The 57,671-nt window shown below is 39.6% G+C and carries 38 protein-coding genes and 2 pseudogenes (1 of these 40 running past the window's edge); 21 read left to right on the plus strand and 19 right to left on the minus strand.

All coding sequences use genetic code 11. The features are described from left to right. Positions 1–3: 3 nt before the first annotated feature. From cas6 to ADICYQ_RS06915, 5 genes and pseudogenes are all read right to left on the minus strand, one after another. On the minus strand, positions 4–897 hold the full coding sequence (cas6, locus tag ADICYQ_RS06895; RefSeq protein WP_020892912.1) for a CRISPR-associated endoribonuclease Cas6: 894 nt from the start codon (positions 895–897) through the stop codon (positions 4–6). Positions 898–1,007: 110 nt separating this feature from the next. Beyond that, positions 1,008–2,104 (minus strand): annotated as a pseudogene (ychF, locus tag ADICYQ_RS06900) (redox-regulated ATPase YchF). A gap of 5 nt (positions 2,105–2,109) precedes the next feature. Then, positions 2,110–3,201 carry an AI-2E family transporter gene (locus tag ADICYQ_RS06905; protein ID WP_020892915.1) on the minus strand — a complete coding sequence of 364 codons (1,092 nt, stop codon included), beginning with the start codon at positions 3,199–3,201 and terminating at the stop codon, positions 2,110–2,112. A 141-nt stretch (positions 3,202–3,342) separates the two neighbouring features. Further along, entirely contained in the window at positions 3,343–3,696 is a 354-nt protein-coding gene (locus ADICYQ_RS06910; protein WP_020892916.1) for a DUF3276 family protein, read from the minus strand. 171 nt (positions 3,697–3,867) lie between these two features. Continuing rightward, the gene (locus ADICYQ_RS06915) at positions 3,868–4,215 is read right to left on the minus strand and encodes a 4Fe-4S binding protein (protein WP_020892917.1); all 348 of its coding nucleotides are present in this window, start codon (positions 4,213–4,215) and stop codon (positions 3,868–3,870) included. A gap of 219 nt (positions 4,216–4,434) precedes the next feature. Here ADICYQ_RS06915 and ADICYQ_RS06920 point away from each other — a divergent pair, with 219 nt between their 5' ends. Both ADICYQ_RS06920 and ADICYQ_RS06925 read left to right on the plus strand, forming a co-directional pair. After that, positions 4,435–5,457, plus strand: coding sequence for an acyl-CoA reductase (locus ADICYQ_RS06920; RefSeq protein ID WP_020892918.1), 1,023 nt, complete (start codon positions 4,435–4,437; stop codon positions 5,455–5,457). A gap of 162 nt (positions 5,458–5,619) precedes the next feature. Then, positions 5,620–7,882, plus strand: a pseudogene (locus ADICYQ_RS06925) (aconitate hydratase). 333 nt (positions 7,883–8,215) lie between these two features. On the opposite strand, the gene ADICYQ_RS06930 reads toward ADICYQ_RS06925, so the two are convergent. Continuing rightward, the gene (locus ADICYQ_RS06930; protein WP_020892921.1) at positions 8,216–9,166 is read right to left on the minus strand and encodes a tetratricopeptide repeat protein; all 951 of its coding nucleotides are present in this window, start codon (positions 9,164–9,166) and stop codon (positions 8,216–8,218) included. Between the two features lie 401 nt (positions 9,167–9,567). On the opposite strand from ADICYQ_RS06930, the gene ADICYQ_RS06935 reads away from it, so the two are divergent. The 8 genes from ADICYQ_RS06935 (at position 9,568) to ADICYQ_RS06970 (ending at position 20,506) form a co-directional block, all read left to right on the plus strand. After that, positions 9,568–9,759 (plus strand): CsbD family protein, encoded by a 192-nt coding sequence (locus ADICYQ_RS06935; protein ID WP_020892924.1) that lies wholly within the window; start codon positions 9,568–9,570, stop codon positions 9,757–9,759. Positions 9,760–10,359: 600 nt separating this feature from the next. Further along, positions 10,360–11,325: a 3-hydroxyacyl-CoA dehydrogenase family protein gene (locus ADICYQ_RS06940; RefSeq protein WP_040414961.1), complete on the plus strand. Its 966-nt coding sequence runs from the start codon at positions 10,360–10,362 to the stop codon at positions 11,323–11,325. Positions 11,326–11,329: 4 nt separating this feature from the next. Further along, positions 11,330–13,561, plus strand: coding sequence for an aminotransferase class III-fold pyridoxal phosphate-dependent enzyme (locus tag ADICYQ_RS28345; protein ID WP_020892926.1), 2,232 nt, complete (start codon positions 11,330–11,332; stop codon positions 13,559–13,561). A gap of 16 nt (positions 13,562–13,577) precedes the next feature. Continuing rightward, entirely contained in the window at positions 13,578–13,994 is a 417-nt protein-coding gene (locus ADICYQ_RS29300) for a phytanoyl-CoA dioxygenase family protein (RefSeq protein ID WP_020892927.1), read from the plus strand. After that, complete coding sequence (locus tag ADICYQ_RS29305) at positions 13,943–14,308, plus strand: phytanoyl-CoA dioxygenase family protein (protein ID WP_262485365.1); 366 nt, start codon at positions 13,943–13,945, stop codon at positions 14,306–14,308. Before ADICYQ_RS29300 ends, ADICYQ_RS29305 begins: the two co-directional genes overlap by 52 nt. 5 nt (positions 14,309–14,313) lie before the next feature. Further along, complete coding sequence (locus ADICYQ_RS06960) at positions 14,314–16,818, plus strand: sodium:solute symporter (protein WP_020892929.1); 2,505 nt, start codon at positions 14,314–14,316, stop codon at positions 16,816–16,818. Between the two features lie 208 nt (positions 16,819–17,026). After that, a complete protein-coding gene (locus ADICYQ_RS06965; protein WP_020892930.1) occupies positions 17,027–19,360 on the plus strand; it encodes an aminotransferase class III-fold pyridoxal phosphate-dependent enzyme in 2,334 nt (777 codons plus the stop codon). A gap of 627 nt (positions 19,361–19,987) precedes the next feature. Continuing rightward, on the plus strand, positions 19,988–20,506 hold the full coding sequence (locus ADICYQ_RS06970) for a DinB family protein (protein ID WP_020892931.1): 519 nt from the start codon (positions 19,988–19,990) through the stop codon (positions 20,504–20,506). A gap of 124 nt (positions 20,507–20,630) precedes the next feature. Here the strand turns inward: ADICYQ_RS06970 and ADICYQ_RS06975 are convergent, their stop codons facing one another. Genes ADICYQ_RS06975 through ADICYQ_RS06985 form a run of 3 tightly spaced genes read right to left on the minus strand, consistent with a single transcriptional unit; the run spans position 20,631 to position 27,535 of the window. Further along, on the minus strand, positions 20,631–23,000 hold the full coding sequence (locus ADICYQ_RS06975) for a prolyl oligopeptidase family serine peptidase (RefSeq protein WP_040414949.1): 2,370 nt from the start codon (positions 22,998–23,000) through the stop codon (positions 20,631–20,633). 31 nt (positions 23,001–23,031) lie between these two features. Then, a complete protein-coding gene (locus tag ADICYQ_RS06980) occupies positions 23,032–24,441 on the minus strand; it encodes a right-handed parallel beta-helix repeat-containing protein (RefSeq protein ID WP_081652308.1) in 1,410 nt (469 codons plus the stop codon). 22 nt (positions 24,442–24,463) lie between these two features. Next, the gene (locus ADICYQ_RS06985; RefSeq protein ID WP_020892934.1) at positions 24,464–27,535 is read right to left on the minus strand and encodes a PVC-type heme-binding CxxCH protein; all 3,072 of its coding nucleotides are present in this window, start codon (positions 27,533–27,535) and stop codon (positions 24,464–24,466) included. Between the two features lie 1,601 nt (positions 27,536–29,136). Here ADICYQ_RS06985 and ADICYQ_RS06990 point away from each other — a divergent pair. The 3 genes from ADICYQ_RS06990 to ADICYQ_RS07000 all read left to right on the plus strand — a co-directional run bounded on the left by ADICYQ_RS06990 (position 29,137) and on the right by ADICYQ_RS07000 (position 32,060). Further along, the gene (locus ADICYQ_RS06990; protein ID WP_161625581.1) at positions 29,137–30,156 is read left to right on the plus strand and encodes a BF3164 family lipoprotein; all 1,020 of its coding nucleotides are present in this window, start codon (positions 29,137–29,139) and stop codon (positions 30,154–30,156) included. Beyond that, the gene (locus ADICYQ_RS06995; protein WP_020892936.1) at positions 30,153–30,683 is read left to right on the plus strand and encodes a hypothetical protein; all 531 of its coding nucleotides are present in this window, start codon (positions 30,153–30,155) and stop codon (positions 30,681–30,683) included. The genes ADICYQ_RS06990 and ADICYQ_RS06995 overlap by 4 nt, the downstream gene beginning before the upstream one ends. A 240-nt stretch (positions 30,684–30,923) precedes the next feature. Then, on the plus strand, positions 30,924–32,060 hold the full coding sequence (locus ADICYQ_RS07000) for a 6-bladed beta-propeller (protein WP_020892938.1): 1,137 nt from the start codon (positions 30,924–30,926) through the stop codon (positions 32,058–32,060). A 604-nt stretch (positions 32,061–32,664) separates the two neighbouring features. Here ADICYQ_RS07000 and ADICYQ_RS07005 read toward each other — a convergent pair. From ADICYQ_RS07005 to ADICYQ_RS07050, 10 genes are all read right to left on the minus strand, one after another. Beyond that, a complete protein-coding gene (locus ADICYQ_RS07005) occupies positions 32,665–34,182 on the minus strand; it encodes a PQQ-dependent sugar dehydrogenase (RefSeq protein WP_020892939.1) in 1,518 nt (505 codons plus the stop codon). Further along, complete coding sequence (locus ADICYQ_RS07010) at positions 34,182–35,321, minus strand: plastocyanin/azurin family copper-binding protein (protein WP_235114440.1); 1,140 nt, start codon at positions 35,319–35,321, stop codon at positions 34,182–34,184. The genes ADICYQ_RS07005 and ADICYQ_RS07010 overlap by 1 nt, the downstream gene beginning before the upstream one ends. After that, positions 35,322–36,710, minus strand: a complete 1,389-nt coding sequence (locus tag ADICYQ_RS07015) for a sulfatase family protein (RefSeq protein WP_020892941.1) — start codon at positions 36,708–36,710, stop codon at positions 35,322–35,324. Between the two features lie 31 nt (positions 36,711–36,741). Continuing rightward, complete coding sequence (locus tag ADICYQ_RS07020; RefSeq protein WP_020892942.1) at positions 36,742–37,623, minus strand: amidohydrolase family protein; 882 nt, start codon at positions 37,621–37,623, stop codon at positions 36,742–36,744. A 37-nt stretch (positions 37,624–37,660) separates the two neighbouring features. Beyond that, positions 37,661–38,602 (minus strand): amidohydrolase family protein, encoded by a 942-nt coding sequence (locus tag ADICYQ_RS07025; RefSeq protein WP_020892943.1) that lies wholly within the window; start codon positions 38,600–38,602, stop codon positions 37,661–37,663. A 39-nt stretch (positions 38,603–38,641) separates the two neighbouring features. Further along, positions 38,642–40,012: a DegT/DnrJ/EryC1/StrS family aminotransferase gene (locus tag ADICYQ_RS07030; protein ID WP_040414952.1), complete on the minus strand. Its 1,371-nt coding sequence runs from the start codon at positions 40,010–40,012 to the stop codon at positions 38,642–38,644. An 82-nt stretch (positions 40,013–40,094) separates the two neighbouring features. Then, positions 40,095–40,898, minus strand: a complete 804-nt coding sequence (locus ADICYQ_RS07035) for an amidohydrolase family protein (RefSeq protein WP_020892945.1) — start codon at positions 40,896–40,898, stop codon at positions 40,095–40,097. 62 nt (positions 40,899–40,960) lie between these two features. Continuing rightward, positions 40,961–41,845, minus strand: a complete 885-nt coding sequence (locus ADICYQ_RS07040) for an amidohydrolase family protein (RefSeq protein WP_020892946.1) — start codon at positions 41,843–41,845, stop codon at positions 40,961–40,963. A 28-nt stretch (positions 41,846–41,873) separates the two neighbouring features. Next, complete coding sequence (locus ADICYQ_RS07045; protein WP_040414954.1) at positions 41,874–43,349, minus strand: RagB/SusD family nutrient uptake outer membrane protein; 1,476 nt, start codon at positions 43,347–43,349, stop codon at positions 41,874–41,876. A gap of 27 nt (positions 43,350–43,376) precedes the next feature. After that, on the minus strand, positions 43,377–46,508 hold the full coding sequence (locus ADICYQ_RS07050) for a SusC/RagA family TonB-linked outer membrane protein (protein WP_020892948.1): 3,132 nt from the start codon (positions 46,506–46,508) through the stop codon (positions 43,377–43,379). A 712-nt stretch (positions 46,509–47,220) separates the two neighbouring features. On the opposite strand from ADICYQ_RS07050, the gene ADICYQ_RS07060 reads away from it, so the two are divergent. The 8 genes from ADICYQ_RS07060 to ADICYQ_RS07095 form a co-directional block, all read left to right on the plus strand. Next, a complete protein-coding gene (locus tag ADICYQ_RS07060) occupies positions 47,221–47,751 on the plus strand; it encodes an RNA polymerase sigma factor (RefSeq protein WP_020892950.1) in 531 nt (176 codons plus the stop codon). After that, positions 47,748–48,419 (plus strand): hypothetical protein, encoded by a 672-nt coding sequence (locus ADICYQ_RS07065; RefSeq protein ID WP_020892951.1) that lies wholly within the window; start codon positions 47,748–47,750, stop codon positions 48,417–48,419. Before ADICYQ_RS07060 ends, ADICYQ_RS07065 begins: the two co-directional genes overlap by 4 nt. A gap of 11 nt (positions 48,420–48,430) precedes the next feature. After that, positions 48,431–49,195: a hypothetical protein gene (locus tag ADICYQ_RS07070; protein ID WP_020892952.1), complete on the plus strand. Its 765-nt coding sequence runs from the start codon at positions 48,431–48,433 to the stop codon at positions 49,193–49,195. Between the two features lie 897 nt (positions 49,196–50,092). Further along, on the plus strand, positions 50,093–51,979 hold the full coding sequence (locus ADICYQ_RS07075; RefSeq protein ID WP_081652310.1) for a SusC/RagA family TonB-linked outer membrane protein: 1,887 nt from the start codon (positions 50,093–50,095) through the stop codon (positions 51,977–51,979). 8 nt (positions 51,980–51,987) lie between these two features. Further along, the gene (locus ADICYQ_RS07080) at positions 51,988–53,340 is read left to right on the plus strand and encodes a SusC/RagA family TonB-linked outer membrane protein (protein ID WP_020892954.1); all 1,353 of its coding nucleotides are present in this window, start codon (positions 51,988–51,990) and stop codon (positions 53,338–53,340) included. A gap of 49 nt (positions 53,341–53,389) precedes the next feature. Beyond that, a complete protein-coding gene (locus ADICYQ_RS07085) occupies positions 53,390–55,411 on the plus strand; it encodes a RagB/SusD family nutrient uptake outer membrane protein (RefSeq protein ID WP_020892955.1) in 2,022 nt (673 codons plus the stop codon). A 121-nt stretch (positions 55,412–55,532) separates the two neighbouring features. Next, positions 55,533–56,876 (plus strand): Gfo/Idh/MocA family protein, encoded by a 1,344-nt coding sequence (locus ADICYQ_RS07090; protein ID WP_020892956.1) that lies wholly within the window; start codon positions 55,533–55,535, stop codon positions 56,874–56,876. A 122-nt stretch (positions 56,877–56,998) separates the two neighbouring features. Next, positions 56,999–57,671: the 5' portion of a DUF6807 domain-containing protein gene (locus ADICYQ_RS07095; protein WP_040414958.1), read on the plus strand. It continues 368 nt past the right edge of the window; only the first 673 of its 1,041 coding nucleotides appear in the window; its start codon is at positions 56,999–57,001; its stop codon lies off the right edge, out of view.

Raw genomic sequence — 57,671 nt, forward strand, 5'->3', positions numbered from 1 at the left:
TTTTTAATCGTTTCCTTCTTCAGGTTTTTCATCCTCATTCTCCGCTCTTTCGTCGTTTTTACGAGGTTCGTGAGTTTGTGCTCTGTAAGGCACAAAACCCTCTCTTTTAAATTTATAAGGTTCTGTTCGCTGGCTTGGCATATTGTTCGCCAGATCAAGCATTCCAAAACCTTTGTGTGTAAAGGCTCCTAGCCCACACTTAAATACAAATTCCTGAACTTCCTTGGCAGCATATAAGGTGAAAGGCAAGGTATAGCCTCTTACTTCATACTTCACATCCATGTCATAAACAGAGTATATTCTTGCGAACTTTTTCTGTTGTTCTCGAAGTTTATTGACATAATTCATGTCAGGAACCACCTGGAATTTATAAAAGGATTCCATTTGTTCTTGGTCATACCATCCAGATTTCTCCATTCGTGTGAGTGTTGACTCATACAAAAGATCTGAAAACTCATCCGTATCAGGGTTGATAAACCTTTTACCTGACTCGTCATCAAATGTGGGAGTAAGCAAAACCAATGGGGAGATACATACAAATTTATTGGATGTCTCTAAAGGTGGCTCAATTTCTTTCTCAGTATATTCAGGCGACAATATCAAATTCCCCAATTCAATTTTCGGGGTTTTGAAGACCTGCTTCAATAGATACTCTATGAAAGGTTCATCAGGAGCTGAGACAACAAGTGTAACCAAGCTGGAATAATAATGCAACCCACTCCTACTAACTTTTGTTTGGCCTTTTAAACCTGAAAAGTTGAAGAAATTGTAGTTAAAAAACTCTTCCTGGCCTCCTTTAACGATCAGGCCTTTGAGAAACTGCGCTAAGATGTACTGATGGTGAAAGGGTAAGTAAGCACCTTTGTTCTTTAAGGAAAATATTAATCTAATTCTCACGACTATAAAAATGAAAAGTTGAACAAAAATTTATTTCATCGTACTATCAGGACTAACTGACATTTGAATAAATAAGTTGCAACAAACTTAATAATAATATTTCAATTAATTTACACATTGAACCTAAAATGCATGATGTCCCCGTCACAAACTACATATTCTTTACCTTCAACTGCAATTTTCCCGTTTTCACGGCAAATTGCTTCAGTTTTGAACGCCTCAAAATCTTTTAGTTTTATAACCTCTGCTTTGATGAACCCTTTCTCAAAATCAGTATGTATAACACCTGCAGCTGCTGGGGCTTTCCAACCTCTAGTGATCGTCCAGGCTCTCACTTCCTGAACTCCAGCTGTGAAATAGGTAATTAAATTCAATAATTTATAGGCGCCAGCAATCAATCTGTTCAAACCACTTTCCTCAAGACCATACTCTCCTAAGAACATTTCTTTTTCTTCGGGTTCCTCAAATTCGGCAATTTGCTCTTCCAATGCTGCACATAAAAGGATCACATCAGCATTTTCATTGGCTACTTCTTCCTTGAGTCTGTCGACATGCGCATTACCTTCCTTAATACTTCCTTCATCTACATTGGCAACATACAATACAGGCTTAATTGTCAATAAATGAATGTCAGCAATGGCTTTCAGATCGTCTTCATCAGCTTCTATGGCCCTGGCATTCTTACCTTCCTTTAAACCTTCTTTAAATTTCTGTAAACTTTCAACGGCTTTTCTGGCTTTGGCGTCTCCACTCTTTGCAACTTTCTCAATCCTAAGTAGTTTTTTATCAACTGACTCAATGTCTTTTAATTGCAACTCAGTATCAATGACTTCTTTGTCAAAAAGGGGATCCACTCCACCTGCTACGTGTACTACATTGGGATCATCAAAGCATCTGACCACGTGTATTATCGCATCAACCTCCCTTATATTGCCCAAAAACTTATTTCCTAAACCTTCTCCCTTACTGGCACCCTTTACTAATCCAGCTATATCTACAAATTCGATTACTGTCGGAAGTACTCTTTGTGGATTCACCAAACCTTCCAAGATTTGTAAACGCTTATCCGGCACTGTTACGACACCCACATTGGGTTCGATGGTACAAAAGGAAAATTTGCCGCTTCAGCCTTTGCACTTGACAAGGCATTAAATAATGTTGACTTCCCTACATTTGGCAAGCCTACAATTCCACACTTAACTCCCATGAATGTTAAATCTTATCTATTCTAAATATCCTGTATTCTCTATACCCTTTGTAAAATTCCTTTATAGAAACCCTAAATATAGTATAAACTGGTATCGCGAAAATCATACCCAATACACCGGCAATTTTTGCCCCCACAAAGATAATAACAAAAATTTCAAGAGGGTGAGCTTTTACTGATTTAGAAAAAATAAATGGCTGTAAGATCACATTATCACTTACCTGCACCACAGAAAACACTGTCAATATCTTAAATAGAAACAAGTATACTTCATTTGCGGTACTAAACTCCCCTGTTGAAAGCCCAACCAATACGCCGAAAGTGGCACCTAAAATTGGTCCTGCATAAGGAATAAGGTTGGCTACTGCTGCAAAAACTGCAATTGTCATTGCATATTCTATATTCACTATCGATAAGCCGACGGATGCAATCGTGAAAATAACCGACATCTGTATCAATAATCCTACTAGGTAATTGGACAATAGTCTTTCCACTTTGTGAAAAGTAGCCACAGACAGCTCAAAATATTTATTCGGAATGAAATTCAAAATATTTCTTCGTAGCAGTCCATTTTCCAACAGTAAGAAAAAAGTAATAAAACCTATGGCCAGTATACTTATAAAGAAACTACTTGTAGTAGAAATTACGCCATTGATAAATCCCTGGAAATTCATCCCATTGACACTCTTAAGCAGGCTTTCTTTCACATGTTTTATCAGGTAACCAGGCTCATTATCGATAAGATTTAACTGAATAAGTATTGCTTCCAGGTTGTCAATGGGTCGTTGAATCTGATCGTATAGGTAGTTGACATCCAAAGCTTTTAACAACTCGACCTGAGATCGAAATAGTGGAATAAACAACAATACCAATAAAGAAACCACTGAAATAATGGCTAAAAAAGACAAAAGAATTGCCATCGCACGGGGAATATGCTGCCCCATTATGTACAAATTATTGATTTTATTGGTGAGCGGCCGAAGGGCTGCGGCAATTACAAGAGAAAATATAAAATATAGGCTAATATTGGAAAAATACCATCCAAACACGAAAACGAGCATGGTAGCAACTATAGCCGTTAATATAACTTTTAGCATGGATCAAAAATAACAAAAAAATCGAACCCTGTACCATGCTTTCCACTAATAGGGGAAAAACATTTCCAAGGTTCGATTTATATATCTTTTGAATTAAATATTATAGCAAAGTTCTGATTAGAATAGCAGCTGCTTAAAGTATTAATCCCATTTTAAGTCTTCACCAAATTTGTTGTTATTTTCATTGGTTGATTCGGTAGTTTCAGGTTCAGCATCAAACTGAGAAAAGTCAAAATCTGGCATCAAATCATTTTTCACGTGGCCTACAGCCTCTTGAAGTGCTTCTACAAACTTCCCAAAATCCTCTTTATACAAGAATATTTTGTGCTTTTCATAGTAGAAATTATCATCCTTGATCTTCCTCTTGCTCTCTGTTATGGTCAAATAGTAGTCATTGGACCGGGTAGCCTTAACATCAAAAAAATAGGTTCTCTTACCTGCTTTTACCCTTTTGGTGAAAATCTCATCTCTTTCGTAATCTTTATTATCTTCCACTATCCAAATATTTATTTTTTCAAAAATCAATTTAATGCCAAGTTAAATCAATTCAAATATCAAATTCAAGTTATTGATGTTTTTTTTTCTCAAAATATGTGATATTCTTCAAAATACCTATTGGAAAAGACAATTTTGTGACTACAAAATATTGATCCTCTTTACACTAAATTATTCACCGTGAAGAAACTCTTTCTTAGCAATTAGTTCTTCTTCTGTCTCTCTGTGGTCAGGATCATCTATACAACAGTCTACTGGACAGACCGCAGCGCATTGAGGTTCCTCGTGAAAACCAGTACATTCTGTACACTTTTGAGTTACTATATAATAAAACTCATCAGAGACAGGCTCTTGTTTTTCATCACCAGCCACTACTGCGCCATCTTCTTGGGTTACCTGATTCAACTCAGTACCTCCACCCCAAGTCCATTCTATTCCCCCTTCATAAATGGCGGTATTAGGGCATTCTGGTTCACATGCACCACAGTTGATGCATTCGTCCGTTATCATTATTGCCATTGTGCTTCTTATTTTTGTTCGAGCACAAAACTACTAACCAATTCACAATCTCACAAGCAAAATGATTCTCCTTTCAAAAAATATCTCATAGACATTATTTGTTGCACTAACTATTTGATTTCAATTATCCATTAGCTTTGCTCACTAATAATTATATTTGGGCCAAAGTTCACCAAATGATAGGGTCTTAAAAAGACCTTCTACTATATTCTCACAATTATGGATGTAAATCAAAGACTAACCCTACTTGCTGCACTGGGTGATCGCCTGCTTCATTTAGCCGATGAAGAAAAAGCGGAGTTGTTCGATAGAATGCAAAATCATAACAATTGGTTTACGCCAAAGCAATCCGCTTTAGCCCTTAAAGGAATAGGCAGGTACCTCTCCAATGAGCAATTAAAAAATTGGATCAAGCCCTACAATTTCGAGAACAGAGAAACCAATGCATCCAGGAATATAGGCATTATCATGGCTGGTAATATCCCCGGCGTTGGCTTTCATGATTTGCTTTGCACCCTGGTGGCTGGTCATAATGCTCGAATAAAGTTGGGCTCTTCCGACAGTATACTGATCCCTTGGCTAGTAGAACAGTTGAAAGCATTGTCTCCAGAATTGGCTGAAACCATTTCATTCGAAGAGCGACTGAGAGATATGGATGCTTATATTGCTACAGGAAGCGATAATTCTGCCAGGTATTTCGACTATTACTTTGGTAAGTATCCCCATATAATCCGCAAAAACAGAACCTCCGTTGCTGTGATCAATGGGGAGGAATCTGAAGAAGATTTGGAATTGCTAGCCACAGATATTTTCACTTATTATGGCCTGGGTTGTAGGAATGTATCAAAAGTATTTTTTAGTCACCTTTCTCAGGTTCAGGACTTCATGAAAGCCATGGAGAAAATAAATGAGGCATTGCAGCACCACAAATACTTCAATAATTACGAGTACAACAAGTCCAAGTACCTTATCAATAGGGTTCCTCATTTTGACAATGGGCATTTATTATTGGTAGAAGCCAAGGATTTGGTTTCACCAATTTCTGTGATCTACTACGAGATCTATGAATCCCTTGATTCCCTGAAGGAGAATCTAAGCACTTTAGAAGACAAGGTTCAATGCGTCGTTTCTAAAGGGGCCTGGTTTGAAGGAAGCATCCCCCTGGGTACCGCACAGAGCCCTGAAGTTTATGAATATGCGGACAAAGTAGACACCTTAAATTTCCTTTTGGAACTGGAATAGCTTGAGAAAAACTGCTTAATCCGTCTATTTCAACTAAATTTTGTTTTTAAATCCTTTATAAATAAGCATATAATAACAAGCATCATGTTCAATTAATTATTGAATTTAGTATCTTTTCGCCCTATTGAATTTTCATCAAACAACAATATAACTTCATTATTAATGGTTTTTGATATAGATATGATTAAGTCGTTGTATGCTGAGTTTCCTCAGCGTATAGCTGCCGCCAGAAAAGTTGTGGGTAAACCACTTACCTTAACAGAAAAAATCCTTTATGCCCATCTCTCTGAAGGCGAGCCAACCCAAGGGCATGAAAGAGGCGTATCTTATGTTGATTTTAAACCCGACAGGGTAGCCATGCAAGATGCGACAGCCCAAATGGCTTTGTTGCAATTTATGCAGGCTGGCAAATCTAAAGTAGCAGTACCTTCTACTGTTCACTGTGACCACCTTATTCAGGCTGAAGTTGGAGCTTCTATCGATTTAGCGAAAGCAAAAGACAAAAATAAAGAGGTTTATGACTTTCTTTCTTCTGTCTCCAACAAGTATGGTCTTGGATTTTGGAAACCTGGAGCTGGAATTATCCACCAGGTAGTTTTAGAAAATTATGCCTTCCCAGGAGGTATGATGATCGGAACAGATTCACACACACCTAATGCAGGTGGTTTGGGAATGGTAGCTATTGGTGTCGGTGGAGCAGATGCTTGTGACGTAATGGCTGGCTTACCATGGGAGTTGAAATTCCCGAAATTGATTGGTGTGAAACTTACCGGTAAATTGTCCGGATGGACTTCTGCTAAGGATGTAATCCTAAAAGTAGCAGGTATTCTTACCGTAAAAGGTGGTACCGGTTGTATAGTTGAATATTTTGGAGAAGGAGCTCGCTCTTTATCAGCCACAGGAAAAGGCACCATTTGTAATATGGGTGCTGAAATTGGAGCAACTACTTCCATCTTTGGTTATGATGAAAAATCTGAAGCTTATTTGAGAGGTACTTCAAGAGCTGAAATTGCAGATCTAGCAAATGGCATCAAAGAATATTTGACAGGTGATGAAGAAGTTTATGCTTCTCCTGAAAAATACTTCGACGAAGTTATTGAGCTTAATCTTTCTGAGTTGGAACCACATATCAATGGTCCTTTTACGCCAGATCTTGCTTGGCCTCTATCTAAATTTGCTGCAGCAGTAAAAGAAACAATTGGCCAGAAAAATTGGAAGTTGGACTTATCGGTTCTTGTACTAATTCTTCTTATGAAGACATTTCAAGAGCTGCTTCTCTTGCCCAACAGGCAGTAGATAAAAACTAAAAGCCAAATCAGAATATACCATTACTCCAGGTTCTGAACAAGTGAGATTCACTGTCGATAGAGATGGATACCTCAAAATATTTGAGAATATGGGCGGTGTGGTTTTGGCCAACGCTTGTGGTCCATGTATTGGCCAATGGGCAAGACATGGAGCTGAAAAACAAGAAAGAAATTCTATCATTACCTCTTTTAACAGAAACTTTGCAAAAAGAGCTGATGGAAACCCAAATACGCACTCTTTTGTAGCATCCCCTGAAGTAGTTACTGCTTTGGCAATTGCAGGTAATCTTACCTTCAACCCAATGACAGACACCCTTACCAACGAAGATGGTGAGCAAGTTAGATTGGACGAGCCTGCAGGACTTGAACTTCCTGCAAAAGGTTTTGCTGTTGAAGACGCCGGCTATTTGGCCCCAGCGGAAGACGGATCTAAGGTAGAAGTAAAAGTAGCTTCTGATTCTGAGCGACTACAATTATTAGAGCCTTTCAAAGCATGGGAAGGAACAGACTTGAAAGGGCTTAAACTCTTAATAAAAGCCAAGGGTAAATGTACAACGGATCATATTTCTATGGCTGGCCCATGGTTAAGATACCGTGGACACCTTGACAATATTTCAAACAACCTTTTAATCGGTGCCATCAACTTCTACAACGAAACTTCCAATAAGGTGAAAAACCAGTTGGATGGTAGTTATGGAGAGGTTCCAGCTGTACAACGTCAATATAAATTACATAATATTGGTACAGTAGTAGTAGGTGACGAAAACTATGGTGAAGGTTCTTCTAGAGAACATGCAGCTATGGAGCCTAGATTCTTGGGAGTACGTGCTATTATAGTAAAATCTTTTGCTAGAATACATGAAACTAACTTGAAAAAACAAGGTATGTTAGGCTTGACTTTCGCTAATCCTCAGGATTACGATTTGGTTCAGGAAGACGACAGTATTGACATTGTTGGATTGGATAGTTTTGCACCAGGCAAACCTTTGACTGTGGTACTTAATCACAAGGATGGCAGTGTAGACAAAATAACTGTAAACCATACCTACAATGAAGGCCAAATCAAATGGTTCAAAGCTGGTTCTGCATTGAATCTTGTTAAGGAAGGTCTTATTTAGGCAAAAGCTTAACGTGAGTTAGAATCACTTTTTCTGGTTATAACTAACCAGCATGTTCATAATAAAGGGAAGGCTACAATTAATTTTGTGGCCTTCCCCTTTTTATAGCAAATAGATTTAATAAACTAATCCAGATTTTCAGAAGGATTCGTGATAGCCTATCCTGATTTTTCTTCAGAGAAAATATTGTAACCTGAATAAGATCAATCTGTTCATAGATTTTAGCCTCCAATAAGATTATCTTTTGGGTATTTCAAAAGCATCAGATCGGGAAATGCTGACAATACGATAAAGAAGATTCAATCCCTAATTCATGACTAAGCAACTAACCCCCTATTTCTGGGTAGCCTCAGAATCCAATTGAGGCAGGTATTCTGAAAGCAGTGGCATTTCAGGATCAGCTTTGTAGGCCTCATTTAAAAATTTACTCGCCAAAGACATTTCGCCTTTCTTGAAGTAATAGATTCCCTTATTTCTTATGGCGTAATAGTTTTTCGTGTTTTGTTTTAAGCTATAATTGATATCTTCCAACGCATCATCTGGTTTATCAAGGTATAACTTGTAAAGACCTCTGTTGTTGTAGTAATAAGAATGGTCTTTGTCAAGGTTTATGGCTTCTTCTACGGATTCAAGGGCTTTTTGGTAGTCTCCATTTTCAAAGTGGATCAAGGACCAAAGATTATGCAACTTACTCTCCCTGGGATTCAATTCCATGGCTTTTTCAAGATCTACAACAGCAGCATCAAGGTCATTCCTGTAATAGTGCACGGTAGCACTATTGATGTACAACTCCGCATTATCAGGAGAAAATTGGATAGCCTTATTAAAAGCATTTAATGCCTCGTCATAGGACTTCATTTCTGTTTGTACCAAACCTCGAATAAAATAAGCCTGACCATCTTCCTCATTTATTTGTAGCAAGGCCTTGGTATCTTCCAATGCCTTATAGTTTTCTCCAAAATCAAGATGAGCGATGGCTCTTTGAGTCAAAGCAGGAACATAGGTATTGTCAATATTGATAGCCTCTGAAAAGTCTGAAATGGCCTCTATTAATTTGGCTTGTTGATAATTGGCCATACCCCGGTTAAAAAATGCATCCTTAAATTGCGGGTCAATTGCTAAAGCTTCATCATAATAAGTAATGGCTCCTTTCAGGTTCCCCTCCTTTAACTCATTGTTCCCCTTCAATAAAAATCTCCCCTTTTTATCAATATTTGAGGTGCAAGACATGGCAATGGACAATACAAGTCCAAAGCTTAACCAAAATAATTTACTTTTCTTCATCTGAATGCTAAATTAACTTTTATCAATTTCCCCTCAAACAAATAACTCAAGGATTTAGTGCTCCCTTGAGAATTGAAGTTCATTTTGTCTTTGCCTAAAGTCCTAAATCGCAAAACCTATCCTAAACCAGGCCTATTTGCAAATGCTATTGCTGTGCCAACGATAATGCGTTTGGCTCCAAATGAAAGTCCGCAGCTATCGTTTAAAAAATCAAATGTATTCTTTTATACCCTCCCAAGGAGACGTTAATCGAATTCTGATAATAATTAAAGATTAAATTAGAATTGTAATCAATATTTCAATAACGCATTTTTTATAACCTATTATTTTCTGGAATAGTTATTGCTATTATACTAAGTAATAAAGAATACTAATTTATTTTAACTTAAACCAACATTATTATGCCATCTAAATTAAAGCTTAAAGGAGAATGGAACGAATTAAAAGGAAAACTAAAAGCAAAATATGGTGAACTCACCGATGATGATTTAGTTTATGCCGAGGGCCAGGAAGACCAATTATTGGGTAAACTTCAAAAAAGAACTGGTGAAACTCAGGAAAATCTTAAAAAGATTTTATTCTCTGAAAAATAGAGAAATATATTATAAAGCCCGATGACTTGGTTATCGGGCTTTTTTTATGTGAAATTCGAAATAGGAGCCGCTATATTTTCATAAATCCCCACCCTATCCAGCATTTTCTTACAAGGAGCGCAGCCAATTCAGCTTACTCTTTATGGTTCAGGTTTATTTTTGGCACCAACAAATTACCAGCGCAATCAAGCCTATTTTTGAAACGATGTAATCAACACAAGATCAAACTAACAAGATTTTTCAGGAGATAAGTAGTGGTTATTTTTTTAATTAAGCATTCATAGGTCAAATCACCCTCCTTTTTTAATCTAAGCACAAATACAGGGATTTAATCGCCTATTTTCAGATTAACATTCTGTTGATCATGCTTTTTATTTGACAATGATTTTCAATAATGCAGGGAATTCACCAGAAAGCCACAAACATTTTGATCAATAAACTTCAAATAATTCACCGTATAAAAAATAGTATCACTTTTACACATAATAATAATAGCAACTTTTACAGATCAATAATAAATTTGAATGTTAGCTTGTCTTTAACCACGAAAATAAATACTTGCTTCATTTTGGTAATTCTAAAACAACCGACAAAAAACCATTGAAAGTTAAAAACGATTCTTCAACCATAGAAATAGGTGTAGTAGGGCTTGGATTAATGGGAACAAGTATCCTGGTCTCGCTATTAGTAAGTGGCCATAAGGTAATTGGAATTGCACCACTCCCAGCGGACATGGATGGAGCATTGGATCGAATTCAAAGTCAATTGAATCATGCCTCCGAAGCAGGGCTATTAAAAGAGGATGTAAGTAAATACTTAGAAAGGCTACACCTTTCAGAGAATTATGAAGATCTAAGAAATTGCCTTTTGGTTCAAGAATGCGTCACAGAAGTGATTGCCATAAAGACAGAAGTTTATAAGAAAATAACACAGAACACCGAGAGCTCCACTGTCATCGCTACCAATACTTCAGCTATCCCCATTAGCACTCTTCAGGAAAATGTAAGCCTTCCTTCACGATTCATTGGCATTCATTGGGCCGAACCAGCCTATATGACGCGTTTTTTGGAAGTCACAAAAGGTGAGGAAACAGATGAAGAGATAGCCAAATGGGTACTCGAATTGGCGTACACATGGAACAAGGAACCAACTTACCTTAAGAAAGATATTCGAGGCTTCGTTACAAACAGAATGCTATATGCCGTTTACCGTGAAATGTTTGCTATTTTAGAGAATGGCGAGGCATCAATGGATGACATCGACAAGGCTTTCAGGTATGACCCAGGCTCTTGGATGACCTATATGGGGCTATTCAAAAGAATGGATCAAATGGGGCTTACTGATTATAAAGAAATCTTTGAGAATTTATTTCCTCAGCTCAACAATTCCCAAACTGTTCCTCCTACAATGCAAAAGATCGTAATTGAAAAAGGAAAAGGAGTAAACAACGGCAAAGGATTATATTGCTATACCAAAGAAGAAGCGGTCAAATGGGAAGAGGATTTTAAAAACTTTAATCACGAAATTTTCCAATTGGCTGCACAATATCCAGAAATTAATAATTAGAAAAATGAATAACGAAAAGTACCAAAAATCCGCAGACCTACTAGCTAGGGCAAAAAAAGTGTTGGCAGGAGGAGTATCCTCTGAATTTAGAAAATACAATCATCCCCATGCCTTATTTTACAGCCATGGAAGTGGCAGCCGTATTTATGATGTAGACGGAAATGAATACAGGGATTTCACCTTAAGTCAAGGACCATTGATTTTAGGACATTCCCACCCAGAAGTTTTAAAAGCAGTCAATGATTATTCGGCCAAAGGGCAATTGTTTGCCGGTCAACATATCATGGAACTTGAATTGGCAGAAAAACTTCAGGAGCTGATCCCTTCAGCTGAGATGATGCGTTTTTGCCTGGATGGATCAGAAGCCGTTCAAACTGCTTTCAGAGTAGCAAGGTCAAAAACCGGGAAAAGCAAATTTTTAAGATTTGAAGGCCATTACCATGGTTGGTTAGACAATGTCTGCTATGGCATTTCTACGCCATCTCCAGAAGCTTTAGGGCCTAGAGCTGTGCCAAGTCCTAACCCTTGGAGCCAAGGCTTACCTCCTGATTCAATAAATGAATTCCACTTACTTCCCTGGAACGATTTGGAATTGGTAAAAGCTAAACTGGCTGAAAGTCACCATGAAATAGCTGCCATTATCACAGAGCCTATCATGTGCAATAATGGTTGTATTCTTCCCAATGAAGGTTACCTCCAAGGCCTAAGGGATTTATGTGACGAATACAACATAGCCCTGATTTTTGATGAAGTTATTACTGGCTTTAGAATTGGTCTAGGTGGTGCTCAAACCTTCTTCGGCATTACGCCAGACATGTCCATATTTGCAAAAGCAATAGGCAGTGGATATCCTATCAGTGCCATTGTCGGTAAGAAAGAATGGATAGAAGAAATTTCTTCTGCCAGAGTAATCCATGCAGGAACCATGAACACTGCAAACCCAACGGTAGCAGCGGCCATGGCCACAGTATCTTTCCTAGAAAGGGAAAACCCTTATGCCAAAATGTTTGAACTTGGCGATCAACTTCGTGCAGGTCTAAGAGAGCTTGCTAAAAAGACTGGGCATAACATGATTGTCTCAGGAATAGGTCCGATCATCCATACTGGATTCTCAGATGGCGAAGGACTAAATGAATTTAGAGATGTGCTAAAACTAGACAAGGCCAAACTAGGTCAATTCATTGCTGGCTTGCACAACGATGGTGTCCGCGTAATTGGTAGAGGCCTTTGGTACCTTTCTGCCATCCATACTGAAGATGACATTCTACATGCATTAAAAAGTGTAGAAAAAGTGCTGACACAGATGAATGAAAATAAAATGACCCCATCAGAAAAACAAATCTGTTTAGTGGGTGAAGGAAAAGACCTTTCCGGAATTGCCTTATGTCTGGGCAATTCCGGACATAAGGTTTCCCTTATTGGAAACAAACTAACCAAGACAGCCTTATCAATAGCACTTGATACGCATCCCTTGATTAGTCAGGATCAAGAGTGGTCAACCCTTAAGTCTGCAGACTTAATAATTGCAAATACCTCCGAAAATATCGATCTAAAAAAAGAAGTGCTGGGTAAAATAGCTCAAAATGTTTCTACCGATACCCTTATTGCTATTAATTCGGAAAGCTATCCCTTGGAAGATTTACAAGAAGTATTTCCAAACCCGGAGGACCTCATAGTACTCAATTGGGTGTATCCTGCTCACCAAACCTTCTTCCTGGAAGTGATCACCAACAGTCAAACGAAGACTGATCCGGTAGTCGCACTGATGAAATTGGCGAAGGAAAGTTGGGGAAAAGATCCTTACTTGTTGAAAAATGGCAAAGGGATAAGAAGTAGGTTATTGGCAGCCATGGCCAGAGAGTCTTTTTATTTAATCGACAACGGTTATGCTGAACCAATAGATATCGATAGAGCATGTAGAAATGATCCAGGCTATTATTTGCCTTTTGCCGGTAATTTCAGGTACATGGATTTAATGGGGACATTTATTTATGGCGTGGTAATGAAAGACCTCAACCCAGAACTTTCACGAGAAAACGCGCCCTCCAAACTTTTGGCTTCTAAGATAAGTGAGGGCAAATCAGGTATGGAAAATGATGAGGGCTTCTATTCTTATTCAAAAAATGAAGCTGAAACTTTTGAGGAAGATTTTTTGAAATTCAATAAAAAAATCAAAACACTTATGGAAAGGTATCCATTTGAAAGTGAGAATAACCCACAACAAGCCAACCCATAATGTAAAAGACAAGCTTATGAAAGGATCAAATTGTATAGAGAAATTCAATAAAGAAGGCTTCCTGTATTTTCCAGAATTTTTAAGCAGCTCTGAAATAGCCGATATTCAATCCAAGTTGGATGAAATTATAGATGGGAGATTACAGGATATTCCATCAGGGCATATAAAGTACGAAGACTCAGTTAATAAAGAAGGTATTAAAATGATCCAGGACCTTCATGTTTACGACGCCTTTTTCAAAAAAACGCTTTTCGATAGTAAATTTTCTGCGCTAGCTACTGAACTTCTTGGGGAGCCTGTTGTGGGAAAAACAGTTGAATTTTTAATAAACCGGCCAAGATCGGAAAAGCCACTCCCCCACACCAGGATGGATACTATTTTATGTTGGACCCAATGTCTGCAGTCACCTTTTGGGTTGCTTTGGAAGAAGTAGATAAGGATAATGGTTGGGTGAGCTATGTTAAAGGCTCTCATTTAAATGGGGTAAGAGCACACGGAAAATCTGGAACAATAGGGTTTTCTCAAGAGATTGTTGATTTTGGAACAGCTTCAGATTTAGAAAATGAAGAATTCATCGCAACAAAACCGGGAGATGTCTTGGTCCATCATGCCCTTACCATCCATAGAGCCGCTCCAAATAGCAGTTTGGATAGAAGTAGAAAAGCAATGGGATTGATTTATTTCGGTGCCTCTGCCAAAGAAGACCTCGTTGCTAAAAAAGCTTATACAGCCTCCTTAAATAAATAAGATTAATGAATTCTTCCCTCAGAAAATTTGCTTCTTTTAGTTTCCTTTTTATTACTTCAATTGTCTTTTTTTCTTGTGGAGAAAAAAGCAATGTCCTCACTGAAGAGAATAAAACCCTTTCTTATGAAGTGCTAGACAAGGTGATGCATGAGGAAGAACAATGGGTAAAAGTCCATGCTGCCGAGTACAAGTTACAAGTAGGCCTTTCCGAGGGAGTTTATGAAACATTTTTAGAGCAGCTTTCTCTATTTGAAGATCAGTCACCGTATAGAATCGGAATATGGAGAGTTTTGGCCAAATCCGCTCCTACAGAGAATGAAAGACAGCTATACATCGATAAGATCATAGGTGTTTTCAAAGATACTGAAGCAACAGATCGGATTCATGCTGCTGAAACACTAGCCAAATTAGGAGTACCTGTTAGCTCCTTGGCGAAAGCAACCACTGACGAAATCCTTCAAGGCGAAAAAGGGAGCCTATGGGTATATACCCTTTGGGCCAGCATGCAAGGACAAGAGAAAACCAACAACCCAATGTTAGATGCCTTGATCTTAGGTATCCGGGAAGAAATCCCCAGACTTCAAGCTGCCTATGCCTTGCAAATGGAAGGGAATATTCCGGAAGATAAATGGGAATCCCTGGCAACAAAGGCACTGGATGAGCCTGGCACTTCGATTGCTAAAGTTTACTTGCTTACCGCCGCTTACTATTGGGCTGGACCTGAACATCAAAAATCCGACTCTTATAAAATAATTGAAGATTTAATACTTGCCCTACAGCAGTCCGACAATAAAGGGGATAGAATGGCGCTGGCTTTAGCGATCGCACACAAAGGAGATTGGTCCCACCAATCCATATTGCTGGGCTTTCTTCACAACGACAATCCCTTAGGAACAGAGATCAATGCTGAAACCTCTGCTGCAAATGCTGATGTTATGGCGACAGCCGCTTTTTCTTTGCTACAAATGGAGCAAACAACCCATCAATTGTCGGCAATAGATTGGGTAATCGTTCTAATTTATATGGTGGGGATGATGGTGATTGGGTATGTCTTTTCAAAGAAGAACAAGAACGAAAAAGATTTTTTATTGGGTGGCGGCAAAATGAATCCTATAGCCGTTGGTTTATCGCTTTTTGCCACTTTGCTTAGTTCGTTAAGCTACCTCTCCTATCCTGGTGAAATGATCAAATACGGCCCCGTGATCTTCTCTGGTGTATTGGCTTTTCCTCTAATTTATTATATCGTAGGCTGGTTCCTAATTCCACGATTTATGAAATTAAAGGTAACCTCTGCTTATGAAATTCTAGAGATAAACCTTGGTGTAAGTATACGTTTATTGGCTACGTTTTTCTTTTTATCCCTGCGTTTTCTCTGGATGGGAACCATTATTTTCATCACAGTAAATACAGCAATCATCTCAATTTTTGGCTTTGAAGACACCACCTCAAACATACTTTGGATAAGCATAATTTTAATAGGGGTAACCATTATTTATACTACCATGGGTGGTTTGAAGGCTGTGGTGTTTACAGACGTGATACAATCTTGCGTTTTGCTGGGAGGTGCCTTGCTAACCATTGTTTTGATAAGTATTTATTTTGGATCAGCTACCTCATGGATACCGACACAATGGCTGGATCATTGGGGAGAATACAAATGGGGCATTGATGCCAGAGAACGTTTGAGCATAGGGAATGCCATCCTAATGACACTCATTTGGTATGTCGCTTCATCAGGCTCTGATCAGATGTCTATTCAGCGTTTTCTTGCTACAGAAAACATCAAAACAGCCAGAAAAACTTTCGCAGTTTCCCTAATCACCTCATTTGTAGCACAGTTTCTATTGGGACTTGTTGGACTTGCCGTACTGGCTTATTTCCTGGACAATCCCCAATTTTTAGCCACTAATGAATCTGTTTCAACCCAAGCAGACATCTTGTTTCCAAAGTTCATTTTAGTAGGGCTCCCAGTAGGGATTTCAGGCTTAGTAGCTGCAGGAATCCTTGCCGCCGCTATGTCTAGCTTGTCCTCTGGATTAAGTGCTACCTCCTCCGTAATCTCAGAAGATCTTATCAAAAGATTTTCAAGAAAATCAAAACCAAAAAAGGTAGATCAACTCAAGAGAATAAGGACACTCTCATTATTTGTGGGGATTTTTACTCTTGCCTTAAGTCTACTGATTAGTCGGGTGGAAGGCAATCTTTACGATGTGGTTGTAAAGGTGGTAAACCTTTTTGTTTCTCCACTTTTTGTGTTGTTTTTCATGGCTTTATTTATTCCTTTTGCTACTGCCAGAGGAGTCTTTCTAGGAGGCTTGGTAAGTATAGGAATTGCCATAGCTGTAGCCTTTTTCAAATTTATGGACATAGAAGTACTCTTTATAACTCCTGCTTCCCTTTTCTCAGGAATTGCAGCAGGAATAATCTTCAGTTATATTGACCATAAATTTTTAGGGAATCAGGAGACCATGCAGAAGAGGAGTAAAAAAATTATTGACCAAAGAAAATAACTGGTTTACTGGTTTTGGTAACCGATAGCTCTTTAGTTCCTACCAATTATCGTCTATGGCGGTTTATACCTGCAAAAAGGGTTCTCAATTTATTCGATGAAAAATCGGTGTATTCCTGAAACCTAAAAATTTCTGGCACTAATTTTACATAAGAACGTTGCCCTTTGCCTGTTTTGATTTAAAATTGTTCAATAGAATCAATTAATTTATGAGTGAGAATTCATTTATGAAAAAATCAAAAACCAATAAACCCTGGCAATTGCGCCCTGAAGACCTGTCTGCAATAGAAGCAATGGCCTCCTTTCTACCGGAGAAATTCTATGACATTCATGCCCATTGGTATAGAAAAGCAGACTTAAATGCTCCTGAAAACAGTTTTTGGAACAGTGGGCCGGAGATAGCTGGTCATGAACAGTGGGAAGATTACACCCAACAATTGCTTCCAAAAGCCTCCCTCCTGGGTGGCTTGTTTTTCCCTGCCCCCTTGCCCTACGTTAATTTATCCGCTGCCAATCAATTCCTGTTTGATGAACTGGAAAAGTCAACCTTATCCAGAGGATTGATGTTGGTTAAACCGGAAACCTCCCAAAAGGAATTGGAGCTGGGACTTTCCCATGCCAATCTGGTCGGATTCAAACCTTATCATGTGTACAGCACAGAAACCCCAACTCCTCATTCAGGCATTACAGGTTTTTTACCGGAACCCATCTGGGCTTCTGCACACGAAAATAGGGCGGTAATCATGTTGCATATCATGAAGGACAAGGCCTTGCTTGATCCTCAAAACTGCGAAGACATTAGAAGGCTCTGCTTGAAATACCCCAATGTAAGACTGATTCTTGCGCATTGTGGAAGGAGTTTTCATGCTTTACATGCTGAAGGGGCAAAATTCCTAAACAGCATTCCCAATATATGGTTTGACATGTCAGGCATTTGCGAAATGCAGGCAATACTGCCCATATTAAAACACTTCGGTCCGGAAAAATTAATGTTCGGGACGGATTTCCCCGTCTCACAAATCCGAGGAAAATGTGTAAGCATAGGCAATGGCTTTATCTGGCTAGATGAAAACAATTGCAATTGGGACCAGGCATGGAGCAAGCCTACCTTAGTAGGCTTGGAGTCCCTCAACGCCTTGAAGGAAGCTGCCAATAATTTTGGTTTGGATAAGTCTGATTTAGATTTGATTTTTTGGGGAAATGCCATGCATTTACTTGGATTAAATGAGTATTCGTCACCAACGAACCAAAGCTATTACAAACACGCAAAAACCATAATCCCTGGAGGCACACAGCTACTGAGCAAAAGGCCTGAGAACATGGCTCCCACTCATTGGCCACCCTATTTTAAGAAGGCTTCAGGATGTGAGATTTGGGATTTGGATGGGAAGCACTTTTATGACTTTTCCACCAATGCTGTGGGTTCTTGTATTTTGGGTTATGCCCATCCCGAAATAAATAAGGCAATCATTAAAAAAGTAAACCTGGGGAATATGTGTTCCCTCAACCCTCCTGAGGAGGTAGCATTAGCGGACAAACTCTGTGAGATTCATCCTTGGGCAGAACAAGCCAGGTTTGTCAGAGGCGGTGGAGAAGCTTGCGCAGTAGCAGTAAGAATCGCGAGAGCTACTACTGGTAAGGATAAAATCGCACTTTGTGGCTACCATGGCTGGCAGGATTGGTACCTGGCAGCAAACCTGGGAGAAAATGACGCACTCAAGGGACACTTACTTCCGGGATTAAGCCCCGATGGTGTTCCTGATGCACTGAGAAATACCAGCTTCCCGTTTAAATTCAATGACCTTGAGGCCTTTCAGGAAATCATTGACCAACAACCTGACTTGGCCGCGGTCATTATGGAACCCTGCAGGTATGAAGATCCTGCACCAGGCTTTTTGGAAGCCATTAGAGACATTACCAAGAAAAACGGAATCGTGCTGATCATGGATGAAATAACTGTGGGTTGGCGTTTGCATTTTGGAGGCATGCATTTGAAGTATGGCATTAAACCTGACATGGCTGTTTTTGCCAAAGCTCTAGGAAATGGTTATCCCACCGGGGCAATTATAGGAACCAAGGCTGCCATGGAAGGTGCAAATCGATCTTTCATCAGTAGCACCTATTGGACAGAAAGTTTGGGTCCAGTAGCCGCATTGGCTACCATCGCAGAAATGGAAAAGCAGGATGTTCAAAAGGCCATTAAGCATTCAGGCCGCCAAGTTCAGCATATCCTGCAAACAACCGCTGTAAATGAAAACCTCCCTATAAAGGTCAAAGGTTTTCCCGCTTTGACTAGTTTTAGTTTCGACCATCCTGAAAGTGAAATGTTAAGAACCATCTTCACCCAACAGATGCTTTCCAAAGGTTTTCTTGCGGGCACTGCTTTCTACCCTACTCTCGCACACAATGAAAAAATCATTGGTCTTTACCATCAAGCCTTGGCTGAAACCTTTGGATACCTAAGGGTAGTCATAAAGGAGAATAGTTTTGATAAATGGCCCAAAGAAGAAACGGCTCATAGTGGCTTTTCTCGGTTGTTGTAAGGGGGGATTTGCGAAAAACTGACATTTTATACTCTTTTGTTAAGATTAAAATAGACTGAGAAAATTCAAAATCAGCGACGAAATCGTCAGTCTGAAAAGTACAAAATCCCCCTTCTGTAAAGGGGGACAAAGGGGGATTTTGACGTAAACTGTAAACCTATTGTAGTTCTTAAAACAAATCCATATGCCCATTGGCTGAATGGATTCTATACCCGGTGGCTGAGCGGAGCCGAAGCCAGGGCTACGTTTCCATCCTACCTACCCCTTCGACTTCGCTCAGGGTCCGGTAATATGGATGACTTTCTGATAAAATCACATACTGATAAACAGCAATTTACCCGCTAAAACTCCACTCACCTATTGATTAATGAGGTTTGATAAATTAGAATTTATTGCTGAATAGGTAGCTTTAAACTGGCTGATTCATTGTAAACTTATTAACGTAATCGTCAATCTGAAAAGCACAAAATCCCCCTTCTGTAAAGGGAGACCAAGAGCTTGTCCCTACCAAAATCGGGAGGGATTTTATACGTAAACATTCTAAAGTATAAACTTGGGATAGTTAGACAACCCATAGAAATACAAAAATAATTCCCGAACTTTAGATTTAATATAAACCCAAAAACAATGAAAAAAACAAACATTCTACTGACCGCTCTTTTTCTTCTTATTGGAATGGCGAGTAGCCATGCCCAAACTACCATGGAAGAGTTTCTGGCCAAATGGGAAAACAGCAAAGCTTTTACCCTGGAAGCCATTGATAAAATGCCTGATGACAAGTTAGACGATAAATTCCATGAATTTGCCATGTCCTTCAGAGAGCAAATCACACACATAGGTGCTGCTGCAGCCAATATCTCAAAAGGATTTTTACTAGGTGATGAAATGGATTTCGATCCTTCTGCAAAACCTCAAACCAAAGCAGAAATGAAAGAGTTTATCAACAAGGCTTATGATTATGGTAAGAAGACCATTGCGGCTCTCTCTGAGGCACAGTTATCAGAAAAAATAGATTCTTTTGCCGGAAAAATTACCCGTAGACAGATGGTAGCATTGTTGGATGATCATACTACGCATCATAGAGGAGCAGCCATTGCCTATATAAGGGCTCAAGGCATTGATCCTCCGGGTTATAGGGGGATTTAATTTCTCTACCCGGTGGCTGAGCGAAGCCGAAGCCTTAGGGTTACGTACGCGTAATACTTAGCCCTTCGGCTCCGCTCAGGGTCCGGTTGATTGGTTTCGTCATTAGATGGCCTACAATTCAAATTTATTTAGCATTTTTCAAAAACCTGTCCAAAAAGGCAAAGCTTTCCTTCCCGTTAATGGTATGTCCATCATTAAAATAAGCAATCGTGGTGGAACCTTCCTGCTGAATATTCGCATAATGCCTTCTGACTTTGGCATATTCATAGGCCACCCATTTGTCCGTTCCAACCGCATCCTTATGGCCCCTTTCCACCATAAATGGTCTGGGAGCAATTAAGGCTGCCATTTCAGCATAATTGAATGTATTGGCCAGGTTCCACTCAGGAATTTCATACTCTCCGGTAAAGGGATAACTATTAAAAGCCTCATAATCTGTGCTTGCTACTTTTCGCACCCATTCATTGAAATCACCTGAACAAATAGATAGCGCATAACCTTCAACCAGGGCTGGAACACGCATGGCTGTTTTACCTCCATAGGACAGGCCATAAAACCCAATTTTCTCTGCATCCACAAAATCCTGCTGACCCAGCCAGTCTACAATGCGTTGGTGCTGACCTGTTATGATGGAGTATAGGGACAATCCCAATGGATTGGCTTTTCTTTGCAAAACCCTGAAATTATCCTGTCCCCAATATAAATTGTGTGGGGCAAACACCACATATCCCCTATCCGCCAAGTCTGAAGCAAATCCTTTATAGGCTTTATATGCCCTTTCACTTTTATCTTTTGTCAAAACATCTTTGGGTAAACCTTCTAAGCCATGCTGGGTAACCACAGCCGGCAAAGGAACTGATGGATCTATTCCTTTTGGAACCAGTAATATCCCCCAGGCAAAAACACCTTCCCAAACATCCAGTTTCACTTCATAGGCTGTCCAACCTTCTGTTTCTGAATAAAACCTCGCTTCGGTATTGTTTGGCACATTTGGGTCGGGCAACTTCCCCAATTCTTCCCATAACCTTGCCCTATGGGCTGATTTTATGGCTTTCAAATCTCCCGAATTGGTGTCAAGTGTCTGCCAAAAAGTATTGTCCCGGATGGTCTCAGAAGCAGGAATAAGTTGCTGCATATGGTTTTCCATAGCTCGTACAGCCCTTTCTTGCCTGTCTTCTGCATTAAGCCAATGGCTGGGTAAGCCAGTGTTTAATAAAGAAGTATCCATTCCTTTTAATTCAGCATCTACCCCCAGATCTTCTAGGAATGTCACCAATGCTTTATCGGTTTGCATGCTATTTGCTGAATTACTTCCCTCATAAAATCGAAGGTTACTCTTGCCTTTGGGAAGCATTGCTTCTGCCCTTTGCCATTCTGCCTTCACCGAAGAAAGTTCAGGGGTTTGTAATACCCCCGGCGCAGCGCCATTCCTTCCTGCTGATGGTGCAGGTGGTCCTGAAGCTTCAGGGTAAAATGAATAATCGATGTTTAATTTCTGCGGCCAACTCATAACCGCCAGTTCTGCATCCCCGAATTTCTTCAACAAGCCAAAGACATTTCTATAAATAGGTTCATTCCATATATCTTCTCTCTGATCAAAATAACCACTTACCAATGAAGCAGAAATCCCAGGATCCAAGGCCGCCACATAAAGGGACAGCATCCCTCCTTCTCCATGGCCAGCCACACCGATTTTCAGTGGTTTTCCCGTCTGTTCATTTTTTGCTTTGAACCAATCTACTGCTGCCAATACTTTTTGCAATTCATAGCCTATCACATGCCTGCCTAGAATAAAGCCTTGTCTGTAAATGTACTCTCTATGGGTTTGGTTGGTGAATTTTCCTTGTATGTTACTCCCTGAAAAAGTGTCTTTTCGGTTAAGTAAAACAGGAACCAACACCTCAACCCCATTTCTTGCCATTTGTGCAGCCCTACTAAAACCTGGTTCATCCCTCCCTGTCATACCCGCAACAACCTCGGGTGCTGTGCCTGCATCCGGAACATAGACCACACTGGCCTTAATTTCAGCCTTGGGGCTGATCAACAAACCTTCTGCATAAAAATCGCCAAACACTCCGTCAAATACCCTCCACTTTACCGCAGAGATGGTGTATTTTTCATTCTCGTAAGTATAGGGTTCGAGCGAACCACTTTCCTGGTAGCTCATAAAAGGAGCGGATCTCTCGTCTACCAGCCCCAAAATCTCCTGCAATTCCTGTCTTTGGGAGGCAATTGATTGATTGAAAGCTGCAGGACTTGTAAAATCCCTTTGCCAAAAATCATTTCTTGTTGCCTTGCTTTCCTGAAGGGCCTGATCCAAAAATGCCCCTACTCCCTTCATCATGGTATTGGGCAAGTCATATTTCTCGTCCAACAAACGCGCCTGAAAAGGGAATTCTTTTACAGTTTGGCCCAAACTTTTTCCAAGTACTCCTGTCACCATGAATAAAATAACAAGCCAAATCCTACTCCTTGAAAAGCAAATTACATGCATTTTTTATTTGATTTTGTTTAAACCTCTGGGGTTATTCCGTTATTTTATTTCCGTGTCCACCAATGGATTGAATGGGTTCAAAGGAACTGTCATCTGGGTTTAAGGCTGTAATCATGCATCCCGAAACCTTACTATCTGTAACATTGTCCAACAAGAGGCCAACTTTTTCGCAACTCAGTAGGCTACAATTCCCAATATTTATCCGCTTTGAATCACGCACAACAAGACCTGGGCTATCCTTAGAGCCATAAATCTGCACACCTGAGAAGGTACAATCTTCACTATTGGTGACCAATAACTTATTGGATGGTAGCGTCCCGGAAGGATAATTGGCATTGGCATCAAACAAATTTGATCCAAACACTACATTGCTACAGCCCTCCATCAATAAGCCGTAATCATAGCCTTGCCAAATGGTATTTCCGGTAACTACCACTCCCCTGCAATATTGCAAGTCAATGTTTACCATCACATCACTCAACACATTTCCGGTGATGGCTACATTTCCCCAGCGCTCTTTTTCACTGCCAATTCCCGATTGATCTTTTCCAATGATTCGAATATTTGCTGAATTGGGCGCATTGCGGTTGTGCTGAATGGTACAACCCGTGATGGCTACTTCTGCGGTTCCAACTGCACTACCTGAGCAATCAATCAGCACATTCGCAGTTGGGGCTTTGTCTGAACCCATATTGCTTTCTATGTCACAGCCTGTGATGTGTATATTCCTGATATTGCCCCCTTTGGTGACAATTCCACCTTCCTTGTTATAACTGATATGACTTCCTGTAATATTGGATTGGTGCAAATTGACCCCATCATAAAAGATACCAATGCCATGGTTTTCGTAAAGGTGACAATCAGCAATGATTAAATTCCTATTGTTTTCTCTCAGGTGGATCGCATGAAGGGTATGCCTTACTTGTACCCTTGTGATGGTCAACTGCATGGTGCCTATGGCTTCAATGCCTACAGCCGCTTTATGCTGTCCTTCTATAGACAATCCTTCTACTAAAGGCATGCGCTCTGAAGACCAAACTTTTTTATCAAACCCCTCAGGATCAGCTGAGCCAAAATGAGTTCCTGCAATTTTAAATGCCGGGCCGGCTCCTGCCATAATCACCTGTGCATCACCATTTCCCCTAATGCTGGCGTAACCCATTTTTGCCAGATCAATTAAAATGGTTTTAGAGATCTTGTAATGTCCTTTGGGGAAAAACAAGCGATTCCCACTTGTCGCAACTGCTTTTTGGATCGCTGCTGTATCATCTGTTTTGCCATCTCCTTTGGCACCAAAATGCTTTACGTTAATTTCCTCACCGTTTAAGTTAGAAGAAAGGTCAACTGTAGACTTCCCAAACAACTGCTGTGCCCCAGCAAATGAGGCCAATGTTGCAGCTGCCACCGCCAAAAATTTTCTCCTTTTACCAGATTTCATCATTTTAAAATAGTATTGGTTTCAATTATTTAACCTGCATCAAATAGGCAAAAAGGTCACTTATTTCCTGATCTGAAAGGTGTTCTAATATCCGCTCTGGCATATAGGTGGTTTGCTGTACTTCCATTTCTGCAATTCTTTCCTGAGACAAAACCGTAGATTTACCCCCTAGTGGTGGTTCGATGGTAATCGTTCCCCCACTCTGCGTTTTTAGCCTTCCTTCTAGAATACGCCCATCCGTAGTTACAATTCTTTGCACTTCATATCCTTCTCTGATGTCTGCATTTGGATCTACAATGTGCAATAGTAGGTAATCAGGATTGGATCGATCATAACCGGTAAGCTCCGGACCTGATATACCACCCTCTCCATTCAGTTGGTGGCAAGAACCACAATTGCTCAAAAAGAGTGTTCGCCCTTTCTTTACATTCTGCTCACCTTTACCAATCAATTCCCCGTAAGCATTGATTCTTTTTGTCTTTTCTTCCGAAGTCAACAATTTACTATTCGGCCATATTCTATCAGCTCGTGTATTGATTTCCTCATCTTGGAGCAACCTGAATCGCCTGGCAAGGTGATAATCTACGTCATCCGGACTTATTGTTTTGGGCTGTTCGATTTCATTGAAAAAGTCCATCGCCCATTCCTTTCTGCTAGCAAACAAAGAAATAGCAGCTTCCCTCACATAGACATTGTCCCTGAATCCCGGATAAGCTTTTGACAATTGTTCACCAATTTCCTTTTGGTTGTAGGATTGCAAGGCATGTAGCGCTGTTTGCTTAATGACGGGAGAAGATTGGCCATTTTTAACCAGATTCAAAAGGTCAGGAACCACTTCATCCTGATTAATTTCTCCCAGGACCTGAATATAAGACAACCTTAATCCGATTTCCGCATTAGGATCTTTGACGATCTTCAATGCTTCAGCCAAGGCTTTTTCTTCCCTGCGCCTTAAGGCCAGGGTAAGCGGAGAGTCACCCAATTCCTTGTTGTTTTTCTCTAATATTTTCAGCAAATTATCTGGAAGGGTTACCATCTCTCTTCCCAATAAACCTTCCTGTAGTCCTTCAATCAATATTTTAACATGTTTGGATGAAGGTGCCTCTTCCAATAATTGGGTAGCCATGGCAAAGTTTTCCTCACCACCTTCCATGATGTACCGCTGCATTAACCTGCCCAGCAGTACCTTTTCCATAATTGGATGATTCCATATTTTATCATCCGCCATCATGGCCAATACGCCTTCTCTATCCGAAGTTGCTTTTTCTTCCAATGCCCACCAGGTCAACAATGGAATGTCCGGATCCTCGCTATCCTCATGGTTATTCAGCAAGTTTTCTATGAGTGAAAAAGTCTGGTTGGAAGTCAGTCTTTTGGCCGAAGCCATCAGTTGTGACCTCACCTCTGGATGTGACTCTTTTGCTGCAAGTTTTTGAAGTTCCTGGAACATGGCTGGGCTAAGGGATTGCTTGTCACCAAGCAGCCTTACCGTCCACATCCTTACAAAAGGATCCTTGTGATTCAGTCCCATTTTACCCACTTCATCGCTTATGCCCGCTGTAAGGTTAATGGCCCAAAGAGCTTCCAATACTTCTTGTTCAGTCCCTGTCTGTAGCAATTTGATCAATAGTGGAATACTGCTTAGATCTTTCCGGTCGCCAAACTGTCTCAAGGCTTCCTGACGGAACCATTTGTTTTCATGGGAAAGCAATTGCACCAATTCCTCATTGGAATAAGTACTAATATCAAAGGATTCAATTGGCTTGTCTCCGGTCTTGGGCCCTAGCCTATAGATTCTTCCACTGGTTTTGTGCCAAGTATCTCTTGGATCCACATGGGACAACCTGCTATCGTACCAGTCTGCAATATAAATACCCCCATCAGGCCCTAATTTAATATCCACAGGCCTAAACCATTTGTCCGTGGTGGACAAAACGATTTCCTTGTCCACATTTTCAAAAGAGGAACCCTTTTCTGTAAATGCCGTCAGCTGAATGAAATTATGCAAAGGATTGATCGCAAACATAAGATCATTGTAATACGCTGGCAAAGCAGCTCCCTCATACTTGATCAATGAATGGGTAAATCTTTTCTTCTCTCCTTCCAAAGGCATATTGGGCAGGTAGCCAAATGCATAAGGATTCGTTAAGGGCCCATGTTTGCCCCAGCTTTTGATATAGTAGGCTCCTTGTTTGTAATATGGCCCTCTGTCATAACCATTAGTCCCTGAAAACACTCTACCTTTCCGATCAAATTCCACATTAAAGGCATTGTTGCCTCCTCCTTCGGAGAAAAGCTCAAAAACATTGGTCTCTGGGTGGTAACGCCAGATCGCCTGACCAAGGAAGGCCACATTTTTTGAAACTTTTGAGTTGATATTGGCGGTAGTCGTACTTCCCTGAGCGCCATAAAGCCAACCATCAGGCCCCCATCTTAAGCTATTAGCAACCGCATGGGTATCTTCCAAACCAAAACCTTCTAAATGCACTTCTGGGTCGCCTTCAGGTAATCCATCTTCATTCTCATCCGCGTAGGCCAATAAAAAAGGAGGGCTTAACACCCAGATTTTCTTCCTTCCCAGGGCCACGCCTGTGGTGATATTTAAACCCGAGATGGCATCTGTACTTTTATCGTATTTGCCATCTCCATTTGTATCTTCAAAAAAGGTAATCGTATCAGCTCCTTTGGCTCCTGCCGGTGGGGGATCCAATTTTTTATCAAACTTCACCCGGGTATGATTGTCAATGGCCGTAATTTTCAAACCTTTTGGATAAGGGTATTGTTGGTATTGCACCACCCACATTCTACCTTTATGGTCAAAACTTACCTGTATGGGCTGTGCAATTTCAGGTTCTGAAAGCACCAATTCCAAGGACAAATCCTCCGGAATAGTGAAATCCTTTAGCACATCTTCAGGAGCTGTAGGCGTTGCCAAGCTGTCGGTCAATACACCTCTACCCTTGTAATTTTCCATAAAATTGGCCACGTCCTCATTGGCTGCAAGGTCCTTGATTCCTAATTCGGACTCTTTTTTACAACTGAAAATGAGCAGGGGCAGTAAAAACCAAATGGATACCCTTAAATGTTTTAGATGCATAGTAAATTAAATTGTACCACATGAGTCAATGGACCTGCATGTGCTATTGTTTTATTTTAAATTGTATTGAACCCCAAATAGGCAATTGCTTTTCTATTACCAATTGCAATCACTTCCTTAAAAGAACCGGGATTTTCTTACCTAATCTGGATTGAAATAAACAGCAATTAAATTAATCATATTTAAACAAAAGACCTACAATAGACGATTTTAGATAGGTTTGGGCCTTGCTAAATTTGATGAACGGTCTGGACTAAAACCTTAGCCAAAATTCAGGTTGCTTCTCAGTTATTATGCCGAGGATGCATCAATTATTAAAGAATTGGAAACCGAAGCAAAAATACGCTTGGGGAAATCACCATTGCTAAAAAGGAAATGTCCCTTACATTTTGGTTTTTCTATCTTACAATTGCGTTTTAGCAGCTTACATTTCTATTTTATCCACCTGCAATTGCGTTTTGGCGACTTACATTTCCATTTTATCCACTTACAATTCCGTTTTAGCGGAATACAATAATATTATATAAATACAAATTTGCATTTTCACAACCTACCTATACGCTTAATTATCTCCATTAGGAGTAGATTGCATCTACTCCTAATTATCAAAAGACATGTATATCTGGATGAACATCTGTTACTTTAAAAAATTGAAAGAAGCCTGTTCAACCCGCGTCGGGGTTGAGGAAATGATGGGAAATTCACCGTCCATGGGTTTGCACCCATGGCTATTATTATTGAAGCCCGTCAGGCTTCTTTGAATCGTAAGATTAGACTTGTTTGAAAAGCTATTGCGTTAGCATCAAACCCCACTAGGAGTAGATTGCATCTACTCCTTAATTATCGAAAGACATGTATATCCGGAAGACCATCTGCTAGTTTAAAAATTAAACGAACCCTGTTCAACCCGCGTCAGGGTTGAGGAAATGATGGGAAATTCACCGTCCATAGGTTTGCAACCATGGCTATTATTATTGAAGACCTACAGGCTTCTTTGGTTTCGTAATAATGGACTATTCGAAAGAACTAAATCGATGGCATCAATTACCTCACAAATCCCAGGTCTGAAGGACCTGAACAATAATAACCGTGAGTGACAACTCACGGAAAAGCTGTTACCTACCATTCCCACAACCCCGGATGGGGTTGAACAGTGTTGAGAAATACAAGTTCACTTTCCCCCACTAAGAGTAGATTGTATCGACTTTTCCTATTTAATATAGTCCCGAATAGTTGAGTGTAGTTGCAAACTCACTCAGTCCAGATCAATGATTTGGCTATACCAAGAAGGGATTAACAAGCTAATTTTAAGATATTTTCAATATAACTAATTACTTATTTCAAAAACTCGATTGTTTTTAATATATTAGTTGCAAAAGTTGTTGTTTTTACTTGACTGTCAGTCGCTTGTTAGCTTGTTAAAAAGAAATGGTAACCTATGATGCAATAATCTTAATGTGGGAAATAAACTCACAATTTAGTATTACCATAACTAATTCATAAGGCCAGAGTGATCAAATATTAGTCCATTCTTTGTTCAAGAAAAAGAATAAATGAACCCAAAAATAGCCTGCAATACAATTTTAATCCTTGTATTTGTCATGTCATTCTCATGCGCTGAAAATCCTCAAGGGAAAGATTTTAAGGATTATTTCTCCCGAACAGATATTGTTGAAGTTTCAGGAAAAGAAATCCCTCTCAAAGTAATAGGAAACCCCTTAAGCTTTATGTTCAACATGTCTTTTTTTGACAGTTTAATACTGGTCAATGAATTTCCAGATAGAGAATACACCTATAAGCTAATTGATCTAAGAGAGAAATCAGTAAGGCCTTTTGGTAAAAAAGGAGAAGGTCCGAATGAACTTTTAAGTGATGGGTTTTCCTTTTCTTTTGACCACGAAAATGAATTGCTTTTCTTATCTGATAATATACATTATTATGTTTTTGATATAGAAGACGTAAAAAATGGAAATCAGAAGCCAAAAGACATGTTCACTATTGACCAGCAGGAAAAGCGATTCATGGGTAATACTGTACATGTTGATAGTTTTATTGTTGGCAGCATGTATCACAAAAGATTCGGCGCATATAACATTGAAAATGAGTCGTTTTTAAATAAGGAGGAATATGAGGGTGGACCTTCTATGGCATTGGCTAATCAGGCCTTCTACATAAATCATCCCACAGAGAAAAAGGCGGTTTATTGCATGAGCCAAGTCCCGGAATTTGGAATACTTGAAATCCAAGAGCCAGAAATTAAAGTCAATAAATTTTCGTGGGGAGTAACAAATCTCAGTGTTCAAAACGGCAATGGATCCATGGCCGTTATGGTAAATGAGAATGAGAAATTTGAGTTTATGTCAGTTGCAGCATCTGAAGATTATATTTTTATCTTATACAGTGGAGAAATACCTGCAGACAGATCTAGGGAAGCCAGAGTGAAAGCAGCATTGACAAATACGATTTATGTTTTGGATTGGAAAGGTAAGCCTTTAAAAAGATATAAAACGGATAGGTACTTAAGATCAATAGCCATTGATGGTAATACCAACACCCTATACGGTTCAACATACGAAGAAAATCCAGGACTTATTTCCTATAAACTGAATAACATCCCATGAAAAAACTTTATTTTATTTGTTTAATAATGATTGTTCATGTAGAGTACCTTACTGCCCAAGAAGATCACCTGACCAAAACTTTTGCTCTTCCTTCTAATAATTACAAAGTAAACGATACTTCGACTATAGAACCCTTAACCAAGCCAGTGAAAGTGGTCTCCATAATTGATCAAAAGTCTGAAACTTTTAAAAGAGAACTGGAAGTCTGGAATGCTTTTCTTGGGAGTGTAGACCTCCAAAATATAGGTTTTATTTTTCTTGTGCGCCCCTTAGTGGATTTAGATCGCTTTAAAAAGCATTGGTTTGAAGAGATGCAGATGAACTATCCTTTTTTTTATGACCAATCGAACAAAATATTTGTAACCAACAGTATTTCTGAAGCTAAACCCGGGCATACAATGGTTTTAGACAAGAATAATGAGGTGATTGAGGAAGGAGGAAAGGTTATAAACACTGATCCTTTTAACCTTTACCGCAGCACTTTACACAATTTAACAACAGAAATGGGTATCAAAAAAAGCGGTTAGAGGAGAAATCACTGAAATGAAAGATGGGGTGTTAAAGACATTTTATAACTCAGCCCCTATTTATGTAACAGAAGACGGAACGTTAATTCCTTCCAAATTAGCCAAGGATTATATTATTTCCAGGAGGTTCATCATGCAAACTTCACCTCTATCGGATACTGTTCGGTTAATGAATAATAATCGAAGGTAAGAAGTAAATCCTAGTAGGAGAAAATTGATTTGTTTATCTTAATTCCAATTATGAAGCTAAACAGCCTAATTTTAGTTTTTGGACTAGTATTATTTATTTCCTGTAAGTCTAAAAGCGAGAAAATTCAAAATAATACAGCACCGCTTAAAGTTATAGCCAACTTTGAAGAAGAAAAAGCATTACCAATTTCTGACCTAGGTAATAGTATTCAAATTGTTAAGCTGGATCCGGAAATTACCATTGGAAAGATAGACCGAATAATTACAGCTCATGATCATTATTACATTCTCGACTTAGGTTATGCTTCAGGCCTTTTCAAATTTGATAAGCAAGGCAGCTTGAAAGGGAAATTATTATTTGACTTGGATCAGAAATTTGACTTTAATTCCATTACTGACTTTTATTATGATGGCAACCTTATCCTACATGATGGAAATAAAGGAATTAATTGTGTGCTTGACAGAGACTTAAACATAATTGAACAAAAGCGACTGCCATTCAAGGCAAATTCTTTAAGGAATTTTGAAAATAAACTATTAATTTTTAACAATTACCTTCAAAGAGATTGGAATTATGATCTTTTGGTAATCAATAAAAAGGATTTGACTGTGGAAGCTTCCTATATTCCTGTGAACCCAGATGATTACGGATTTCATTACGATTCAAGATTTACATTTAATATGAATAATGAAGGGAATCAGGTTTATTTTTCTAAGGCATTCAATGATACTATTTATTCGATTGATAAGGATTTTCAATTATCCAGAATATTCACTATTGATTTCAAAGACAAAAAGGTAGATAAAAATTATCTAGGCTCTGGAATTAATGCATTGGATCTACTTACGAGCATGCGAAATGGTGACTTTTATTTTACAAAAGGTGAATTGCATTTTACCGCAGCTAATGAATTGTTGATGAAAATCCTCAAAGAGGGAAAGTACATGAACATGCTAATAAAAGAAAAAGAGTTAAACGGAGTTATTTTCCCTGTTTTCGTGGATAATTTCAAATCAAATTATTCTTTTCATGATATTTTGTATTCCGATCAAGAAAAATTAATTTTTGGTGCTTCCTCAGAGCTTCTATACAATAACGAGCAGATAAACCCATCTTTTTTAAACACTTATACCATTCATCCAGATGACAATTTTATATTATTTATAGTCAACAAAGAAGCTAGCTAAAAATCTAGATGTAAGCCCTATCACGGTGCGCCACTAGGAGTAAATTCTGTATAATCCTTCCTTCTTCTCATTAATGGGGATATTAAATGCAATTACTATCAGGGGTTAAAAAAAATGTAAATCCAATGTTCAACCCGCTCCGAGGTTGAGGAATTGATGGAGCATTCTCCGTCCATGGATTTGCACCCATGGCTATTGTTGTTGAAGCCCTAAAGGCTTCTTTGGTTTCGCAATAATGGACCATTCGAAAGAACTGAATCGATAGCATCAATTATCTCATAAATCCCAGGTCTGAAGGACCTGAACAATAATAACCCTGAGTGGCAACTCACGGAAAAGCTGTTACTTACCTTTCTCACAGCCCCGGATGGGGTTGAACAGTGTTGCGAAAAGCAAGTTCCCTTTCGCAAATACACTAGGAATAGTGCATCTACCTTTCACATAGTGTCGAATATTTGAGTGTAGTTGCAAACTACACTCAGTCCACCAGGTCAATAAATTGTACACCACTAGGAGTAGATTGCATCTACTCCTTCCTATCAATGTGCTTGCGATCCTTTCAGAAATAGTAGATTAAGTATTTAATGACTTTCCTATTTCGTTATCAAGAAGGCAATAAGTTATTGAGGGTATAAGCTATCAGTTGATTGTCGAGGGGCTTTCCGGCCTGATTGAAAATGCTGTCTAATTTTAGCTCATAAACATACCCTGGTTTTAGCTCTTCCAAAACCAATTCCACCCTCATATGATCAGCAGATATCGTGATGTCTTTTATGGCCACGGATTGTAGATCTCTTTGCGTAGTTTTATCCACAGGCTCATCAAAAGGTTTTTTCTGGTAGGCATAATAATACCGACGCAACTGATAATTTTCAATGGCCAAAGCGCCTTCCGGATTTACCGCTTGGGTAAAGGTTATGGCAAAACCATTTTTGGTCAGCGACATTTTGGCGATATCCATGGGTGGGTTTCCGGTGAAAGAAATCTTTTGAATGCCCTGATCACCTCTCCAGCCATGTTCAATTTGTCCTACCCATAAACTTCCATCCGGCCCAAAAGCCAAGCGGTTGTTGCCAACTCTCAAACCTTGCCCGTCAACAAATGGAATACAAGCCCCTTGAAATTCCCCTGCGACTTCCTCAAGCATCACCCGGAAAATACGGTCCCGATTCATTTCTCCAATCAAAAATTGCCCCTCAAAATCTTTGAACTGCTCGTTGTTTTTAATAAATAAGGGTTGGGTAGGAGAATTGGCCATAATTCCATGCGGAAACAATACCGACGCCTTGGTACGAAGACTGTCCAATGTTGAAATCGGAAGGGAAAATGGGTCTGCATCTTTCCACTCTTCTTGCCAAACGAGGCTTGCAGGATGTCCAAAGAAACGCTCTTTTTTCACATGGTACAGGGTACTGGTTTCTACCCAATCGCTTTGGTTATCGGTAACAAACAAGTTACCCGAATCATCAAAACCCAGTCCATTCGGTGACCTGAAACCCGAGGCCATGGGAATCACTTTACCATCAGGCTGAATTTTCAAAACCCAACCTCGGTAGGGAACAACTGAATACATTTGTCTCTTCCCATCTTCCCCATCTCTGCCATTTAGCCGCAACTCACCCCGAACATTTTCCCGAATGCCTCCACCAGAAGAAGCGGTATTTAAGGCAATGTAAAAGTTTCCTTCACTGTCCCTCACAGGTCCGTAATTGAATTCATGGTAATTGCCTGATATCCCAAAATCATCCGTTATTTTTTCATACACATCCGCTTTTCCATCCTTGTCCGAGTCTGTAATCCGAGTCAATTCCGGCCTTTGCAATACCACAATTTCACTGTCATTGATTACCACCAATCCCAATGGTTCGTGCAGCCCTTCAGCAAACAAGGACCATTCATTGGTTTTAGGATCAAAAATCATTACCTCCCCTCGGGTAAAACAAGCGATCAATCGGCCGTCTGATAAAAAATCAAGCCCGCCCGTTTCTGCCAATAAACCATCGGGAACAGGGATGTCAGTTACCTGATAAGAGGCTCCGGGTCCTTGTGGTTTGGGCTTACAGGCTGTAACAATACAAAGACCAGTTAATAGTACAATTAATAAATGTCTCGTTTTTGTCATCACTTGTTACTTTTAGTCATCCTAATGGTAAATTCTTTTGCTTCATCTGGACTCAGTTTCAAGGCACCATTTTCTGTTTCCCCCTTATTAAACCCATACTCCACTTGCCCATCAGCATTGAATAGAAACCAGATAGGTTCTTTTGCATTGTTAACCTTTATTGTTCTGATCAATCCTGTACCTTCTTTGTTTGGATGAATAATTTCGTGAACCTCCACTCCTGAGAGCAAATAGTGAAACTCAGGGTAGCCATCGATCAATTTGTACTTCAAAAATTCAGGACTTGGAATACTTTCTCTACTACCAATCCTTAATGGAAATTCCATTTTCTCCCGATAAAATATTTCTCCAAGCACCTTTGCATAGGCATTTTTATGGCCATGCCATAGATCGGTATTGTCCAGAAATTCTCCTTGCCAGGCAAACTGCAACTGGCACAACTCGGCATCCCAAGCATAAGACAATTGATTGGGAAGGTGGACGGCTATACTTGCAAGGCTGGATCCCTCGATAAAAACACGGTAAAGGTAAGGAGGTACATTATCGTATGGATGCAATTTGGGATGATGGTGCATGGCAGCACTTTCCGAATCCTGCACTTTCTTGTCTCCGGTTCTTCGCAAAGGTGGGATGTTTTCATCGTTTTCTAATGCCGGCATTTTACCGTCTTCGGTCACATACATGTAGCCGTACATGATAAAACCATGACCAGGATAGGTACATACATAGGGATAAATACCTGGCTCCTCCGGCGCTTTAAACTGAATGGTTATGCTTTCGCCCGAATAGATTACGGGAATGGACCATAGCACCAAAGGACTCTTTGGAATAAAATTCATCTCCGGGCCTTTTTCTGCCAGTTGCTGGGCGGCAAGGACTACATCGCTTCTTGCTCCGGGTTTAGTAATGACCATATTGTGGGGCATATCCTCATCACTGTTGGTCACCGTCAGTTTGACTTCAACCCCGGGTGCAACAGAAAACCTGACCTTGTCAAATTGAAGTCCGGGAATTGCTTTTAATTCAATGGAAGTGATTTTCTTGCCATCACCCTGTGCCAGAAGTGCTGAATGCAGCAGGAGCGCAAAACAGAAAATTAATGGTGTACTGTATTTTAAAACCATAGCTAATTGTATCAATTAAAAATCCTTAAAAGGGCCTCTTGGTGCTGCATTTTCCATCTCCTCTTTCCATTTTGAAAACTTCCGGGTAAGCTCTTCTAGTTTCTCCGGCTTCTCCAAAGACAAATCATTTTGTTCTTCAATGTCTAGTTTCAGATCAAACAATCCATTTCCTTTTGCGGACTGCACCCATTTCCAATCCCCTATTCTTGCTGCCTGATCACCTCTAAATTCCCAGAACATTTCTGTTCTTTCAGCATCGGTTTTACCCTTAAGTACCGGTAACATGTCAAAGCCATCATAAATGATGGCTTCAGGTAGTTCTAAACCTGCCGCTGCAACCATCATGGGAAACAATTCCAAAGAAGTCAAAAAGGCATCATTTGTTTGCCCGGGAACAATTTTACCCGGCCATTTGACCAAACAAGGAACTCTTATACCACCTTCAAAAAACTGGGCCTTACCTCCTCTTAAAGGAGAATTGTCTGCCAATGACATCCCACCATTGTCAGAAAGAAAGATTACCAGGGTATTTTCCTCCTGTCCCATTTCCTTTATTCGCTCCAAAATAGTTCCAATGGATTGATCCATTTGAGTAACGGCGGCTTTGTATGCCCTTTGTTTTTCGCCTCTTTTTGTATTTGACTCGGGGTACATTTTCAGGTATTTTTCAGTAGCCTGAACGGTACCTTTAATCTCAGGGTCTAAGTTCGAAGCACTGTGCGGAGCATTGAAAGCCAAGGTCAGAAAAAAGGGTTTTCCTTCGCTTCCATTGATAAATTCCAGTGCTTCCCTTTCAAAAAGGTCTGTGGTGTAAGTGCCTTTGTCCGCTATGGATAACTGATTGCCATCGATCATGGATGGACTCCCGTAACGCTCATGGGTAAAATAATCAATCCCTGTGTTGGCAAAACCATAGTACTTGTCATAGCCCTGCTGCATTGGTAAATACCGCTTTAATTGACCTAAATCCCACTTTCCTACATAACCACTGGTATAGCCCCCTTTTTTTAATACTTCGGAAATAAAGATCTCTCTAAGGTCTGTCCCTAAAATCCGTTCCGGGGAAACACTGTATTCGTAATCAGTATACCGATGCCCATAATTGACCATATTGTTACGAAAGAGCTCAAATGTCCCATTTCTTTGTGGATACCTACCTGTAAGCAATCCACTTCTGGAAGGAGTACAAGCAGAACTAGTGACATAAAAATTAGTTAACCTCACTCCTTCTGCTGCCAATTGATCCAGATAAGGCGTTAAAATATCCTTATTACCAAAGGAACCAAGGTCGTGATAGCCTTGATCGTCTGATATAATCAATAGGACATTAGGCTTTTGTTGTTGGCCAAACCCAGGCGTTCCAACCAAACACAATAAAGAAAAGAGTAAGCTTTTAAGTCTCATAATCATGTCAATTTGTTCACAGATAGGCTACTTACACCGTAATGTTTATGCCTTTTGATGCAAATATTGGTTTTGCAATTTTTCTGTAGTTTTCACCGAATACTTTCATGCGTTCTTTCTGGGAAAGAGAGGCATCTAGGACTTTAGCCATTTCCGTAGAAAAAGAGCGACTTGGTCCATGTCCGCCCCAAACGATTCGGTCAACACCTACTATATCTACCGCATAATCTACAGAACCCGAATGCGGATCTGCACCGCTAAATTCAAACAATACATTTTCGTAAGGTCTGATGGCTCTTGCTGCCAACTCCCAATCTCCACCTGCATGTCCACAAATCAATGGCACATCTGGGAATCGTTTGGCTAGCGTCGCAACGTCCATTGGGGTAGATTCTCCATCAAGATTTCCTCCTCCAGGCCATCTAGGTTCTCCCCCTACCTTAATCCAGGTATGGATATAAATCACAGCTCCTAATTCGGCGGCATAGCGAATGATCTTATCGTTTTGATCTGCATCACAGGTCACTCCCAGTTTATTTCCCCCTACATACTTGATACCTACACAAGGCCCTTTGGCAATCCACTTTTTCATTTTAGCTAAACTCTCATCTGGAAAACCAGGGTCTATGGGGATAATTCCGGAAATCCAGTCTGGATCATTATTCAAAATATCAAGTTGGGCTGCATCATGTGGTTTAGGATCCAGAGGGTCGCTTAGGGTTCCCCCTATATCCACAGAAATGATACGCTCCAGTCCCATTCTTTTTACATAAAACAGCATTTCCTGGTGTTGCTTTATGGGCTCCGTTCCTGTCAAAAACCCATGATAATGGGTGTCCCAAATTCTAAATGCTTTTAATTCTTCTATATCTGGAAGTCCGTATAAATGGGGATCTATGGCGAAATTGTTCATAATGGATTGGTAATTTTTATCAAGGGATTTAAATAAACTATAAGGAGGAATTCATGAAATTATTGGCATTCCCCTGCAAAATTCCATTGGCCTGCTCAGCCGTTAATGGTGATTCCATCAATTTCAGAAAACTTGCCTCTACAGGGAAATAAGGAGCGTGAGAGCCAAACAAAACCCGCTCTGCTGCCAACGGAATACCCTTCTTCCCATTCCATGGATTGCCTTCAATCAACCTTCCTACTGCTCCACTACCTTCTATCCTGGAGGTGTCAAAAACCACATTGGTCTCCTTAATGAATCGCTCCAAAAGGTTACCGGTAATTTTATGTGTCCAGTAAAGCATTTGAATTTTTACCTTAGGGTATTTTTTAATAATGTCTATTAAAGAATTCATGTCTGCTCCTCTCGTGAGGACGATCGGGTGGTGATTTCTACTGTCATCCATGTCTCCTACAATTTGCAGGATCATTTTCCTTTTTTCTACCTGAGCTACCAATTTTTCAAAATCCGGATGGCTAGGATCAAAGGTTTGGTAAATGGGGTAAATCCTAACGCCAGGCATCTTGTACACCTCATCACAACGCCTCAAGTCTTCTTCCCAATCCGGCCAAGCCAGATTTACTGTACCGAATGGGAGCAGCATTCCCTTGCCTTTTTGCTTGCATTCCTTGGCCAATCGTTCATTGACACCGTTGATGTCTTTGTGAAAAAGCGCTTCAAAGCTACCTGCCCAGGCTTTTTCCACCCTGTGCTTGGATAGCTTGGCCAACAAAGCATCGGTTTCACCGTATTTCAGTTTTCTAAATGGCCAATCAAACAAATTGACATTGGTATCGATAACCCCAGGTTTTCCGGCAAACAGGTTGGGTTTACTTCTTGTATCCTCCGGTAGGTTGGTTGAAAAGCTAAGTGGCAATGAGGCAGCGGCAGTGGCTTTAAGTGTGGTACTAAAAAAGCTGCGGCGGTTTACTTTTTTCATAATGTTGTTATTCAGGCTTTCAATGGTGGTTAAAGTTTTTCAGCTGGTTTTGATTTTATTCAAACTGTCTCTGTTTTCGTATACTTTCGTAATTCCGGCAACTATCTCGTCCATTTCCTGACGAGAGCCTAAAAGCATTCCAGAACCCCAGAAGGAGATCAGCGTTTCGTTACAAATCTTATCGCAATTTGGGAGATCCAGCGAATTAGCGTACTCTTCCCTTCTTTCTTTTGTATACATGGTCTGGTATTCATCCAAGCCCAAAACATGTTGGATCCAGGGTTCTTTGTGCAGTCCGTTTTTTATATAGGAGCCCATAGGAATTCCTTCCGCATTCAGCGCTTTTAAGAACAGGCTCCTGTCAGCACCATTAAAATGTTCTTTGTTATAGGACATCGCAAAGTGATAATAGGAACTGCTTTCGGTACCCGGGTACTTTTTCTGAGGAGTCAGTCCAGGAATAACTGCCAATTGAGCAATCAGGTATTCTGCATTTTCATTGCGCTCCAAAAACCTATCTTTGGCCCCCGGCAACTGTCCCATAAGGATGGCCCCTTCAAATTCATTCATCCGGTATTTTGGGCCAATGGTCTCATTCCTACCTTTTCTGGAAGCCCCTCTGTTCTGAACCGTATAGCATTGTTCCATCAAAGCCTGATCGTTTCCAACCACAGCTCCCCCTTCTCCACAAGCAATGGCCTTACTTGCCTGAAAACTAAAGCAGCCCAAATCCCCTATGGTACCTATGGCTTTACCCTGATAACGGGCAAAAGGGGCTTGACAGGAATCTTCTATTACTTTCAAACCATGTTTTCCGGCCAATTCCATGATACGCTCCATGTTCGCAGGTACGCCCATGATATGGACCGGCATGATTGCCTTTGTATTCTTATTGATCTTTTTGGCTACTTCCTCCGGGTCCAACTGGAAAGAAGTAAGGTCAAGATCTACCATCACCGGTAGCGCTCTGCTGGTCAAAATAGAAGAGATAGTCCCCATGTCCGTATAAGGAGAGGTAATCACCTCATCACCTGGGCCAATACCCAAGGCTTCTACACAGGTACTTAAGGCCTGGGTGCCAGATCCTGTCCCTACACTGTACCCAACCCCAATCTGCTTGGCAAATTCCTTTTCAAAAGTGGGCACATTACCTGTAGCAGATTGTATCCTGCTCCATATGCCACTTCGGGTTGTTTTGACGATGGCATTCACCATTTGATCATCCACATAAGGCCATGCTGGACCTATCCTGCCTTTTTCTCTTACGGCTGTACCTCCTAAAATAGCCAGCTTTTCATTATTTTGGATCAATACATTGCCCAGTCCAGGCAAAACAGGTGTGGCAGCTATGGCCAAAGAGCTGGTAGAAAGACCAGCCATGAATTTTCTCCTACTGTATGCTTTGTTCATTGGTTATGTAGCATTTATTGTTTAAAGAATAATTTCCTGATTCGTCATTTGGCCATAAAAAGTATAGGCCAATTGATCCTAATTATAAGTTCAACATGCTTTGGGCATTTCTCCACCTCAGCAAATCTTTGGTACTTTGGCTCGCTTCTTCTTCGCGTAATGATTCAATTCGCAACATTCCTGTTAGGTAATCCAGTATCGGGGCATGCGTCCCAAAAGCAAATTTTTCTTCTCCATAGAATTCCAGTGCTTGTGCCATATTGGCCAGGGATCGACCGGAAGTATCCATCAGAACCTTACTTTTCATGATTAACTCAAAGTCGTCATTTTTAAGCTGATAACCATTTGCAAGATTTAATATAAAGTATTTGGCGGCTGGCACTTCCTTTATTATGGGCAATAAATCCACTAATCCTTGCTCGGGTTTATCTGTTCCTGCTAATTGATCCAAGTCCATCCATGATTTCTGTCGGCTATCGACCATTCTCACGGTCAGCCCAACAACCAAGTCATGGTCTCGCGCCATTTTCACCAATTCAACACATGCGGCATCAGTCAATTGATAATCATGGTATTGAGGATAAATACGGATGCCTTTAATTCCGGCTTTTACACATTTATCAAAATCACTTTTCCACCCAGGGTAGACAGGATTAATAATGGCAAAAGGAATAATTCTTTCTTTATAGGTGGCTGAGGATTCAATTTCAGCAAACAATTCCTCATTGGCTGCCTGACAATTTTTATAGAAAATCCCGCTCATATTGGCGACTACAGCCTTGTCAACACCAAACTGATTCATCTTTTTCAGCAGTGCTTCACAGGTAGAATACGCCATCTGCTTGTAAGGCCAGTTGCCAACATAGGCATTGATATCAATTAACACCAAAACCTCCTTTCTTCAGCAAAGCATTGTAATTGTCGAAAAACAGTTTTCTTTTCTGTCTTTCATTGAGGTTGGAAGCCAGTACTTTTCCTACGCTTTGGTAGTAACTGTTGTCCGTTCCGAAAAAAAAGCCTGTCCTCACCCAAATACTTAAGGGCAAAGTCTATCATGTTTTCTTCGTTGTTGCTACCCCCTGTATCTACATATATATTGGGCGTATTTTCAAAGGTTTTACACATGCATTCCCAATCTCCTCCACCTCCGATATGTGCAAATTGGAAATTGGCATCTGGGAATTTTTTCGCAGCCGCTACAAAATCTTCCGGCGTAGAAGTGCTAGTCAATTTTCCAGCATCATACTTCATTCGGTAACCTCCCACACCTAACTGACATTCTCCATGCATAAAAACAATCATTTTTAATGCCGAGAGTTTTTCAATAATAGGTTCATACAGGGGGTCACTGATCTTAACCTGATTGTACAAGCGGGTACCCACCAGTCCATTGTCGACACAGCGATTTATTTCATCTAAGGCCTCTTTTTTATAAGTAGGGTTAATAGTAAACTCCCCTACCAATCGATCAGGATAGGCTTTTACTCCTTTAATCACCCTATCGTTGATACTCCTGAACTCTTCTGGAGTAGCTTTTATAGGCAACATGGGCATGCCAACAAACATCTTTTCTATAGATAGCCTGTCTGCAAAATCAATTTGGTCTCTTAGCTGATCCGGTGTCATGTTTGAGGTAGAATAGGCATCTATTTTCCTGTACTTATTCACCTCTTTCATCAAATCAAAGTCATCTTTCCTGGGCGCTTCTTTATTGAAATCAACGGACGAAACACCCGTCATTAAACCAAAAAGGAAACAGTTCCATTTATCGAAAATTCTCTTCTTGTCATGCCCATGACCTATTGTTTTTTTGAATAAAATTAAACCCAGCATAAAGCAATGCTGGGTTTAATACATCTAATCAATAACCATCATTTTGTTCCATTACCCCTGGAGCTGCCAATTGAATTTGCTCATAAGGAATAGGGAAATATTTCATATAGGCTTGTGCATTCAAATTTTGAATTACCGCCATTTCTGTTGAAGGATTGTACTCACTTTCAAGTTGAGTCAAAGCTGTGGTAAATCTACCAGTACGTACCAGGTCAAACCACCTGTTGTTTTCAACTGCCAATTCAAGTCTTCTTTCCAATAGTAGCTTGTCTATGAACATCTCTTCGGTAGCAATGTCTACCAAAGTATAATTGTGGTCCGAATCTCCGAAAGCTCTTTCTCTGATGCTATTCAACTGCGTAAGAGCAGTTTCCTGATCACCTAATTGGTAGAGTGCTTCGGAATAAAGCAATACCATGTCAGCCAATCTCAAAACAGGCAAATCCAGTCCTGAACTACTGATATTGTCGATTGGAATGATGAATTTATTGAAATAAGGAAACCAAAAAGGTTCATCATCAGGTGCAGAAGAAAAGGTCCGTTGCCATTCTGTGATGGTGACACTAAACCTGGAATCCTCAGGATCATAGGCCTTATGCAAATTCCATGTTGGTCTTCCAACCCGACTACCATTGTTGATAATCCCGTAAACACCTGCAGTAGGTGCCAAGGCATAAGTCAGGCTATGACCATTGGTACCTTCCAAATAGGGTAAGGAGAAAATGGATTCAGCGTTTACCTCAGTTTCTATGCGAAACAGGTCCTTAAAAGCTGGCAATAATTCATAATCGTAATCTGCGAACAACCTTTCCAATAAAGTTTTGGCATCGCCCCATTTTTCCTCATAAACCTTCACCTTAGCCAAAAGTGCTATGGCTGCAGCTTTGGACACCCTTCCTTGTTCGGAAGTAGCAGGGAGTTTGGCAATGGCATCATTCAGGTCACTGGCAATTAATGCATAAATCTCAGCTTCAGTAGCTCTTGGAACTTGCCTGGACTCGGCCACCTCAATGATACTTGTCACTGCTGGTACACCTCCAAAAATCCTTACCAGGTCAAAGTAGAAGTAAGCCCTCATAAACTTGGCTTCACCTGTATGTTTGTCTTTTAATTCAGCACTATAGTCTGCAGGCACATCAATATTTGCCAAAACAGTATTTGCTCTAAAAATGCCATTGTAGGTATCCTTCCAAAAGACATTTAGTCTGGGGTTTTCAGGGCTTACATCAAGCAAACCTATTTCTGCCATACCTGGAGAGGTTGCAAAATAATAACCATACATATTGTCTGAAGGTATTTCCATCAACTCATAGTCCGTCGGAAACCTTGATTGCAACCGGTTGTAAATCCCTAAAACTGCCAGATCCAAGTCATTCGAATTTTCAAAAGCGTTGACATTGGTCAATAATGATTCTGGAATCGGATTGAGCAGATCATCATGACATGAAGTAAAGCTTAGCAAAATCGCTAATGCGCTTAGTATATTTAATTTGTAAGTTTTCATTTTTCTGTTTTTTCGTGCCTATACCAATCAAAAGCCAATGTTAAGTCCCAAGACAAATGTTCTATTCAAGGGTTCTGAACCAAGGTTTACCCCAGGCGTACTGCTTATGCCTGAAACCTCACCCCTTGTCGTTCCTTCAGGATTGTAGGCATGGTTACCGTTACTGGTGATGACCAATAAATTATTAACAGATGCATATAGCCTCAAACTTTTAATCCCTTTTCCGTCTGAGAAATTTGGAAAGGTATAACCTAAGTTTACACTTCTCACATTTAGGTAGGAAGCATCCTCCAGGTAAAAGTCATTGTTGGTATTGTAGCCAAATAATTGACTCAAAGCTGCTGCCGGATTAGTGCCATCACCAGGTTCTTCTTCAGACCACCATTGGTCTTCTACCAAAGATCTTCTCATGGCTCCAAGTGTATTCCCTTCGTAAAATTGATTTTCTGCATTGAACATTTTAGCTCCCAATGAAGCTTGCATGAAAACACTTAAATCAAATTGTTTCCAATAAAACTCATTTGAAAAACCCAATAGCATTTTAGGCTGGAAACTTCCTAAGACTACCTTGTCTTCAGGATCTATCTTGCCATCATTGTTGGTATCTTCAAATATTGGGTTGCCTGGTTTGGTACCTGCAAGACTAGGGGTTTGGGAAATTTGTTCTTCATTTTGAAAAACACCTATTGACTGGTATCCATAATAAGAAAACATTGGTTCTCCTTCTCTCAATAGGAAGTCCATTGACCAGTAAGTATTGATTCGCTCATCTACTTCTCCAAGGTCCGTTACTTCATTTTTATTTAGTGAAAGGTTAAAGGAAGAATTCCATTTAAATTCTCCTACAAGATTTCTGGTATCGATCTCTACATCCAGACCACTGTTTCTTACTTCACCTACATTGTTTATGATACTACTAAAACCAGTTATGGCCGGAGTGTTTACATTGTACAACATGCCAGTGGTTAGGTTGTCGTAATAATCCACATTCAGGCTAAACCTGTTTTGAAAAAAGCTGATCTCAAATCCAAAATCATAGCCCCTGGTTTTCTCCCAGGAAAGCCTTGGGTTGGCCATGGAATTTTGAACAATTCCATTCACCAACAAATTATTGGGTGAATAACTTACTGAACCCACAGAACCTAAATACTGGAAATTACCGATGTTAAAATTCCCCGTAACCCCATAACTTGCTCTTAATTTAAAGTCTGAAATATTAGGGATGTTTTTTATAAACTCTTCCTCAGATAGCCTCCAAGCAGCTGAAAGGGAAGGGAAATTACCCCATTTATTTTCCGGCCCAAACCTGGAACTTCCATCACGTCTGAAAGAGCCTTCCAAAAGATACTTGTCTTTGTATGCATAGTTAACTCTTGCAAAATAGGACACCAATCCCCACTCAGATTTAGATTGTGTCGTATTGGCTGGGTTGATAATGGCATTGTTAAGCGTCTTTACCTTATCGTTATTAAACGAATTGGAAACGGCATACATCGCCAATGATCTAGAGGTTGAATTTTGGTAAGAAGCACCAAGCAAACCACCTATATTGTGAATATCATTAAACGTTTTGGTATAATTCAGTACGTTCTCATTGACAAGGTTTATACTTCTTGAATCAGAAACATTGCCGTTGGTATTTACCCGTGTATCTCCGATTCCACCACTCCAATAATCATTGTTTATAAAAGAAATATTGGTACCTACAGATGTTTTAAAACTAAGCCCATCCATTAGGTCTAAATTAATAAAGGCTCTACCTATGTTGGTGAAAACATTGGAATTATTCTCAGTTCCATAAAGGTAAACATAGGGACTAGCTTGTCCAGAGTGACCAGTTGGGATATAATCATAGGTTCGTGAATATTTACCATCAATATAATCAGGGCTTACAAATGGTGGATATTTCACCAGGGAAACCATATTAGACCCAGCATACCTTGTTTTGGAATAGGATGGGCTCAATTCCATACCAAGGCTTATCATTTCATTGATCTTCACATCCACATTGGCCCTAAAACTGTATTTTTTATAGCCAGAAGTTTTTAACACTCCTTCTTCATCCATATAAGTACCTGACAAGTAATACTTGGTATTTTCTGTACCTCCTGATAGGGAAATGTTATGATTTTGGATGGTAGCTGTCTGAAGGACCTCATCCTGCCAAATGGTTTGAGGAAGTTCTTTGGTGAGTGGATTGACCTGATAAGTCAATGGTCTTCTTGGATCTCCCCAAATAGGAATGGAAGTATCTCCCCCAGCCCAGGCAAATTCCCTGTTCTGGTATTTGGTCAAATAGCTATGCCATTCGTCTCCTGTTAACCAGTCGTCATGAACAATGGCATTTGACATGCCGAAATAAGAATTGATTTTTAATTCAGGTTGTTTGCTTGATCCTCTTTTAGTGGTTACTAAAATCACTCCACCTGCACCTCTTGAACCATATATGGCCGTAGACGATGCATCTTTTAGTACTTCGATGGATTCTACATCATTCATATTTAACTGTCCTAAACTTCCTCCAGGAAACCCATCGATTACCACCAAGGGGTCATTACCAGCACTTATAGAACCCAAACCACGAACCCTAATATCAGGTGCATCACCTGGCCGGTTACTGGTATTGGTAACATTAACCCCTGCCATTCTACCTGCGAGGACATTTTCAAGTCTTCCAACCGGCAATTGATCCAGGTTTTGGTTTTCTAATTTAGAAATAGAGGAGGTAACAGAAGTTTTCTTTCGTGTACCATAACCTATGACGACTACTTCATCCAAATCAGATTGCTCTGGGCTTAGATTAATCGAAAGGGTTTGTCGATTAGCGACAGACACTTCCTGGGTTACAAACCCTACAAAAGAAAAAACCAGAACAGCATCCTCTGCAGGTATATTTAAACTAAAGGCACCATCTATATCAGTGACCGTTCCAATATTGCTATTCTTGACCAAAATATTAACGCCTGGGAGTGTTTCATTTCTCTCAGCATCAGTAACTGTGCCCGATACAGTTCGTTGTTGTGCATGGGTCATAGACGCTAGCCCTGAACCCAGAAATAAGATCACTGTTAGCAGCCCTAAATAAAAAAGGCGGTTGATCTTGCTAAGGACGGGAAGGAATTCTTCCTTCCCCATTTTTCCATTGTGATTTTTCTTCAAAACAGTTTAGTTTAGGTGGTTACTTTATACTTATATAAAGATTATTTTGGTTTCGAAACTCAAATAATATTAATCGAATAAATCCCATATTTAGAATTATATACTTCATAAAAGGATAATTAAACGTTAATCATCTAATCGGTTACGTTACCTTAAACCTATTGAATATTATTTTATTAACAAATAAAATTTACCTATTTTACTTAATTAAAGATTAAATTAAATTTTACCATTCAAAGAGTATAAAAAATAACTTTTCAAAGTATAAAAAGTGATGAATGGACTATTTTTATCAGTTATTCCTGCGAAATAGGTATTAATAAAAATGAAAATGCTGTAATGACAAAAAGCCCTCATATTCACCATTACAGCATTTTTAAAAAAAACTTTTCCTGGGTCAAACACCTCCCATTGATCTAAATAATTGAGTCTCTTTAATTAAGGAGTACCTTCTACATTGTTGATTTATTATGGTGGACATAATTCCTGGCAAATGCTTTATCCTTAGTAATTCTTGAGCCAGCACAATTATTACTAAGAAAATAACGATCCCTAAGCGATTAATTGAACTTCGCAAAAGATTGACAATTGATCAACCCTGCAAAAAGATTAACTTGGGGAAAGCCCTTGACTAACATTTCATGAAAGTTTTACCAATCACCTTTCCAACCTTTTGCTTCTAATCTGACTCTTTTAAATACAAGGACAAAAAATGAGTATACCGAAACCAGATGCAGCACTAATAAAAAGGATCAATCAAAATGACCGGAATGCACAATTTCAGCTGTTTGAAATGACCAAAGGAATGCTGTATTCTACTTGTTATCGAATACTCAGCGATGAAGAGGAAGCGCATGACGTTCTTCAGGAGGTTTATGTAGACGTTTTTCAGAATATCAGAAAGCTCAAAAATCCAGAGGCGCTCATTTCATGGATGAAGACCATAGCCGTTCGAAAGGCTATCAATTGCAGCAAAAAGAAAATCTATTTTGAGCCTTTAGACAACTTGGAAGTAGACACTAGTGAGGCATTTGATTCCTGGTTTGATGCAGAACTTCTTGATCAGGCAATACTTAGTCTTCCTACAGGAGCCAAGGCTGTTTTTCTACTTACCACTGTGGAAGGATACTCACATAAGGAAGCCGCAAAACTTCTTAATATATCAGTGAGCACTTCAAAATCTCAGTTGCACTATGCTAAATCGTTATTAAAAAGTCGAATCACTAAGCTCCTAAAAGCATGAAAATACACAAGCCAAACCCAGCGCTATGGAGTAAAATTTTAGAAAATAAAGGCTTTGAACAGCAACTCCATAAAAACATAAAAGACCTGCCTGTTCTTGAACCTAATGCTGAAATTTGGGGAGCCATAGAGCAAAAGCTTGATAAACCAAAAAAGGCAATTATCTGGTATTATTTAGGTGCAGCAGCTATAGCCTTGCTCTTGTTATTTACGGGTTTAGATTACTTTATACCTTCCCAGAATACTGAGAGACCATTATTAATCACAGAAAACCCGAAAACACATGCACCTGATAAATATCCAGAGCAGGTAGCCATAGATACAGTTCAAAAAACAGCAGACAAAAGGGTAGTGAAAACTGCTACTTCATCCCAGGTTAAAAATACATCACAATCGAAACGTGAGACAATAAAACCAATATCAGCTGAACCAATTGCAATGCCTCCACTAAATCTCAACACAGCAATTACTTTAAGTAAAGTGAATGCTCAGCGGCCAATGGTCGCTTATAAAAAAACTTACCACGAAGTAAAGATCTCATGGTCAGCTGAAGAACCAGCAAGCCAACTGAGCCTCTTTGGTACAAAAGAAAAAGTGCAAGAGGTAACCACCAATTATTCCAAAGCTTCAATTCAAGTAAAACTTATCAAACCAAAAACTAATTTTTAAAATTCTGTATTATGAAAAGATTAATCCAATTGTCTTTAATGGTATTGCTATGTGCAATTCAAAATGAGATCCTTGCCCAAGAAGTAGAAAATCAGTTACCCAAGAACACCCAGGAATGGATGGATGAGGATTGGCCCGTTACCGATTCATTGGCATTTGAATTTCCAAATCAAGGCAAGCTCCTCCTCTTGTTCAACTCCGATGAAAACAGTGCAGCCGATATAACATTAAAATTTAAGCCTATCCTTAAAAAAGCAACCGAATTTCCTGAATTCAAAACCATCACCTATAGGCTTGCCGAAGCATTTCCTGAAACAAGACTTGACCGAGTCATTCTTGACGTTGAAAAAAATTACGTCCCATATGTAGATCGACTGGAAATGACTTTCCCCGTAGGACTGGACTATATGGGAGGTTACTTTACTCCTGAAGTTGGATTTAGAGCTAAGATATCCTGGAGGAAATTGGACTTAGGCGCTTCCATCACCAATTCAGTTTACTTTCCTGAAAGGATTGAAAACAAAGTAGTGGTGAACAACAACTGGTTTTTAAACGCTGAACTTAGCTGGGAAAAGAACAATGCAAAATCCAACAACAAAAACATGATAGGCATAGGCTACCTTTTGAATGACCAAAAAAGCCAATTATTTGACCAAACTACAGTCAAGGCTTTTTACCGCAGACAAGTTAGCCAGGTAATTTCCATTCAAGTAGGGATGGTCGGAACAAATAACCTGAATACTTTTTACCCAACTATTGGTGTTCGATTTTGGTAAAAACGCCTAACTTAAAACTACTCTTCCAAATACCCAGGATTACAATAAGTTTTGGTAAAAGTGGGGATTTGATCTCTATTATAGGGAGTGTAGCAAGGGTTACACTCCCTATTTTTAGTTAAAAATGAATTCATAAAACTACAATGAAATATAAAAAAAGGGATTGTTCTTTGAGAAATGGGTTGAGAAACCGAATCCCTGTCAATCAATAAATTGATAACTCGTAATTGGAGAGGAAAGTTGAGTCGGTTCTTAGCTGGTACGCCTGAAGTGACCGCCACTTGCTTCAGAAAAATGACCATCCACAATTTTCATTTTACAAAACCCTAATTCAGGTGAAAATAATTTTAGTTAACATTTAATAAAAAAAATCAATTAAAACAAGCCCAATTAGTCCTCAGGGCAGTATTTAATGAATGGAGGCAGCCTATTTTATCCTCTTGAAAAATGACCATTCTAATAGGAAAAAGTGATATCGATAACATCAGCACTTCTATTCTAAATGAAAAATAAAAAAATGACAACAATTCTCTTAAAAAGCAATGCCATTTTGATCGAATAAGTAGTAAATTAGCGGCCTTGAATGCTTTAAGATAAAATTAGATATATATTTTTTTTAGGAGAAAAAATTTTTAATATGCATTATTGAAAATAAATAAAAAAAGCAAAAACGGCTCCAATGCAGTCTATTTCACAATCATTTAATTAAAAATACAGTATAATATATTTATAAAAAGAGAAAAAACACTAAAAAACAAAATATTAAATTGTCACTTTAAATAAATTATTCACCGCTCATCACCAAACCAATTGCCAATGAGATAAAATAGCAGAACCCGAACCTAGATTTTAAGAAAGGATACCTTTCAAATCAAAAACAATTAACAATTTCCCATTATGAAAAGAAAATTACTCATTCGACTAGTGATGAAACCGATATCATCACTAGCGACTTTAGTGTTATGCTTGTTTTCAGGAAGCCTATTGGCTCAACAAACAAGTTTAGACAAGAATATAAAAAACATCGAACAAAATTCCCTTACGACAGCCTCAAATAAAAATTCAGGAAAGTCGAAAGCTGCAGATTTGTTTGATGTCACCATATCCGGAACAGTTACCGACAATAATGATCAACCTATCCCAGGTGCGACAGTCTCTGTACCAGGCACCTCAATAGGAACCGCAACCGATCTGGATGGTAAATACACCCTTACGATTCCAGACAACTCATCTGTCGTTATTTCTTTCATTGGCTTTGAGAGCCAAACAATAGAAGTGGGCAATCAATCTACAATCGATGTATCACTTACCATGAGCACTCAGGCTTTGGATGAAGTGGTTGTAATTGGTTATGGTACCCAAAAGAAGAAAGACCTTACAGGAGCTGTGATTAATGTTCAGGCAGAGGAAGTAATGAAATACAAACCAACCTCTGTATCTGAAATATTAAGAACAACCGTACCAGGTTTGAGTGTGGGTTATTCTACAAGTGCCAAAAATGTTCCAAGTTTCAATGTTCGTGGAGACGCCTCTATTAAAGCAGATGCAACGGATGAATCCAATGCCAATCGTCCACTAATTGTATTAGATGGAGTGATCTTCCGAGGAGACCTTGCGGAAATCAATCCTAACACGATTGCAAGTGTGGATGTCTTGAAGGATGCAAGTGCTGCAGCCGTATATGGTTCTCAAGCAACCAATGGTGTTGTAATTTTCACCACCAAAAGGGGTGAGTACGGCAAACCTCAGATTACATTTAGCTCTAGAGTAGGCCTAGTAACTGGTGCGAGAAGACAGCAAACCCACCAAGGTGGTGACGATGTCTTGAATTGGTTGACGGACATGAATGAGACCATTACCAATTCCATCACAGATCCTTGGACCAGGTTCAGAGATTATAATAGCATAGATCCACAATATCAAGACGATTGGTTAGCCGCAAATGGTATTCCTGGTGAAACAGATCCAGCTGCCATCGATCTTGCGCGAATTAATAATTTCGGTTTTTTAAACAATGAAATTGAAAATTATCAAAATGGCGTTTCTTATGACTGGCAGGACTTCTTGTTCCATACAGGTGTAAGGCAAGATTATGACGTAAGTGTTTCAGGAAGAAGTGAAAGGGTATCTTATTATTACTCTTTAGGATACAGTGATCGGGAATCTGTTCAAATCGGTGAGTCTTTTGAAACCATTACTTCTCGTTTGAATTTGGATGTTAATTTGGCTGAATTTTTCACTATTGGTGCCAATACTCAATTCACCTATCAGAATGAAGGCAACCAAGCTATTGACAATGGTAGTTTTAGGGTTTATTCCCCATATGACCAACCTTGGAAGAATGGCATGCCACAAACCAGGGAAAACCTAAACGATCAAGCTGCAGGTTCCAACATAAGCAACCCTTATCAGGACCCATCCTGGAATACAAGAAGTTATACCCGATTTATGATAAATCCAACGCTATATGCTTCCGTAAACCTTCCAGGTGGATTCACATTGAGAACGGATTATACGCCTCGATTTGATGTATACAAAAGATTTGATCTGGACGAAAAAGGCAATCCTCAAAAAGCTGTAGATGAAGCCGAAAGACGATATAATGATTACTTCTCCTGGCAATCCAACACTACGCTTAACTGGGACAAGTCTTTTGGAGAGCATAGAATAAGTTTCACAGGTTTATATAACGCAGAAAAAACCAAAGCTGGGAAACCAGGTCATTTACAAATAGCTTTTCACCTACATCTGCACTTGGATACCATGCAGTACAACTTGGGCTAAATCCTACGATGTCTTCCTATGATGAGACAAACTCAAGAACAGGTATAATGGGAAGGGTAAACTACGCTTACAGTGACAAGTACAACTTCTCAGCCTCCATTAGAAGAGATGGCTTTTCCAGATTCGGTTTGGAAAACATTTATGCTAATTTCCCTTCAGTGTCTGGAGCATGGACCATTAGTAATGAAGATTTTATGCAAAATGCGTCAACGCTTAATTACTTAAAATTCAGATTGAGTTATGGAGTCAATGGCAACAGTAGCGGATTGCAAGCTTATAATGCTTATGCTCAATTAAGCAATAACGTCTTTTTAAATTATGATGGCGGATACGTCCCAACTCCATATACTGAAATCATCAGAATAGCCAATCCTGCGCTTTCTTGGGAAAGAACCGGATCCTTCAACGTAGGTATAGATTTTGGTCTTTTCGGTGACAAACTAAGTGGATCATTTGATGCTTACCAGTCTGAAACCAGGTCCTTATTATTGGATCAGAAATTACCTGATATTACAGGGTTTGAATCTATTAAAACAAATATTGGTAATTTACAAAACAGAGGTTTTGACTTAGGATTAAACTCCATTAATGTTTCAACAGCTGATTTTGTATGGACCTCTGCATTTAATGTAACCTATAGGATAAATAAAATTACCACATTAGGGAATGATCCTATCGCCATGACTGATGGTGATGGAAATACAGAAATGAGAGAACCAGATGATTTGCAAAACGGATGGTTCATTGGTGAAAACAAGGACATTATTTGGGATTGGGAACTAGACGGTGTTTATCAAGTAGGTGAAGAAGCAGAAGCAGCAGAGTACGGCCTGTTTCCAGGTGACTTCAGATTTGTAGATCAGGATGGTGATGGTGACATTGACATTGATGACAAAGTATTCCTGGGATTGACCAATAACCCTTGGTACATTACTTTAAGGAATGACTTTGAGTACAAAGGTTTTGACGCTGGGGTTATTTTCCTTGCTAGATTGGGATATAAAGGCGGTACTTCTGAACCTTTCAACAACTCCCAACAATACATCAAAAACCACAATTGGTATGACATCCCATACTGGACGCCTCTAAATGGACAAAATGAATTTGCCAGAATCAACTCCATCAATTTGGGTGGTGGCAATGCTTGGTTAAGTCAGTCTTATTTAAGGCTTCAAAATGTATCAGTGGGCTATAGTTTGCCTCAAAACATTTTGGAAAAAGTCAAAGCAAGCAGAGTGAGGTTGGCCGTAAACATAGAAAATGTTGCTGTTTTCACTCCTTGGATCAAAGAATTAGGCGATCCTGAATCTGCAAGAGAAATGCCAAGAACTTATTCTTTTAGTTTGGATGTAACTTTCTAAAACATAGAACGCTTACAGTTTTAGAAACACAAAATTAAAATAAAAAGAAATGAAAAAGATAAAATTATTAAAAGGAATTATACTCCCTGTATTCCTGATATTCGGGTTCTCGTGTACCGAGGAGTTTCTGGATGAAAAGCCATTGTCTTTTCTTAGTCCAATAAACACTTTTGGGGATGCTGCAGGTTTGCAAACAGCCTTGGACGGGGCTTACAAAGGGGTTTTCGACCAATGGAATGGAGATACCCGTGAATTGATGTTCAATAGCAACATGAGTGATGCCTCTGTTGTTTCTGCTACAGATAAACCAGATGCATGGGTAGATTTACGTGTCTACGCAACCCCTACCAATAGTAGAAACAATGATGCAGGACGTACTTTGTCTTTTTATGCAGACAATTATGCCCATATCAAAAAAGCAAATACTGTAATAGACTATATTGACTTCCCTGAATGGGCCGATGGAGCCAATGATGTAGAAAGAAACCACCTATTAGGATCCGCTTATTTCCTTAGGGCCTTTTTCTACATGCAGTTGACCATGGATTTTGGAAATGTAGGTTTCCCTCTAAATGTAGTTACTGATGCCAGAAGGGATTTTAAAGCCTTCAATATGCAAGGAATATGGGATCAGATGATTGCCGACCTTGAATATGCAGTACAGCATGTTAAACCAAAGAGTCAATTGGCAGTAGGTCAGGCACCAAAAGATGCCGTACGTGTATTATTGGCTAAATTTTACATGCTAAACCTTCGTTTTGCTGATGCTGAAAAATTAATGGACGACGTTATCAATGGTGGAGAGTCGCAACTTTTCACTGACGATATGATCCCATCAGATGTTAGTGAAGTGGAAGTAGCCAATACCAACAACCCTAATACAGGTAACCCATTACCAGGAAGAAGTGGTTATGCATCAGCTGATGCCATTAACTATATGCACATGGACAAAGGCAATCAGAAAACCAGCAACCCAGAAGGGATATGGTTGGTAGTAAATGAACCATTTGTTTTGGGTACACAAGGTAGATCTGCAAGGATCAGGGCTTGGGGACCAAACTTTGTAAGTACAAACCTTGGCGTTTGGGAGCCTGGTACCAATAGAACAGGTACAGATACACAACAAGCCACCAATGACGACAGAGGTAGAATGATGAAAAAATGGGGTAGAAGTCAGGGATTTGCCAGACCTACTAACTATTCACAATATGACATCTGGAATTTCAAAGGGAAAATTGACGAGCAAGATTACCGTCATAAGGACCTTAACTGGTTTGAAATGGAAGATTTATTGTATGACAACCCTTCTTTACTAGATGATGGTAGCAAATATTATTTGAAGCCTCTTCAACTACTTGATGACAATGGAAACTTAACTTGCGAAGATACTATCCGTTGCTGGTTTGGATACCCAAGGTACAAGTTCTATTCTGTCAATCAGCAGGACAGACCTGACAGACAAGATGGTGGTAAAATGGACATGTATATCATGCGTATCGCAGAAGCTTATCTTGTAAGAGCAGAAGCCCGCTTCTGGCAAGACAATTTTGCAGGCGTAGCTGAAGACATCAATACCATTCGCCAAAGAGCAAATGCTATCGATATGTATACGATTGCAGACATTCAAACTGACGGAATAGGTGCTGTTCTTGACGAACGAAACAGAGAGTTGTTTGGTGAAGAATACCGTCATGATGAGTTGGTCCGTATGTCTGTTATTTTTGCTAAAACAGGCAAAATGGCTTACAATGGCAAAACTTATTCTATATCAGGAGACGACATCGAGAAATCTCTTTCGGTGAGTAGTTTCTATTATGACAGGATGATGGAAAAAAACACCTTCTTTAGAGACGAAGTGCCTTGGGCTACTTATAATACTACCAAGTATACCATGGATCCAAAACACATCTATTGGCCAGTATATCAGCCTTACCTTGTAGGTAATGTTGAAGCAATTTTGAATCAAACTACTGGTTATAATGGTGCTGAGGAGAATATAGAGCCATTGAAACATGTAGTTCAAACTCCAGGCGTTCCCAATGAAGACCCTATGAGAGCCATTGGTGAATAAGAATTAACCATTGGTGAATAAAAAGTAAATTAATTCCCCTGATGTTATTATTTCGTCAGGGGAATTTCTTAATTTAATGGGTCGAATCAATTATAACTTCAATAATAAACCAATTTTGAATATGGATAAGGAATCATCAAGAAGATCCTTTATTAAGAAATCAGCAGTAGCCGGTTCGGCTGCCCTTATAATTCCTACTATTGTTCCTTCCAGCGTATTTGGAGCCAATGACAGGATTAATGCGGCAGTTTTAGGTTTAAATGGTAGAGGTAAAAGCCATATTCAAGGCTTTATGTCACAAAAAAATGTCCAAATTAAGACCTTTTGTGACCCTGACATGAATATTCTTAAAGAGCGTCAAAAAAGCTTTAAAGAAAAATACAAAGCGGATGTAGTCTTGGAGCAAGATTTACGCAGGGTAATGGACGACAAAGATATTGATGTTATCAGTATTGCTTCTCCAAATCACTGGCATGCATTGACTACTATCTGGGCTTGCCAAGCAGGAAAAGATGTATATGTTGAAAAGCCAGGTTCCCATAACATTTCCGAAGGAAGGAAAATGGTAGAAGCTGCTCATAAATACGACCGTATTGTACAGCATGGTGTACAGCTTCGAAGCTCTCCTGCAGTTCAGGAAGCTGTTCAACTTATGCGCGATGGATATATTGGCAATGTTTACATGGCCAGAGGTCTAGTTTTTAGATGGAGACCGAGCATCGGTGACAAAGGATTTTCTCCTGTACCAGAAGGATTGGATTATGATTTATGGACAGGACCAGCTCCAAAAACTCCATTTACTGAAAACCTTGTGCATTACAACTGGCACTGGAATTTTGACTATGGTAATGGTGATGTTGGTAACCAAGGTATCCACGAAACAGATCTGTGTATGTGGGGATTGGATGTAGGGCTACCTACTAAAATCACTTCCATGGGAGGGAAATTCTTATGGGATGATGCCAAAACAGTACCAGAAGTATTGACATCTGTATACAAATATCCTGATGAGAACAAAATCATTCAGTTTGAAGTAAGGCCATGGTGCACCAATGCTGAAGATGGAGCTACTGTAGGTAATATCTTCTATGGGGACAAAGGTTATTTGGTAGTTGATGGATACGATAAATACCAAACATTCCTTGGCAAAGATAGAACCCCTGGTAAATCAGGACAAGACGGTGGACCTTCTGGATCTGAAATGGATCGTGGAGCCGGTGGAACTGACGGTCACTTTGCTAATTTTATCGAGGCAGTTCGTAAGCATGATGCTTCCATTCTTAATGGCCCTGTAGAAACAGCTCACCTGTCTTCAGGTTTGGCTCACTTAGGAAATATAGCTTATCAATTAGACCGTGTATTAACATTCAACCCTAAATCTGAAACATTCGTTAATGATAAAGAGGCAGATGCAATGCTAACACGTAATTACAGACCAGGTTTCGAAGTTCCAGACCAGGTTTAAACAATCAATAATTATAATATTGATAACCAATTAGAGAAAAACCTGCCAGGAAAATTCGTCCTGACAGGTTTTTCTTGTAAAGGGAATTTAAATTATATTTCAGGTATAAACAAAGTGTTCAAATGAAATACATAGCATTAGTAGTAATAATGGCAATGAGCAGCAATTTTCTCCTCTTCGGTCAGAAAAACAAAGAATCCATTAAAATCGAAGTCAAAGACTCCGAAAAAAAGGTAGATGTAATCGTGGATGGTGAACTTTTCACTTCCTATATTTATCCTGACAACGTAATGAAACCTGTGCTTTGGCCAGTAATTTCTCCAGATGGAAATATGCTGACCAGAAGTTATCCAATGATCAATAAAGCAGGAGACAGAACTGACCACCCTCATCATGTAGGTATCTGGTTAAATTATGGTGATGTAAACGGACTTGATTTTTGGAACAATTCAGAAGCTATCCCAGCTTCGAAAAAGGATGGGTATGGTTCAATTTTCCACCAATCTGTTGAAAAAACGAAAAGCGGTAAAGGAAAAGCTTTACTTGTTACGAAGTCTCTTTGGAAAGCTCCAGACAACACCAGTATGTTGGAAGAGAAAACTACATTTGCTTTTAAAGCAGGAAAAGACATTCGTATCATAGACAGAACTACTGAGTTAACTGCTTTGATTGATGAAGTGAAATTTACAGATAACAAAGAAGGCATGTTTGCCATCCGTGTTGCCCGTGAAATGGAATTGCCTTCAGACAAACCAACAACCTTGATGGATTCACATGGTGTAGAAACCAAAGTTG

It is taken from the genome of Cyclobacterium qasimii M12-11B, assembly GCF_000427295.1.
Lineage (GTDB): Bacteria > Bacteroidota > Bacteroidia > Cytophagales > Cyclobacteriaceae > Cyclobacterium > Cyclobacterium qasimii.

Excerpts from the sequence above, each read along its gene's own strand:
- ADICYQ_RS06970 (WP_020892931.1), top strand. The coding sequence starts at position 19,988 with ATGAAAAAAACAAACATTCTACTGACCGCTCTTTTTCTTCTTATTGGA.
- ADICYQ_RS07020 (WP_020892942.1), bottom strand. The coding sequence starts at position 37,623 with ATGAACAATTTCGCCATAGATCCCCATTTATACGGACTTCCAGATATA.
- ADICYQ_RS07025 (WP_020892943.1), bottom strand. The coding sequence starts at position 38,602 with ATGAAAAAAGTAAACCGCCGCAGCTTTTTTAGTACCACACTTAAAGCC.
- ADICYQ_RS07045 (WP_040414954.1), bottom strand. The coding sequence starts at position 43,349 with ATGAAAACTTACAAATTAAATATACTAAGCGCATTAGCGATTTTGCTA.
- ADICYQ_RS06960 (WP_020892929.1), top strand. The coding sequence starts at position 14,314 with ATGAATTCTTCCCTCAGAAAATTTGCTTCTTTTAGTTTCCTTTTTATT.
- ADICYQ_RS07085 (WP_020892955.1), top strand. The coding sequence starts at position 53,390 with ATGAAAAAGATAAAATTATTAAAAGGAATTATACTCCCTGTATTCCTG.
- ADICYQ_RS06965 (WP_020892930.1), top strand. The coding sequence starts at position 17,027 with ATGAGTGAGAATTCATTTATGAAAAAATCAAAAACCAATAAACCCTGG.
- ADICYQ_RS07060 (WP_020892950.1), top strand. The coding sequence starts at position 47,221 with ATGAGTATACCGAAACCAGATGCAGCACTAATAAAAAGGATCAATCAA.
- ADICYQ_RS07005 (WP_020892939.1), bottom strand. The coding sequence starts at position 34,182 with ATGACAAAAACGAGACATTTATTAATTGTACTATTAACTGGTCTTTGT.
- ADICYQ_RS06915 (WP_020892917.1), bottom strand. The coding sequence starts at position 4,215 with ATGGCAATAATGATAACGGACGAATGCATCAACTGTGGTGCATGTGAA.
- ADICYQ_RS06995 (WP_020892936.1), top strand. The coding sequence starts at position 30,153 with ATGAAAAAACTTTATTTTATTTGTTTAATAATGATTGTTCATGTAGAG.
- ADICYQ_RS07040 (WP_020892946.1), bottom strand. The coding sequence starts at position 41,845 with ATGCTGGGTTTAATTTTATTCAAAAAAACAATAGGTCATGGGCATGAC.
- ADICYQ_RS07015 (WP_020892941.1), bottom strand. The coding sequence starts at position 36,710 with ATGAGACTTAAAAGCTTACTCTTTTCTTTATTGTGTTTGGTTGGAACG.
- ADICYQ_RS07030 (WP_040414952.1), bottom strand. The coding sequence starts at position 40,012 with ATGAACAAAGCATACAGTAGGAGAAAATTCATGGCTGGTCTTTCTACC.
- ADICYQ_RS07000 (WP_020892938.1), top strand. The coding sequence starts at position 30,924 with ATGAAGCTAAACAGCCTAATTTTAGTTTTTGGACTAGTATTATTTATT.
- ADICYQ_RS06975 (WP_040414949.1), bottom strand. The coding sequence starts at position 23,000 with ATGCATGTAATTTGCTTTTCAAGGAGTAGGATTTGGCTTGTTATTTTA.
- ADICYQ_RS07080 (WP_020892954.1), top strand. The coding sequence starts at position 51,988 with ATGTCTTCCTATGATGAGACAAACTCAAGAACAGGTATAATGGGAAGG.
- ADICYQ_RS29300 (WP_020892927.1), top strand. The coding sequence starts at position 13,578 with ATGAAAGGATCAAATTGTATAGAGAAATTCAATAAAGAAGGCTTCCTG.
- ADICYQ_RS07090 (WP_020892956.1), top strand. The coding sequence starts at position 55,533 with ATGGATAAGGAATCATCAAGAAGATCCTTTATTAAGAAATCAGCAGTA.
- ADICYQ_RS06935 (WP_020892924.1), top strand. The coding sequence starts at position 9,568 with ATGCCATCTAAATTAAAGCTTAAAGGAGAATGGAACGAATTAAAAGGA.
- ADICYQ_RS29305 (WP_262485365.1), top strand. The coding sequence starts at position 13,943 with ATGTTGGACCCAATGTCTGCAGTCACCTTTTGGGTTGCTTTGGAAGAA.
- ADICYQ_RS06985 (WP_020892934.1), bottom strand. The coding sequence starts at position 27,535 with ATGCATCTAAAACATTTAAGGGTATCCATTTGGTTTTTACTGCCCCTG.
- ADICYQ_RS06905 (WP_020892915.1), bottom strand. The coding sequence starts at position 3,201 with ATGCTAAAAGTTATATTAACGGCTATAGTTGCTACCATGCTCGTTTTC.
- ADICYQ_RS28345 (WP_020892926.1), top strand. The coding sequence starts at position 11,330 with ATGAATAACGAAAAGTACCAAAAATCCGCAGACCTACTAGCTAGGGCA.
- ADICYQ_RS06930 (WP_020892921.1), bottom strand. The coding sequence starts at position 9,166 with ATGAAGAAAAGTAAATTATTTTGGTTAAGCTTTGGACTTGTATTGTCC.
- ADICYQ_RS06920 (WP_020892918.1), top strand. The coding sequence starts at position 4,435 with ATGGATGTAAATCAAAGACTAACCCTACTTGCTGCACTGGGTGATCGC.
- ADICYQ_RS06980 (WP_081652308.1), bottom strand. The coding sequence starts at position 24,441 with ATGATGAAATCTGGTAAAAGGAGAAAATTTTTGGCGGTGGCAGCTGCA.
- ADICYQ_RS06990 (WP_161625581.1), top strand. The coding sequence starts at position 29,137 with ATGTCATTCTCATGCGCTGAAAATCCTCAAGGGAAAGATTTTAAGGAT.
- ADICYQ_RS07075 (WP_081652310.1), top strand. The coding sequence starts at position 50,093 with ATGAAAAGAAAATTACTCATTCGACTAGTGATGAAACCGATATCATCA.
- ADICYQ_RS07070 (WP_020892952.1), top strand. The coding sequence starts at position 48,431 with ATGAAAAGATTAATCCAATTGTCTTTAATGGTATTGCTATGTGCAATT.
- ADICYQ_RS07065 (WP_020892951.1), top strand. The coding sequence starts at position 47,748 with ATGAAAATACACAAGCCAAACCCAGCGCTATGGAGTAAAATTTTAGAA.